Below are 57,671 nucleotides of genomic sequence, written 5' to 3' on the forward strand. Positions count from 1 at the left end.
ATGTTTTCCGCTCCGTTTTCCGGAGTTTCATTCATCGGATTTGCTTTCCGCTTTCGTTGCCCCGGTCTCCCGCGGCGACTCCGGAACTGTACGGGCCCGGGGGCGCCACATGCAAATCGCCCCCGCCCGGGGTCCGGGAGGGGGCGATCGGCGAACGGCCGGTGAACGGCCGGCGAGGCGTCGAGCCGGGGTCAGCGGACCTCGGTGATCTCCGGGCCGCGCGAGAACGGGTCGATGGACGCGCCGCCGAAGCGGCTCTCGCCCTCGGCGGCGGCAGCGGCTGCCCCGCCGCCGTCGGCCACCATCTGCGCGTCCTCGGGGAGCTTCAGGACGATCGGGTCGCGGGGCGCCATCGGGCTCTCGCCGCGCACGACGACCGTCTGCCGGAAGACCTGCTCCAGGATCCCGGCCATCTCCGGCTGCACCGCCGCCTGACCGGAGATCACGCCGCGCAGGAACCAGCGCGGCCCGTCACAGCCGACGAAGCGCACCAGCTGCACGCCCTGGGTGCCGTCCGGCAGCTGCACGGGGACCTGGGCACGGAGGTGCCAGCCCAGCGGGCCCTCCTCCTCCTCGATGAGGCCGCCCTGCGAGGTGATGCCGTTGGCGATCTCCTCCCGGACCTCCCCCCAGATGCCCTCCGACTTCGGGGCCGCGAAGGCCTGGAGCTGGACGGCGCTGTTGCCGAGGACGAGGGTCGCGGCGACGATCGCGTCACCGGCCACCTCGACACGGAGCTCCATGCCCTCGACGCCCGGGACCAGCAGGCCCCCGAGGTCGACGCGGCCCTCCTCCGGGTTCTCCAGCTCGGAGTGGTCCCACGGACCGTCCGGCCGCGGGGCCGGCGGCAGGCCGACCCTGTCGGCCGGGTCCAGCTCGGTCACGTTCTCGCTCTCGGCGGAACCTTCGACGTCATCGGCCGTCTCGTCGGCGCTGATGGCGTCGTCGGCGAGCTGCTCGACAGCGTCCTCGCTCTTCTGGCGACGACGGAACACGGTCACTGTCCTTCCCGGTCCAAGACCGATGCGAATACCTGCTCGGCTTCCTGCGAGGCCGCGGGCATGCTAGACCGCGGCGTGGCCACCGGTCGACCCGAACCCGCCCTCGGCGCGTGCCGACCCAGGCAGCTCGGCCACCTCGTGGAAGCGGGCCTTCTCGACCTGCTGGATGACCAGCTGGGCGATCCGGTCCCCTCGGCGGAAGCTGACCCCCTCGCGCGGGTCCAGATTGACGACGATCACCTTGATCTCTCCACGGTACCCGGCATCGACCGTCCCCGGGGCGTTCACGAGCGCAACTCCGCATCGGGCTGCCAGCCCGGAGCGGGGGTGGACGAAGGCCGCGTAGCCGTCCGGGAGGGCGATGGCGACACCGGTCGGCAGGACCGCCCGCTCGCCGGGCGCCAGCTCGGCGTCGACGGTGGTGCGCAGGTCGGCGCCCGCGTCGCCGGGCTGCGCGTACGCGGGCAGCGGCAGCTCGGGGTCGATGCGCCGGATCAGGACGTCCAGCGGCTGGTTGGTGGTGCTCAAGGGTTCACCTCAAAGGCTCGTGCGCGCTTCATCAGGTCGGGGTCGTCGAGGACCTTCCCGATGTCCTCGGGACGACCGTGCGTGGTGAAGTGTTCCAGCTTCACCTGGATGAAGAGCGCCTGCGCCCGCACCGCGACCGGCCCGTCCGGGCCGCCGATCCGCGCCTCGGCGGCGCCGTAGATCTTGCGGCCGTGCACGCCGGTGACCCAGGCGCGCAGGTGCAGCACCGAATCGACCGGGACGGGGCACAGGAAGTCGGTCTCCAGCCGGCCCGTGACGGCGGGGACGTGCAGCAGCCAGTTGAGCGTGCCGAGGGTCTCGTCCATGGCCGTGGTGAGCACGCCGCCGTGGGCGAGGCCGGGACCGCCCTGGTGGACGTCCCGGACGGTGAACTCGGCGGTGACGTCGAGCCCGACGCCTGCGACGGCGTCGATCCGCAGGCCACCGGGGTGCTGCGGGCCGCAGCCGAAGCAGTGCTCGTAGTGCGAGCCGAGCCGGGTGCCGGGGGCGGGCGCCTCGGGGGCCCGCGGGGGCAGCACGGCGTCCGGCGGCGGGGTGGTCGGGGTCGGCGGTGTCGCGGGCGCCGACCGGTCGGCGGGGGGCGTGGGGGCAGTCGTACCGGTCACGCTGCCCCACCCTACCGACGCCCTACCGGGCGGTAGCGGGGGCGGCGGACGGCCGCCGGACGGCGGGACGGACGCGGCGACGGCCGGGGGTGCCGTCCGGGCCCGGCCGTGAGGGCGCCCACAATGGGGGGCATGTACGACGAACGCCTCACCGTGCCCCGCTCCTGGTGGCTGCTCCCGGTCGCGACCGGGCTCGCGCTCGCGTTGATCCTGCTGCGGGTCAGCGGGCTGGGCGCACTGATCGGGCTGGTCGTCGGGATCGCCGTCGGCGCGGTCGCGATCAGCAGTTACGGCTCGGCCCGGATCCGCGTGGTGCAGGGCTCCCTGGTGGCCGGCCCGGCCCGGATCCCGGTGGACGCCCTGGGCGCCGCGCACGCCCTGAGCCCGGCCGAGGCGGTGGCCTGGCGCGGACCGAAGGCGGACCCGCGGGCCTTCATGCTGCTGCGCAGCTACGTCCCGACGGCGCTGCGGGTCGAGGTGACGGACCCGACCGACCCGACGCCGTACCTCTATCTGTCCACGCGCTCGCCGATGAAGCTGGCGGAGGCGCTGGAGGAGGCCCGCCGGAGCGCGCGGGCGTAGCGCAGGGCGCGCGCCACCGGCGCACGCCGGAAGACGAAGAGGGACGGTTCCGCGGCTGCGGGACCGTCCCTACGACTTTTGTCCTGCCCGGACCTGCCGTCCGGCTCCGCTGCCCGGAGCCGGAAGGGGCTGGGTGCCGGCCCCGCGCGGACCGCGGGTGCCGGGCCGTGTCCGCCGCGCTGCTCAGGCGCCGCAGTCCCGGCAGATCGGGTTGCCGTTCTTCTCGCTGTAGAGCTGGCTGCGGTGGTGCACGAGGAAGCAGCTCATGCAGGTGAACTCGTCGGCCTGCTTGGGCAGGACGCGAACGGCGAGTTCCTCGTTCGAGAGGTCGGCGCCGGGGAGCTCCATGCCCTCGGCCGCATCGAACTCGTCGACGTCGACAGAGCTTCCGCCCTTGTCGTTCCGCCGAGCCTTGAGCTCCTCGATGCTGTCCTCGTTGACGTCGTCGTCGGTCTTGCGTGGGGTGTCGTAGTCCGTTGCCATTTTTCGCTCTCCCCCTCCGGGTTGTGCGGTGTGTGCGGTATCTCCAGCGCACGTAACGCATGGGGGGTCGGTCTTGTGCCCGACCCGAGGCGGAGATTTTGCCTTACTTCAAGCCCTGTTACTCAATCGACACTCAGCCCGGGGTCCGTTGGGGTGATCCACCGGGGCGCGGGAGGCCTCACGCTGGGCCATCTCCGGCCCCCTCCGGAGCCCGTCAGGCGGCGACTCAGAGTGAGCGCGGACCGTACGGGCACCCGCAGAATCCCTTGCCCAGCAGGGGCGCCCGTCAACCCCGCACACGCGTCCGGGCCGGAAATCCGGTCACGGACGGCGATCGGGGCCCGAATCGCCATGATCACTCTCCGAGTTCGGCCGACGTCGCGGAGCGACACGGTGTGAGCTTGGTCACGTTCAGAATCTTCCGGGGCAAATCACGGAAAATCCACCCACTCCGAACCTCCCGGCGGCCCCCGGGAGCACCCGCGCGAACGTGCGCCGCCCCGGAGGGCGGCGCACCGGCGGACGTCGGCCCGCAGGGGCGTGCTAGGAGGCGCGGCGCGCGGCCCGGCGGGCGAGCAGGGCGGCCTGCCGCTCCTCGAACTTGCGGGCCTGCTCGTCCAGCCCGTCGAGGAAGACGCCGAGCTCGTCCTGGGCCATCAGGCCTTCCGCGCCGAGGCCGTCGATCTCCATCACCCGCAGGTGGCGGAGCACCGGCTGCAGCACGTCGTCGTGGTGGATGCGCAGGTTGTAGACCCCGCCGATGGCGATCTGCGCGGCGGCGCGCTCGAAGCCCGGGATGCCGTGGCCGGGCATCCGGAAGTCCGTCACGACGTCGGCGATGGCCCGCATGGCCTGGTCCGGGGCGATCTCCAGGGCGGCCTTGAGGAGGTTCCGGTAGAAGACCATGTGCAGGTTCTCGTCGTTGGCGATCTTCGCCAGCAGCTGGTCGCACAGCGGGTCGCCGGCGTGCTTGCCGGTGTTGCGGTGCGAGATGCGGGTCGCGAGCTCCTGGAAGGCCACGTAGGCCACCGAGTGGAGCATGCTGTGCGCGTTGTCGGACTCGAAGCCCTCGGACATGTGGGACATCCGGGCCCGCTCCAGCTCCACCGGGTCGACGGCCCGGGTGGCGAGCAGGAAGTCGCGAATGGCTATCCCGTGCCGGCCCTCCTCGGCGGTCCAGCGGTGCACCCAGGTGCCCCAGGCGCCCTCGCGGCCGAACATCGTCGCGATCTCGTGGTGGTAGCTCGGGAGGTTGTCCTCGGTGAGCAGGTTGACCACGAGGGAGACCCGGCCGAGCGCCGTCACCTGGGACTGCTCCAGCGACCAGGCCTCGCCGCCGAGCACGCCGTCGAAGTCGCGGCCCTGGCTCCACGGCACGAACTCGTGCGGCATCCACTCCTTGGCCACCGCGAGGTGGCGGTTGAGCTCCTTCTCGACGACCTCTTCGAGGGCCAGGATCAGCCGGGCGTCGGTCCAGGCGCTCGATCCGAGCGAGGTGCTGCGCTGCACAGGGGCGATGGTCACGGGGGTTGCTCCTGGGGGACGGCACGCGCGGGACGGGCGCGTTGGGCGGGCACGTCGGGGGACGCGCGGAGGGGCACACTTACGGTTGCGTAGGTTACGACACCGTAAGTTGCCCGGACCGGAAAAGACAAGCCGCCCCCGCCTGGCCTTATGTCGTCTTGACGGGCCTGGCGGGGGCGGCCTCGAACGGTCGCTTACGGAGGGCGGTGGCGCGGGCGGCGCGACGGGCGGCGCAACCGGCCCCGCAGCGGCCCGCGGGCGCGGTCAGGGGCCCGGGATGCGCACCCGCATCGTGAGGCCGCCACCGGGGCGCGGAGTGGCCTCGATGGCGCCGCCGTGGGCGCGGACCACCGAGCGCACGATGGACAGGCCGAGCCCGACCCCCTTGTCGCTGCGGGTGCGGTCGGCGCCCTTGACCCGGCGGAACGGTTCGAAGATGTGCTCCAGCTCGTACTGCGGCACCACCGGGCCGGTGTTCGAGACGACCAGCTCGCCGCCGCCCGGCACCTCGGCCGTGGTCAGCTCGACCCAGCCGCCGGCGGTGTTGTAGCGCACCGCGTTCTGCAGCAGGTTCAGCGCGATCCGCTCCAGCAGGACGCCGTTGCCCGAGGCCACGGCCGGATCGAGCGTCGAGCGCAGCTCGACCTCGCGCTTGTCGGCCTCCGAGCGGGTCTGCTCCAGCGCCCGGGAGGCCACCTCGGACAGGTCGACCGGGCGGCGCTCGGTGAGCTCGTTGTCGCTGCGGGCGAGCAGCAGCAGGCCCTCGACCAGCTGCTCGCTGCGCTCGTTGGTGGCCAGCAGGGTCTTGCCGAGCTGTTGGAGGTCGGGCGAGGCGGCCGGGTCGGAGAGCTGCACCTCCAGCAGGGTCCGGTTGATCGCCAGCGGCGTGCGCAGCTCGTGCGAGGCGTTGGCGACGAAGCGGCGCTGGGAGTCGAACGAGCGGTCGAGCCGGTCGAGCATGCCGTCGAACGTGTCGGCGAGCTCCTTGAGCTCGTCGTCCGGCCCGTCCAGCTCGATCCGCCGGTGCAGGTCGGAGGAGGCGACGTCACGGGCGGTGCGGGTGATCCGGCCGAGCGGGCGCAGCACCCGGCCGGCCATCGCGTAGCCGGCCGCGAAGGCGATCACGGCGAGGCAGACGAGGACGGTGAGGGACTTGCGCAGCAGCGTGTTGAGCGCCTGGTTGGACTGGACGGTCTGGTAGTTGGCCAGCCACCGGTCCAGCGTCGCCTGGTTGGTGATGGTGATGCCGTCCGGCGTGGTGACGCTGATGTTGCCGGTCGGGCTGCTGAGCACGAGGTGCGGCAGCGAGGCGTCCTGGAGGGCCTGGCGGACGAAGTAGTACATCACCAGCAGCAGGACGATGCCCGCCATCAGGAACATCCCGCCGTAGAGCAGGGTGAGCCGCATCCGGATGGTCGGGCGGAACGGCAGCCAGGCGAGCATGCCGTCGCCGGGGACGTAGTTCTCGTGCGTCGACTGGTGCAGCCGGGGCGCGCGCGGGGGGTGTGCGGGCTTGGGCGGTACGACGCGCGGGCCGCCGGCGGGCGCGCCGGAGGGCCCGCCGGCCGGGGGCGGGGTGGTCATGATGGGTCCTCTCGGGGCGTCCGCCGGGGCGGGCGCTGGTCGGTGGGGGGGATCCGCCGGGGATCCGGGGCGGGCTCCGCTCAGATGCGGTAGCCGGAGCCGGGCACGGTGACGATGACCGGCGGGTCGCCGAGCTTGCGGCGCAGCGTCATGACGGTGACGCGCACGACGTTGGTGAACGGGTCGGTGTGCTCGTCCCAGGCCTTCTCCAGGAGCTGTTCGGCGGAGACGACGGCGCCGCCGGCGCGCATCAGGACCTCCAGGACGGCGAACTCCTTGGGGGCGAGCTGCACGGTGCGTCCGTCGCGGATGACCTCGCGGCGGCCGGGGTCGAGCGAGATGCCGGCGCGCTCCAGGACGGGCGGCAGCGGGACGGTCGCGCGGCGGCCCAGCGCCCTTACCCGGGCCACGAGTTCGCTGAAGGCGAACGGCTTCGGAAGGTAGTCGTCGGCGCCGATCTCCAGACCCTCGACCCGGTCGCTGATGTCGCCGGAGGCGGTCAGCATGATGACCCTGGTGGCCAGGCCCTGTTCGACCACCTTGCGGCAGACGTCGTCGCCGTGGACGAGCGGCAGGTCCCGGTCGAGCACCACGACGTCGTAGTCGTTGACCGCGATGCGCTGGAGCGCGGCCTCCCCGTCGTACACCACGTCGACGGCCATCGCCTCGCGGCGCAGGCCGGTTGCGACGGCCTCGGCGAGCAGCTGCTCGTCCTCGACGACGAGAACCCGCACGGTCGTTGTCCCTTCTCCAGGCCGGCCCCGGAAGCGGACGCACGGCTCCGAACGTGTCTCCATCCTGCCTGGTCCTTCGGTAAAGCAGCGATAAGCTGCCCCTCGGGCAGGGTTCGCCCGGCTCCCCGCCGGTCACGGTTCGCATCCGGAGCAGTCCGATTGGACTGTGACACGGGCAACTTTCTCGGCCGGGCAGGTTTCCCGGCCGCCGGGGCGGGGAGGACAGCTGCACACCCGCGATCTGGCCCTTGGCCGGTCGCACCCACCCGCCGTGCGTTCATCCGCGCCGGCCCTGGGGCATGGGACGTCACCGGGAGCGGCCGAGGCCGTCTCCGCGCCCGACCGGAGCAGCAGACCCGCCGGCCCGGGCGCTTCCGTCGACCGGACCACCTCAGGGCGGAGAACGCACGACCGTGCACGTCCGACACAGTAAGGGGGCCCGTATGGACGCCTTCAAGGCCGGAATCCTGCAGCGCATAGCCAACGCCGAGCAGGACCTGCACCGCGCGATCGAGGCCGGGGACGAGTTCCTCGCCGAGGTGGAGCAGTCCGAGCTGGACGACCTCCGCCGACTCGCCGCCGAGCACGGCGTGGACACCGTGCTCGAGCGCCACCGCACCGCCGCGTGACGCTTCGCAGCACCTGACCCGACGCCGGTCCTCCGGCACCAGCGGCCCTGCGGGGGCCGTGCGAAACCCCAGGCCCTGGCATCCCCCGTATGCCAGGGCTCTTCGTTTGCCCGGCCCGGGAGGAACCCGCGCCTGCGGGGGCAAAGATTTGCCCCCGGGACATGACGTGTCCCAGGGGCGAACGTCCGGTGAAGCGCTCAATCCGCCCAGGCGCGCAGCGCGGCCAGGCGCTCCTGGAGCGGCTCGTACACGCCGGGTGCGGCGGCGACGGTGAGCCGGCCGTCCGGGCCGTGTCCGGGCCGTCCGCCGGTCAGGGCACCTGCCTCGGTGGCGATCAGGCAGCCCGCGGCGCGGTCCCAGGGGGCCAGGCCGCGCTCGTAGTAGCCGTCCAGGCGCCCGGCGGCGACGTCGCACAGGTCCACCGCGGCGGCGCCGCCCCGGCGGATGTCCCGCACCTCGGGCATCAGGGCCAGCAGCACCTCGGCCTGCCGGACCCGCACCGCCTCGACGTAGTTGAAGCCGGTGCCGATCAGCGCCTGCCCCCACGGCGGGGCCGGGCGGGCGGAGATCGGCGCGCCGTCGAGGCGGGCGCCGCGGCCGACGACGGCGTGGAACAGCTCGCCGCGGGCCGGTGCGTGGACGACGCCGACGACCGCCCGGCCGTCCACCTCGGCGGCCACGCTCACCGCCCACGAGGGCAGCCCGTACAGGTAGTTGACCGTGCCGTCGAGCGGGTCGACGACCCAGCGCACCCCGCTGGTGCCGGGCCGGTCGGCGCCCTCCTCGCCGAGGTAGCCGTCCTGCGGACGGCGCTCGGCGATCAGCTCCACGACGAGCTTCTCGGAGGCGAGGTCCATCTCGGTGACCACGTCGACCGGGCTGCTCTTGGTGCCGGCCACACCCAGGTCGGCGGGCCGGGCGTCGCGCAGCAGGGCGCCCGCCCGGCGGGCGGCGTCCAGGGCCACGTCGAGCAGGTCGTCGAGCAGCCGGGCGTCGGGCAGGGCGGGGCTGGACACGGGCATCTCCTCCGGTACGGGTCAGCGCTCGGCGGCGGCCGGGCGGGGGGCGCGCGGGTTGGGGCAGCAGGCCACCGCGCACACGTCGTGGCTGGGCCCGAGCGCCCCGAGAGCGCAGCGGGTGACGTCCTCGCCGCGCTCGGTGGCGGCCCGTTCCAGGACCAGCTCGCGCACGGCGGCGGTGAACCGGGGGTCGGCGCCGACGGTGGCCGCCCGGGCCACCGGCAGGCCGAGCTCGGCGGCCTTGGCGACGGCCTCGGTGTCGAGGTCGTACTTGACCTCCATGTGGTCGGAGACGAACCCGATCGGGACCATCACGACGGCCGGCGCGCCGTCGGCGTGCTGGGCCTCCAGGTGGTCGCAGATGTCCGGCTCCAGCCACGGGATGTGCGGGGCCCCGCTGCGGCTCTGGTAGACGAGCTCCCACGGCCGCCCGGCGACGCCGGTGCGCTCGGCGACGGCCTCGACGACCAGCCGCGCGACGTCCAGGTGCTGGGCGACGTACGCACCGCCGGACTCACCGCGGGCCGGGTCGTCCGGGGCGCCGGAGGTCTCGGCCATCGCGTCGGGGATGGAGTGGGTGGTGAACGCCAGCCGGGCGCCGTCCCGCACGCCGGCGGGCAGCCACTCCAGGGCGGCGACGGTGGCCTCGGCCATCGGGCCGACGAAGCCCGGGTGGTTGTAGAAGTGCCGGAGCTTGTCGACGCGCAGCTCGGGGCCGCCCTCGTCGGCGAGGACGGCGAGCGCATCGGCGAGGTTCTCGCGGTACTGGCGGCAGCCGGAGTAGCCGGCGTAGGCGCTGGTGGCGAGGACGGCGATCCGACGGTGACCGTCGGCGGCCATCTCGCGCAGGGTGTCGGTCAGGTAGGGCGCCCAGTTGCGGTTGCCCCAGTAGACCGGCAGGTCCAGGCCGTGGTCGGCGAAGTCCTTGCGCAGCGCGGCCAGCAGCTCGCGGTTCTGCCCGTTGATCGGACTGACCCCGCCGAACATGAAGTAGTGCTTGCCCACCTCCTTCAGCCGTTCCTTCGGGATTCCCCTGCCACGGGTGACGTTCTCCAGGAACGGCACGACGTCCTCGGGGGCCTCGGGGCCGCCGAAGGAGAGCAGCAGGAGGGCGTCGTAGGGAGCGGCGCCGGAGAGGGAGGGTTTGCGCGCGTCGGACATGGCACCGATCCTGCCATTGAGGGGCCGGGGCCCGTCGGCGGGGCGGCGCGGAGAGCCCGGAAAATACCGTTTGCCAACATACGTAAGCTGTGTTCAACCGCCTTGTTCCTTACCTCCCCGGAGCTTCCGCGTGCTGTCCAGCTACCGCCAGATATTCGCCGCCCCCGGCACGCTGGCCTTCTCCTCCGCCGGGTTCATCGCCCGCCTGCCGATCTCGATGACCGGCATCGGCATCGTGACCATGCTGTCCCAGCAGCGCGGCTCCTTCGGGGTGGCGGGCCTCGTCTCGGCGACCCTGGCGATCGCCGCCGCGGTGCTCGGACCGGCCGTCTCCTGGCTCGTCGACCGGCACGGCCAGCGCCGCGTCGCGCTGCCCGCCGCCGCGTTCACCATCGCCGCGGCGACCGGACTGCTGCTCTGCGCCCACTTCGACGCCCCGGACTGGACGCTCTTCTTCTTCGCCGTCGGCATGGGCGCCATGCCCAGCGCGGGCGCCATGGTCCGCGCCCGCTGGGCCCACCTCTACCGGGACAAGCCCGCCCGGCTGCACACCGCGTACTCCTTCGAGGCGGTGGTCGACGAGTTCTGCTTCATGGTGGGCCCGATCCTCGCCGTCAGCCTGGCCACCAACGTCTTCCCCGAGTCCGGCCTGCTCGCCGCCGGCCTCGCACTCACCGTCGGGATCGTCCTGTTCACCGCCCAGCGGCGCACCGAGCCGCCGGTCCACCCGGCCGCCGGGCGCAGCGGCCGCAGCGCGATCCTCAACCCCGGCCTGGTCGTGCTGGTGCTCACCTTCATCGCCACCGGGGCGATCTTCGGCTCGGTCGAGATCGTCACCGTCGCCTTCGCCCGGGCCCAGGACCACGAGGGCCTCGCCGGCACCGTCCTCGCCGTGTGGGCACTCGGCTCCGGCCTGGCCGGCATGGTCTACGGCGCGCTCAAGCCCACCAGCCCCCTGGCGAATCGTTTCGTCGTCGGCGTCGTGATGATGGCGCTCACCATGATCCCGGTGCTGCTCGTCGCCGAGGCGGTGCAGGGCCTCGGCGGGCTGCTCGCCACCGGCGCCGTCCTGCTGCTCGCCGGCGTCGCCATCTCCCCCACCCTGATCTCCGCGATGGCCCTGGTCGAACGGCTCGTCCCGGCCGCCCAGCTCACCGAGGGCATGGCCTGGACCACCACCGGGCTCGCACTCGGCGTCGCCCTCGGCTCCTCGGCCGGCGGCTGGGTGGTGGACGCCTCCGGCGCCGCCGCCGGCTACTGGGTGCCGCTGGTCGCCGGCGTGTTCGGCGTCCTGGTCGCCCTCGTCGGCCTGCGCACCCTGCGGGCCGGCCTGCCCGCGGCCGAGCCCGGGGCGCCCGCCGTCGAACCCGTAGACCTCGGACGGTGAACTGACTAATCTCCTCCCTACTCGCGGGCCTACCCGCGGGTAGGGGCCCGCGCGGCCCCGTGCACAGGCCCCACCGGCGGCCCCCACCGCCCGGACCCCGCCGACCCCGTCGGCCACGGAGCAGGAGTCAGCACATGCCCCAGGCCAGTACCGCGACCGCCGTCCGCTGGACCAACTGGGCCGGCAACCAGAGCGCCCGGCCCGCCCGGGCCGCCGCGCCCGGCACCGCGGAGGAACTGGCCAGGGAGATCCGGCGCGCCGCCGAACAGGGCCGCACCGTCAAGGCCGTCGGCTCCGGCCACTCCTTCACCGCGATCGCCTCCGCCGGCGACGGCGTCCAGATCCGCCCGCACGCGCTCACCGCCGTCCGCGGGATCGACCGCGAGGCCGGCACCGTCACCGTCGAGTCCGGCCTCCCGCTGCACCGGCTCAACCGGCTCCTCGCCGCCGAGGGCCTCTCGCTCACCAACATGGGCGACATCGAGGTCCAGACCGTCGCCGGCGCCACCAGCACCGGCACCCACGGCACCGGCCGCGACTCCGGCTCGCTCGCCGCGCAGATCCGCGCCCTGGAGATCGTCCTCGCCGACGGCACGGTCCACCGCTGCTCGCCCACCGAGAACCCGCGGCTCTTCCAGGGCGCCCGGCTCGGCCTCGGCGCGCTCGGCGTGATCACCGCGCTCACCTTCGGCGTCGAGCCGTCCTTCCTGCTCACCGCCCACGAGCAGCCGATGCGCTTCGACGAGGTCCTCGACCGCCTCGACGACCTCACCGCCGTCAACGAGCACTTCGAGTTCTACTGGTTCCCGCACACCGACCGCTGCAGCACCAAGCGCAACAACCGCAGCCAGGGCCCGGCCGCCCCGCTGCCCCGGTTCAAGGGCTGGCTGGAGGACGACTTCCTCTCCAACACCGTGTGGGAGGGCGCCTGCCGGGTCGGCCGCCGCTTCCCCGGCAGCATCCCCGCCATCGCCTCGCTGGCCAGCCGCGCGTGGTCCGACCGCAGTTACACCGACACCTCGCACAAGGTGTTCACCAGCCCGCGCAAGGTCCGCTTCGTCGAGATGGAGTACGCCGTGCCGCGCGCCGCCGTCGCCGACGTGCTGCGCGAGCTGAAGGCGCTCATCGAACGGTCCGACTGGCGGATCAGCTTCCCGGTGGAGGTCCGCTTCGCCCCCGCCGACGACCTCTGGCTCTCCACCGCCTCCGGCCGCGACAGCGCCTACATCGCCGTCCACCTCTACCGGGGCACCCGCGACCAGGGCTACTTCACCGGCGTCGAACAGCTGATGGCCGCCCACGAGGGCCGCCCCCACTGGGGCAAGCTGCACACCCGCGACGCCGAGTACCTCGCCGGGGTCTACCCGCACTTCGGCGACTTCACCGCCCTGCGCGACGAGGTCGACCCCGGCCGCCTGTTCGCCAACCCGTACCTGCGCCGGGTCCTCGGCGACTAGGACACGCCCTGGCCCGCCGGGGTTCCGGCGGCGGGCGCCGGGGCCTCCGACGCCGGGGCCTGGCTCGGCGCGGGCGGCTGCGGAGTCGTCCCGCCGGTCGGCTTCCCGCCACCGCCCGCCGACGGGGACGCGCCGGAGGTGGGCGTCCCGCTCGGGCTCGGGTCCGGGGTCGGCGTCGGTGTCGGGGACGGCGACCCGCCCGAGGTCGGCGACCCGCTCGGGCTGCCGCTCGGCTCCGGCCGCGGCCTCGACGTCGCCGGCTCCGACGCACCGCCCGACGGCGTCGCGCCCGGCCCGTGCCCGCCACCGGACGGCCGGCCCGTCGGATCGCCGGCCGGCGGCTTCGGATCCGTGCCCACGCTGCCGCCGAACGACGTGCCGTTGCCCGTCTGCCCGGTCACCGTCGCCGACACCGGCTGCCCGGTGACCATCTCGAACGCCACGATCGGCGTCATCGCCAGCACGAACACCAGCCCCGACACCGCCGCGTACGTCCGCCACGTCCACCGCCGGCGCGCCCGGACCACCTGCGGCTCGTTCCACTCCGACGAGATCACCGGCACCCGCGGCTCCACCGGAGCCACGTCGTCCGCCGGCACCTGGCGCAGCCCGTTCACCGTCTGGTTCGGCCCGCGGTCCACCGCCTCGCGCAGTTGCTCGCCGGTGCGCCTGAAGAGGTGCTGGAACAGCGCACCGCCCGTGGTGGCCCCGACGCTCACCACCGCCGCGCCCATGATCGTGCCGTAGACGCCGAGTTCGGACGCCAACAAGGCCCCCGCCACCGCGGCCAGCGCGCTCGCCACGACCTGAGCCACACTCAGATCGATCCGCCTGCGCTCGTCCTTCCCGCCCTCCTCGACGGGCTCCCGCTCCGGCATCGACATCCCTCGGTCCGTACGACTGTTCTTCGAACAAGTCACTCCATCTTGCCCAAAGAAGGACACAAGGGACGAAAATCCGGTTCTTCCCTCCGCGATTGTGTGAAGATGATCACCGTCCATCCGGCAGCGGTCCGCCGCCCGGGGCGCGCGCTCTTGAGATTCCCGTGAATCGCGGGAGACTTGAGCGGCGAGCCGCCCCTCCGGATGCCACGAATGGAGTACTGTTCGTAAAGCCTGAGCCTTGGGTCGACTTGTCGACTGCCAGTACCACGGCAACTTGACGAAGAGCCACGACACAGGCACGCACGGCGACGCCGGTCCCGGATCGTCGCGAACACTCCGCGTGCGAGGACGGCCGGGACACCCAGGCGCGACGTCGACGGATGACGTGGCAAAAAGGCAACCGTGCCACAGCGGTGTGGACGGGCGTGAGCCCGACACGCCGGGGAACTCAGCAAGGTTGTGGCCAGTCGCGAGTGGGCAGGCCACACTCAGTACGGGAGCAGCGACGCAGGTGACGTCGGCAGGCACCACCCGGGAGGTAACCGTGCCCGAACTGCGGGTTGTGGCCGTCAGCAACGACGGCACACGGCTGGTGCTCAAGGCTGCCGACAGCACGGAGTACACCCTCCCCATCGACGAGCGGCTGCGCGCCGCCATCCGCGGCGACCGCCCGCGCCTCGGCCAGATCGAGATCGAGGTCGAGAGCCACCTCCGCCCCCGCGACATCCAGGCGCGGATACGAGCCGGTGCCTCCGCCGAGGAGGTCGCCCAGGCCGCCGGCATCTCCGTCGACCGGGTCCGCCGCTTCGAGGGACCCGTCCTCGCCGAACGCGCCTTCATGGCCGAGCGCGCCCGCAAGACCGCCATCCGCCGCAACGGCGAGTCCCCCGGCCCCCAGCTCGGCGAGGCCGTCGCCGAACGGCTCGCGCTGCGCGGCGCCGAGAAGGAGACCGAGCGCTGGGACTCCTGGCGGCGCGACGACGGCACGTGGGAGGTCATCCTCTCCTACCGCTCCGACGGCGAGGGCCGCAGCGCCTCCTGGACGTACGACCCGCCCCGGCGCCTCGTCACGCCCAACGACGACGAGGCCCGCGCGCTGATCGGCGAGACCGTCGAGCGCGAGGAGGACTCGGTCTTCCCGTTCATCCCGCGGATCGCCCGGCTCCCCCAGGACCGGCCGCCCCGCCCGATGATCGACCGCCCCTCCGCCGACCGCATCATGTCCGCCCGCGAGGCGCGCGAGGCCGCGGCCGAGGGCCGGGACTCGCTCACCAGCCTGCTCGACGTCGTCCCCGCCTTCCGCGGCGACCTCGCCGTCGGACCCGCCCCGGTCGAACCGGTACCCGCCGAGGTCGCCGAGGAGACCGAGGAACCGGCCGCCGCCGCGGCACCCGCCGTCGGCGCCGGCTCCGCGTACGCCGACATCCTGATGCCGCGCGCCGTCGCCCCGCACCGCGAGCGCCTGGTCGGCACCACCGACCGGCAGGCCGAGGCGGACGGCGTCCGGCCCGGCCGCCGGGCCACCGTGCCCAGCTGGGACGAGATCGTCTTCGGCAGCCGGCGCAAGAAGCAGGAATAACCGTCCGCGCGAGAAGGGGCGGGAGGCTTCGGCCTCCCGCCCCTTCCGTGCACCCGCGGGCGCGGGGTGCTCAGCCCGGCTGCTCCGTGACCGCCACCGGACGGCTCGCGTCGCTCGACCACTCGCTCCACGACCCCGGGTACAGCGTGGCCGGCACGCCCGCCACCTCCAGTGCCAGGACCTGGTGCGCCGCCGTCACCCCCGACCCGCAGTACACGGCCGTCTCCCGCTCCCCCGCGCCCAGCGCGCGGAACCGCTCGGCCAGCTCCGCGGCCGGCCGGAACCGCCCGTCCGCACCGACGTTCTCGGTGGTCGGCGCCGACACCGCGCCCGGGACGTGCCCCGCGCGCGGGTCGACCGGCTCCGTCTCGCCCCGGTAGCGCTCTCCCGACCGGGCGTCCAGCAGCAGGCCGCTGCGCGCCCACGCCGCCGCGCCATTCCCGTCGATCGTCGGCATCTTGCCCGGGACGGGCTTGAAGTCGCCCTCCTCCTCCGCCGGCACCTCGGCCGTCACCGGAAGCCCGGCCGCCGACCACGCCGCGTAACCGCCGTCCAGCACCCGCACGTCGCGGTGCCCGGCCCAGCGCAGCAGCCACCAGGCGCGGGCCGCCGACAGCGAGGGCCCGCCGTCGTACACCACGACCGGACGGTCGGCGCAGACACCGAAGCGGCGCATCGCGGCGCCGAACTCCTCCAGGTCCGGCAGGGGGTGGCGGCCCCCCTGGCCGGGAGCGCCGGGCGCGGCCGCGAGGTCCCGGTCCAGGTCGACGAAGTGCGCGCCCGGCAGGTGCCCGGCCCGGTACTCCTCCGCGGCCGTCGGGCCGCCCGCGGCCGCACCGACCAGCTGGTAGCGCACGTCCAGCAGCACCGGCGGACGCGACGAGGCGAGCGCCTCCCGCAGCCCGGCCGCGGAGATCAGCGGGGAACCGTCGTTGTAGGTGGTCATGCGGGCCATTGTCGCGCAGCGCGGCCGAACCGCCGCTCTTTGTGCGGTCTTTGCCGGAATTTCCGCGCGGCCGAAGGGTTGGTCGCGCGCCGGAGTGGAAGCATCACCCTCGCGTGCGCGAATTCCGTGCGCCAACCGCCCGTGAGGAGGCCCGCATTGCCCGCGGTGAAACTCCGGCTCGCCCAGGGCACGCCCTGCTGGGTCAGCCTGCTGACCGACGACCTGGCCGGCGCCCGAGCGTTCTACGGCGACCTGCTCGGCTGGAGCTACTCCCCGGGGCCGGCCCAACTCGGCGACTACGTCCGGGCCGAGCTCGACGGTGAACCGGTCGCCGGCCTCGGTGTCTCCAGCGCCACCGGCTTCCCGGTGCAGTGGACCACCTACTTCGCCGTGGACAGCGCCGACTCCGCCGCCCAGCTCGTGCGCGAGTGCGGCGGCACCGTCGCCGTCGGGCCCCTCCAGGCCGAACGCGCCGGACGGATGGCCATCGCCGCCGACGTCTCCGGCGCCGTCTTCGGCCTGTGGCAGGGCGAGGAGCACGTCGGCCGCGAGGCCGGACCCGAACCCGGCGGCCCCGCGTGGGCCGAACTGCTCACCACCGACGCCGAGGGCTCCGCCGCGTTCTACGCCACCGTCCTCGGCCGCACCCTCCGGCCCGGCGCCGACGAATCCGCGCTGCTCGTGCAGGGCCGGCCGGTCGCCGGCATCCGGCACGGCGCCGAACTGCGCGGCCACCCGCCCCGCTGGCGGATCCACTTCGCCGTCCGCGACGCCGCGCTCACCGCCCGGCGCGCCACCGAACTCGGCGGCCGGGTCCTGGTCGAGCCGCACGACACCGCGCGCGGCCGGGCCGCCCGGCTGGCCGACCCGCAGGGCGGGCACTTCTCCGTCCTGGAACCCCGCTAGGAACGACGGCCCGGGACCGGCCTCACGACTGGGACTGCTCGAAGGGGAGCACGTCCGGGGAGAGCACCGAGGCACGGGCGGTCGCCGCGGTCAGGCGACGGCGGTGGTGCCGGCGGCACAGCACCTCGTAGCCCACCTCGTCCTCCTTCACCGAAATGTCGCCGATCACGACCTGCGCGCCCTCGACGACCATCACGCCGCCGACCGTCCGCGCGTTGTGGGTGGCCCGCGCGCCGCACCAGCACAGCGCCTCCACCTGCAGCACCTCGACCCGGTCGGCCAGCTCGATCAGCCGCTGCGAGCCCGGGAAGAGCCGGGTGCGGAAGTCCGTCGTGATCCCGAACGTGTAGACGTCGATGTCGAGTTCGTCCACCACCCGGGCCAGCTGGTCGACCTGCCCGGCCGCGAAGAACTGGGCCTCGTCGCAGATCAGGTAGTCCACCCGGCCGCCGGCCGACAGCCGCTGCACCACGTGCGCGTGGAAGTCGAAGTCGTCGGTCACCTCGACCGCCTCGGCGCGCAGGCCGAGCCGGCTGGAGATGGTCGCCGCGCCGGCCCGGTCGTGGCGGGTCAGGATGACCCCCTGCCGGCCGCGGGCGGTGTGGTTGTGGTCCATCTGCAGCGCCAGCGTCGACTTGCCGCAGTCCATCGTGCCCGAGAAGAACACCAGTTCAGCCATGGGTGGAGCAAAGGCCTTTCACATCAGGGGAGTTCGGGCACCGAGGAAGCGGTGGCAGCGGCGCTGCGGACGACATCGGCGGCACGGCTCAGGCGCGCACTTCGAGCAGCGGCACGAACTGCTCGACCGGGGTCATCGAGCCGTGCAGTCCGATCATCGCCGACTCGCCGGGCTCGTTGCGGGAGGCGATGATCGCGACGTCGTCCCGGGCCGCGGCGACCACGTCGCCGATCCGCGCGTACACGCGCTCGTCCACGACCGGGCCGAACCAGCCCGCCGCGATCGCCTCGTCCCTGGTCGCCACCCACATCCGGTCGCCGAGCACCTCGCTCCAGACCGTGTACACGTCCGCCGCGGCCCCCGGCACCGCGTACACGTGCCGGGCCCGGCCCTCGCCCCCCAGCAGGGCCACGCCCGCGCCGAGCTCCCAGTCCTCGTCGAAGTCGATCCGGTCCTCCGGCGCGATGTCGATCATGCCGTGGTCGGCCGTGACGTACATCGCCGAGCGCGGCGGCAGCCGCTCGGCCAGCCGGCGGGCCAGCCGGTCCACCGCGTCCAGGGTCATCCGCCACTCGTCCGAGTCCACGCCGAAGCGGTGGCCCGCGCCGTCCAGCTCACTGACGTACGTGTACACCAGCGCCCGGTCGTGCTCGGCCAGCCAGGCCGCGGCCCGGTCCATCCGCTCCTCGCCGGTGGTCCGGCCCATGAACGTGCCGCCGGACAGCGCCACCCTGGTCAGCGGGGTCTGCGCGAACAGCGGGGACGACACCTGCGCCGTCGCCACCCCGGCCGCGTGCGTCCGCTCGAAGACCGTCGGGTAGGGCTGCCAGGCCGCCGGGTCGGTCGGCGGCTGCCAGCGCAGCTGGTTCATCAGGTACCCGGCACCGGGGACCGCCACCGTGTAACCAGCCAGACCGTGCTGCCCCGGCGGGGTGCCGGTGCCCACCGACGCCAGCGAGGTCGCCGTCGTCGACGGGAACCCGGCCGTCAGCGGACGGCCCGAGCCGCCCATCGAACTGCCCGCCAGCGAGGACAGGAACGGCGCGTACTCGGGGTGGCGCAGCAGCAGCTCCCAGCCGAGGCCGTCGACCAGGAACACCACCACGCGGTCGGCCGGGGCGATCGGCAGCGTCGCCGAGAAGCCCTCGACACCCAGCCCCGCCGCGACCGAGGGCAGCAGGTCGCAGAGCGAACCGCTGCCGTAGGCGGGAGCGGGGGCGGTGGCGGGATCGAGGATCTCGAAGGCGTCGTAGCCGTCGGAAGGTGCGAAAGACATGGATCCGGTTTCGTGGCGGTCGGCGGCGCGGTGGGCGGCAGTCGTCCTGAGCGGGCAGTCGTTCCAGGCGGGCGGTCGTTCTACGCGGGCGGTCGTTCTACGCGAGCAGTCGTCCTGCGTGAGCAGTCGTCCTGCGCGGGCGGTCGTTCTACGCGGGCGGTCGGGCGGGGGCGGGGCTCAGGCCCGCGGGCCGTTGCTGACCGTCGCGTCCGACAGCGCCCGGGCGAACACCAGCGCCTGCGCGACCGTCTCCGGACCGTCGCCGGCCTCGCTCACCCGCAGTGACAGGTCGTCAGCCGTCGCCGAACCCGTGTAGCCGTGGTCCGCCTCGCAGTTCGGGTCCGAGCAGCCCGCCGGCTCCAGGTCCAGCCGCTGCACCGCGCCCCAGCCGATCGTCAGCACGACCTCGCGCGGCAACGTGCCCGGCGTGTACGTCTCCGGGTTCGCCACCATCCGGCTCACCACGACCGAACCGATCCGGTCCAGCCGGACGCTCTCCGTCGACGTCGTCGCCAGCGGCACCGACGGGCCGGCGGCGTCCCCGGTCTGCTCGTCGGTGTGGCTCACCACGAACCGGGTCGGGGTCAGCACCAGCACGGTGACGTGCCGGCGCACCTCGTTGGCGTCGAACGTCGTCTCCTGGTGCACCAGGTACGAGCTGATCGGCTCCGGGCCAACCGCGGACTCCACCGCTTCGGACACCAGGGCCGGGTAGTAGCCACTGCGCTCGATCGCCGAGCGCAGGTCCTGAGTGGTGGTGGTACCGGTCTTCGCCATAACTCCATCCTGGCATGGTCCGCCGACGAAGCGGGCGGCGCGGCGCCGAGCTTCGGACAACAGCGCCCACGGGCAGGCGCAACCAAGGAAGGTTACAGGCTGCTCATGGCGCGCGGGCCCAGATCACTGCGGACGGGCAGGGGCGCGATGCGCACCCGCGCCCCCAGGATCGCCAGCCCGTGCGGGGCCACGACCACCGGTTCGAGATCCACCGACGCGACCTCCGGCAGATCGTCCACCAGCCGCGACACCCGCAGCAGCAGCTCCTCCAGCGCGCCCGTGTCCACCGCCTCCGCACCCCGCCAGCCGAACAGCAGCGGAGCCGCCCGCACCTCCCGGATCAGCCCGGCGACATCCTGATCGGTGGCCGGAACCAGCCGGTGCGCGACATCGCCCAGCAGTTCGGCCGGCGCCCCCGCCAGACCGAAGGACAGGATCGCGCCCACCGCCGGGTCGACCGTGGCGCCGATCACGGTGTCCACCCCGCGCGGCGCCAGCCGCTGCACCACCAGCTCGGCCTGCGCCGCCCCGCCGAGCAGGGCGTCCAGCTCGCGGTGGGCCCGGCGCAGGCCCGGCTCGCCGGTCAGGTCCAGGCGGACGCTGCCCAGGTCGGGGCGGTGGCGCAGGTGCGGGGCGGTCGCCTTCAGCGCCACCGGGTAACCCAGCGCCGACGCCGCCCGCACCGCCGTCCCCTCGTCCGGGGCGGGCAGGGTCGGCGAGACGTCGATGCCGTAGTGGGCCAGCAGCGCGCGGGTCTCCGCGTCGGGCAGCGTGATCCGGGCGCCGCCCGGCTGGGTACGGGCCGCAATCGCCGCGCGGGTGTTCAGCGCCGCGTCCACCAGCACGCGGGCCCCCGGCTCGTCGATCCGGTCCAGCTCCGGCACCCGGGCCGTCTCCTCCGCCTCCGCCATCCGGCGCCGCCACTGCCCGTAGTGCACGGCGTGGGCGAGGGCCCGCACCGCACGCTCCGGCGCCGCGAACGCCGGGATGCCGCCCGGACGCAGCCGCAGCGGCAGATCGGTCAGCGCCAGGTGCGCCAGCACCAGCGGCTTGCCCAACTCCCGCGCCCGCTCACCGGCTTCGAGCAGCGCCGTGGCGATCTCCGGATCGTCCGAACCCATCTCCGGATCCTCCGGACCGGCCAGCCGGCCGCCCATGAACGCGTGCGCGGACGTGCCGATCGGCGGGATCGCGACGGCGATCACGGCGTCCACGGCGGGATCGGACAGGGCGACGTCCAGCGCGATCCGGAAGTTCTCACCGGTCGCACCGGTGGTCAGGTCCACGGGCGTACGGGGGCGCAGGCCCGCGCTCAGGCAGGCGTCGTACGTCAGCAGGCCCAGCGAGTCCGAATTGCCGACCACGGCGACCCGGTCCCCCGGCGGCAGCGGCTGCTGGACCAGCAGCTCACCGGTGTCGTACAGCTCGGTGATCGTCTCCACCCGGGTGACCCCGGCCTGCTCGAACAGCGCGTCCACCGTCGCGTCGCGCAACCCCGTCGCCGTGGCCGGCACGGCGTGGCCCGGCGGCAGGCTCCCGGTGTGGCGCGCACCCTTCACGACGACCACCGGCTTCGCCGCGGCCAGACGGCGGGCGATCCGGGTGAACTTGCGCGGATTGCCGAACGACTCCAGGTAGAGCAGCACCACCTCGGTCGCGTCGTCCTCCGCCCAGTACTGCAGGAAGTCGTTGCCGGAGACGTCGGACCGGTTGCCGACCGACGCGAACGACGAGACGCCGAGCCCCCGGCGGTGCGCGGCCTCCAGGAGCGCCACCCCGATCGCCCCGGACTGGCAGAAGATCCCGAAACCGCCGCGCCGCGGCAGGTGCGGCGCCAACGAGGCGTTCAACGGCTGCCCGGGATCCGTGCTGATCAGACCGAAGGCGTTCGGACCGACCACCCGCATCCCCGCCGCACGGGCCTGCCGCACCAGCGCCCGCTGGCGGTCACGGCCCTCCGGGCCCGTCTCCGCGTACCCCGCCGTCACCACGACCAGGCCCTGCACCCCGTGGGCGCCGCACTCGGCGACCGTCGCCGGCACCGCACTCTCGGGGACGGCGATCACGGCCAGGTCCACCGGCCCCGGGACGTCCCGGATCGAGCGGTACACCGGGACACCGTCCAGCTCCGTCCCGGCCGGAGCCTTGCGGTTCACCGCGTACACGGGACGCAAGGCCTCCCCGTCCCCGCGCTTGCTCTCGAACTCGGCGTCGAAACCGCCCAGCAGATCCCGCAGCAGCGCCCGCCCCACCGTCTGCGGATTGCGCGAAACCCCGATCACCGCCACCGAACGCGGCGTGAGCAGCCGCTGCACCGAACGCGCCTCCGCACGATGCTCCCGCGCCCGCATCACCGCCAGCGAGCGGTCCGTCTGCTCCAGGTCGAACTCCAGGTGCACCACACCGTCCGCGAAACTCCGGTGCTGCGTGTAGCCGGCGTCCGTGAAGACCTTCACCATCTTCCGGTTCTCCGGCAGCACCTCCGCCTGGAAACGACGGATCCCCCGCTCCTGCGCCACCGCCGCGATGTGCTCCAGCAGCGCCGACGCCACCCCGCGGCCCTGATGCGCGTCCTGCACCAGGAACGCCACCTCGGCATCCGTCCCGGAGTCCGACGGACGGCCCTCGGCATCGATCCGGTCGTACCGCACCGTCGCGATGAAACGGTCCCGGACCACCACGGCCAGCGCCACCCGGTTCACGAAGTCGTGGTGCGTGAACCGGCGGACGTCCTTCTCCGAGAGCTTCGGATAGGGCGCGAAGAAACGGAAGTACTTCGACTGGTCCGAGACCTGCTCGTAGAACTCCACCAGCCGCTCGGCATCGGCGGGAGTGATCGGCCGGATCCGGGCCGTGCCGCCGTCGCGCAGCAGGATGTCGGCCTCCCAGTGCTGCGGATAGTCCGGATGCCCTGGGTGCTGCGCCGCCGCGGAGTCGTCCACGATCGTCAGGTTATCCGGCGGCGGGCCGAATGGCGCCCGGCGTGCACGCGCGGCAGGGTGGACAGGGCCACTGGCCGGGCCTTATGCCAGGAAAATGCCCCGAAAAGAAACAATCACAACTCCCGAACGCGGCGGCTCGCCGGGGTCGACTGCGTGCAACACTGGTCTAGACAACATGGCCGCTTCCCCGAGCACGGCCGTGACCAGCTTCACCGGAAAGGCACGTCTCATGGCCGAGCGCCGCGTCACCATCGGTTGGGCCGAGGGCCTGCACGCCCGTCCCGCCTCCATCTTCGTCCGGGCCGTGACGGCCACCGGCGTGCCGATCACCATCGCCAAGCCCGGCGGCAACCCCGTCAACGCCGCCTCCATGCTCGGCCTGCTCGCCCTCGGCGCCCAGGGCGGCGAAGAGGTCATCCTCGCCACCGACGCCGAGAACGCCGACGAGGCCCTCGACCGCCTCGCCAAGCTCGTCGCCGAAGGCCTCGAAGAACTCCCCGCCGCCGCCTGAGCGGGCGTACGGACCAGCCCGAGAGGGGTGCACAGAATTTGACGTGCACCCCTCTCCGCATTGCCGACCGCCGGTGTCAGCCCTTGACGCAGACGACCTGCTTCAGGTGGGCGACCACCTCGACGAGGTCCTTCTGCTGCTCGATGACCTTCTCGATGGACTTGTAAGCACCCGGGATCTCGTCGACGACGCCGCTGTCCTTGCGGCACTCCACGCCCTTGGTCTGCTCGACCAGGTCGCGCGTGGTGAACCGCTTCTTCGCGGCGGTCCGGCTCATCTTGCGACCGGCGCCGTGCGAGGCCGAATTGAACGCCGCCTTGTTGCCGAGGCCGCGGACGATGTACGAACCGGTGCCCATCGAGCCCGGGATGATTCCGTAGTCGCCGGAGCCGGCCCGGATCGCACCCTTGCGGGTCACGAGCAGATCGACGCCGTCGTAGCTCTCCTCCGCAACGTAGTTGTGGTGGCAGCTGATGACCTCGTCGAACGTGACCTTCGCTTTGGGGAACTCGCGGCGGACGACGTCCTGCAAGAGCGCCATCATCACCGCACGATTGTTCTTGGCGTACTCCTGGGCCCAGAAGAGGTCCTGGCGGTAGGCCGCCATCTGCGGCGTGTCCGCGATGAAGACTGCGAGATCCCGGTCCACCAGCCCCTGATTGTGCGGCAGCGAGCGAGCGACACCCATGTGATGCTCAGCCAGCTCCTTGCCGATGTTGCGCGATCCGGAGTGCAGCATCAGCCAGATAGTCCCACTATCATCCAAGCACACTTCCGAGAAGTGATTCCCACTTCCGAGCGTTCCCATCTGCTGCATGGCACGTTCGCGACGCCATTTGACCGAATCTGCCACACCGTCGAACCGCTGCCAGAAGTCGTCCCACCCCGCCGTCGCGAAGCCGTGGAGCTTGCGCGGGTCGACCGGGTCGGTGTGGAGGCCGCGGCCGACCGGGATGGCCTGCTCGATCTTGGAGCGGAGGCGGGACAGGTCGTCCGGGAGGTCCTTGGCGGTGAGGGAGGTCTTCACCGCGCTCATTCCGCAGCCGATGTCCACGCCGACCGCCGCCGGGCAGACGGCGCCCTTCATGGCGATGACGGAGCCGACCGTCGCGCCCTTGCCCAGGTGGACGTCGGGCATGACGGCGAGGCCGTGGAGCCAGGGCAGGGAGCTGATGTTGCGCAGCTGCTGCATGGCCTCGCCCTCGACGGTGGCCGGGTCGGTCCACATCCGGATGGGGACCCGGATTCCGGGCACTTCGGTGTACGACATGGGTGTTCGACCTCCAAGGTCGCTTGTTTCAAAGGGAGTTGCCGCACGCGAACAGATCCCGGCGCGGCTCGGGGAAGACCAGAAAAGGGGGCTCAGGCGCCCAGGGCACAGGGGGAGAGCGGCCTTGGGGAGCGTCGTCGTATGGTTCGCTCGACCCGCATGGTGACCGCCTCCCTTCGTTCGTCAGAGTCAGACTTCGTACGTCTGTGCCGGGGAACATCTATCCACGGAACGGCCGCGGCCCGCAACGGATTTAAAAACGCGGCAGGCCCGCCGGAGCGGCGATCGCTCCAACGGGCCTGCCGTGCACCGGAGAGGGTCAGCTGACGACCGTGACCTCGCCGATGCCGAGCTTCCGCACGTCGTCCGCGATCACGGCGGCGTCGCCGACCAGCACGGTGACCAGCCGGTCCGGCGGGAAGGCGGCGACGACGGCCTCGGTGGCCTCGGCGGTGGGCAGTTCGGCGAGCCGGCGGTAGACCTCGGCCTGGTAGTCGTCGGGCAGGTGCTGCTCGACCTGGTCGGCGAGGGTGCCGGCGACCGAGCCCGCGGTCTCGTACTTGAGCGGGGCGACGCCGACCAGGAACTGCACGGCCTCGTCGCGCTCGGCGTCGGTGAGGCCCTCGGCGGCGAGGGTGCGCAGGATCGTCCAGGCGTCCTTGAGGGCCGGGGCGGTGGAGGCGGTGTCCACCGAGCCGCTGATGGCGAGCAGCGCGCGCCCGCTGCCGTCGGCGGCCGAGCGCAGCGGCTGGGCGAAGGAGCGGACGCCGTAGGTGTAGCCCTTCTCCTCGCGCAGGACGCGGTCGAGGCGGGAGGTGAGGGTGCCGCCGAGGCAGTAGGTGCCGAGGGTCTGGGCGGGCCAGTCGGGGTGGTGGCGGTCGGGGCCGATGCGGCCGATGAGGAGCTGGGTCTGGACGGAGTCGGGCCGGTCGACGATGACGACGCGGCCGTGGTCGTCGGCGGTGACGGGGGCGTGGACGGAGGCCGCGGCGGGGGTGCCGGTCCAGGTGCCGAGGGTGCTCTCCAGGAGGGCGGGCAGGTCGACGCCGGTGAGGTCGCCGACCACGACGACGGTGCTGGTGGCGGGCCGGACGTGGGCGTCGTAGAAGGCCTTGACGGCGGCGCGGTTGATGGACTTGACCGTGTCGGCGGTGCCGCTGCGGGGGCGGGAGAGGCGGTCGGCGGCGTCGAAGAGTTCGGCGTAGAGGGCCTTGGCGGCGCGCCGGGCGGGGTTGGCCTGCTCGTGGACGATCTCGTCGAGGCGGTTGGCGACGAGGCGCTCGATCTCGTCCTCGGGGAGGGCGGGGGCGCGCAGGGCGTCGGCGAGGAGGGCGAGGCCGCGCTGGAGGCGGGAGGCGGGGACTTCGAGGGAGACGCGGATGCAGGGGTGGTCGGCGTGGGCGTCGAGGGTGGCGCCGGCGCGTTCGAGTTCGCTGGCGAACTCCTCGGCGGTGAGGGTGTCGGTGCCTTCGCTGAGGGCGCGGGCGAGGATGGCGGCGACGCCGTCGAGGCCGGCCGGTTCGGCGGCGAGCGGGGCGTCGACGAGGACCTCGACGGCGACGAGCTGCTGGCCGGGGCGGTGGCAGTGCAGGACGGTGATGCCGTTGGCGAGGGCGGTGCGCTCGGGGGCGGGGAAGGCCCAGGGGCTCGGGGTGCCGGGCCGGGGCTGGGGGTGGAAGGTCATGGCGGGGACGTAGTCGGTGCTCATGCGGCGGCACCCTCCTCTTCGGAAGCGGCGTCGGAAGCGGCGTCGGTGTCGGCCGTGGTCGGCTCGTAGACGAGGACGGCCCGGTTGTCGGGGTGGAGTCGGGCCTTGGCGACGGCCCTGACCTCGTCGGCGGTGACGTCGAGGACCTTGGGGAGGGCGTCGTTGAGCAGCTTGGGGTCGCCGAACAGGACCGCGTAGCGGCAGAGTTCGTCGGCGCGGCCGGCGACGGTGGTGAGCCGGTCGAGCCATTCGCGCTCGATCTGGGCCTGGGCGCGTTCGAGTTCCTCGGGGGTGGGGCCTTCGGCGGCGAAGCGGGCGAGTTCCTCGTCGACGGCGGTGTCGATCTGCTGGAGGGTGGCGTCGCCGGAGGTCTTGACGTCGAGCCAGCCGAGGCTGGGGGCGCCGGCGAGGCGGAGCAGGCCGAAGCCGGCGGCGACGGCGGTGCGGTCGCGGCGCACGAGGCGGTTGTAGAGGCGGCTGGATTCGCCGCTGCCGAGGATGGTGAGGGCGAGGTCGGCGGCGTCGGCTTCGCGGGTGCCGTCGTGCGGGAGGCGGTAGGCGGCCATGAGGGCGCGGGAGGGGACGTCCTCGTGGATCTCCTCGCGCAGTTCGCGCCCGATGGTGTCGGGGAGTTCGCCGGAGCGCGGGGGCTGCTTGCCGTCGTGGGCGGGGATGCTGCCGAAGTACTTCTCGACCCAGGCGATGGTCTGTTCGGGGTCGATGTCGCCGACGATGGAGAGGACGGCGTTGTTGGGCGCGTAGTACGTGCGGAAGAACGTGCGGGCGTCCTCCAGCGTGGCGGCGTCGAGGTCGGCCATGGAGCCGATGGGGGTGTGGTGGTACGGGTGGCCGTCGGGGAACGAGAGCGCGGTGAGCTTCTCGAAGGCGGTGCCGTAGGGGACGTTGTCGTAGCGCTGGCGGCGCTCGTTCTTGACGACGTCCCGCTGGTTCTCCATGGAGGTCTCGTCGAGTGCGGCGAGGAGGGAGCCCATGCGGTCGGCCTCCAGCCAGAGGGCGAGCTCCAGCTGGTGGGCGGGCATGGTCTCGAAGTAGTTGGTGCGCTCGAAGCTGGTGGTGCCGTTGAGCGAGCCGCCGGCGCCCTGGACGAGCTCGAAGTGGCCGTTGTTGGAGACGTTGGCCGAGCCCTGGAACATGAGGTGTTCGAAGAGGTGGGCGAGGCCGGTGCGGCCCTTGACCTCGTGGCGCGAGCCGACGTCGTACCAGAGGCAGACCGCGGCGACCGGGGTGAGGTGGTCCTCGGAGAGGACGACGCGCAGGCCGTTCTCCAGGCGGTGCTCGGTGATGGCGATGCCTCGGCTGGAGGCGGGGGCCGGGTTGGCCATGCGCTCGGGTCCTTCCCGTCGTCGATGTCGGGGTTCGTGTGGCGTCCCCCATTGTGGTGCAACGCGCGAGGGGCGTGGATGTGTCCGCGCGGAGGGGGCGTTCGCCAGGGGCGGAAGAGGGGCGCTGGCCGGGAGTGTCGGTGCGAGGGTCCACAATGGGGGCGCCGCGCCCTGTTGACGGGGGCAGCCGGCATGGCGACAGAGACTGACCGAGACACAGCGCAAGCGAGACGTAAGGGAGCCCCGCCGCGATGGCCCGCCGCAGTTCGCAGACCCCGCCGCCCGGAGACTTCGAGGAGCGGATCCTCGATGTCGACGTCGTGGACGAGATGCAGGGCTCCTTCCTGGAGTACGCCTACTCGGTGATCTACTCGCGCGCGCTGCCCGACGCGCGGGACGGTCTGAAGCCGGTGCACCGGCGGATCCTGTACCAGGCCAACGAGATGGGCCTGCGTCCGGAGCGCGCGCACGTGAAGTGCGCGCGTGTGGTGGGCGAGGTGATGGGTCGCCTGCACCCGCACGGTGACCAGTCGATCTACGACGCGGTCGTCCGGATGGCGCAGCCGTTCTCGATGCGGTTGCCGCTGATCGACGGGCACGGGAACTTCGGTTCGCTGGGCAACGACGACCCGCCGGCGGCGATGCGGTACACCGAGTCGCGGCTGACGCCGGCGGCGATGGCGCTGGTGGAGTCGATCCACGAGGACACGGTCGACTTCGGGCCGAACTACGACGGCAGTGAGCAGGAGCCGCTGGCGCTGCCGGCGGCGTTCCCGAACCTGCTGGTGAACGGTGCGACGGGCATCGCGGTGGGCATGGCGACGAACATGCCGCCGCACAACCTGTCCGAGGTGGTGGCGGCGGCCCGGCACCTGATCAAGCACCCGAGCGCGGACCTGGACACGCTGATGCGGTTCGTGCCGGGTCCGGACCTGCCGACGGGCGGGCGGATCGTGGGCCTGGCAGGGATCCGGGACGCGTACGAGTCGGGCCGCGGGACGTTCAAGATCCGGGCGACGGCGACGGTGGAGGCGGTGACGGCGCGCCGCAAGGGCATCGTCGTGACGGAGCTGCCGTACAACGTCGGCCCGGAGAAGGTCATCTCGAAGATCAAGGACCTGGTCAACGCGAAGAAGCTGCAGGGCGTCGCGGACGTCAAGGACCTGACCGACCGCGTGCACGGGCTGCGGCTGGTGATCGAGGTGAAGAACGGCTTCGTGCCGGAGGCGCTCCTGGAGCAGCTGTACAAGCTGACGCCGATGGAGGAGACGTTCGGCATCAACAACGTGGCGCTGGTGGACGGCCAGCCGCTGACGCTGGGGCTGAAGGAGCTGCTGGAGGTGTACGTCGACCACCGGTTCACGGTGGTGCGGCGGCGCAGCGACTTCCGCCGGCGCAAGCGGCAGGAGCGGCTGCACCTGGTCGAGGGCCTGCTGGTGGCGCTGGTCGACATCGACGAGGTGATCGCGATCATCCGGTCGAGCGACAACGCGGGGCAGGCGAAGGAGCGTCTGATGGAGCGCTTCTCGCTGTCGGAGACGCAGACGGCGTACATCCTGGACACGCCGCTGCGCCGGCTGACGCGTTTCGACCGGGTGGAGCTGGAGCAGGAGCAGGCGAAGCTGCTGTCGGAGATCGCGGACCTGACGGAGATCCTGGAGTCGGACGCGAAGCTGCGCAGCGTGGTGTCGTCCGAACTGGGTGCGGTGGGCAAGCAGTTCGGGACGGAGCGGCGCACCGTGTTGCTGGAGGCGGGCGCGGTGCCGTCGGCGGCGCTGGCGGTGCCGTTGGAGGTGGCGGACGATCCGTGCCGGGTGCTGCTGTCGTCGACGGGTCTGCTGGCGCGGACGGCGGACGGGGAGCCGTTCGAGCTGTCGGAGGCGCGGGCGAGGCACGACGTGATCGTGTCGGCGGTGCCGGCGACGGCGCGGGCGGACGTGGGTGTGGTGACGTCGGCGGGCCGGGTGCTGCGGCTGCCGGTGATCGATCTGCCGGCGCTGCCGCCGACGCCGTCGCCGACGCTGGCGGGCGGGGCGGCGGTCGGGGAGTTCCTGCGGCTGGAGGCGGGTGAGCGGGCGCTGGCGCTGACGACGCTGGACGAGTCGTCGCCGGGGCTGGCGCTGGGCACGGTGCAGGGCGTGGTGAAGCGGGTGGTGCCGGAGTGGCCCGCGAACAAGGACGAGTTCGAGGTGATCGCCCTCAAGGAGGGTGACGAGCTGGTGGGTGCGGTGGAGTTGCGCACCGGCGAGGAGGACCTGGTCTTCATCTCGTCGGACGCGCAGTTGCTGCGGTACCCGGCGGGTCAGGTGCGTCCGCAGGGGCGTCCGGCGGGTGGCATGGCGGGGATCAAGCTGGCGGACGGGGCGCGGGTGCTGTCGTTCACGGCGGTGGATCCGGCGGCGGACGCGGTGGTGGTGTCGGTGGCGGGTGCGTCGGGCACGTTGACGGGCGAGGAGCAGTCGACGTGGAAGGTGACGCCGTTCGAGCAGTACCCGCGCAAGGGCCGGGCGACGGGCGGTGTCCGCTGCCAGCGGTTCCTGCGCGGTGAGGACCTGCTGACGTTCGCGTGGGCGGGTGCGGTGCCGGCCCGGGCGGCGACGGCGAAGGGCGCGCCGGTGGAGCTGCCGGAGCGGGATCCGCGCCGGGACGGTTCGGGTACGCCGGTGACGACGCCGATCGCGGTGGTCGCGGGTCCGGCGTGACCGGCGCGGCCGGCGTGATCAGCGCGGCCGGTACGACCGGGTGAGCGGAGGAGGGGTGCCCGTCGGGTGCCCCTCCTCCGCCGTTGGGGGGCCGGTCGGCCGTGCCGCGACGCGGAGGGGCGGCCGGAGGGCTGAGGGTAGCCTTGCCCGCGTGAGCACCTGTGCGACGCGGTCGCGTGAACTTTCGGAGCCGCTGGCCGCCACGGCGGCGGTGGCGACCACCTGGCTTCTGGTGGAGCAGAACGGGCCGTGGGGCGCGAAGGCGCTGGGCGAGAGCCACCTGGACGCGGAGACGGGGCACGCGCTGGAGGCCGCCGCGGCCGGGACGGGCGTGCGGGTGGCGCTGATCCGCCGGCCGGGCCGGCACGCGGACTGCCTGCCGACGGCGCGGCACGAGGTGATCGTGGCGCACACGGTGCCGGGCCGCGGCTGGGTGCGCCGGGCCGCCGTGGCCGATCCGGCGGAGCTGCTGGGCCTGGACTTCGCGGCGCTGGGTGTTGGCGACCACGCGGGGTTCGGCGCGGAGCACGTGGGCGGCCCGGTGGCGCTGGTGTGCACGAACGGGCGGCGCGACCGCTGCTGCGCGCTGCTGGGCCGGCCGTTGGCGGCGGACCTGGCGGCGGCCGGGCACAGCGAGGTGTGGGAGGTGACGCACCTGGGCGGCCACCGCTTCTCCCCCACGATGCTGGTGCTGCCGTCCGGCTACGCGTACGGCCGGCTCACGGCGGAGACGGCCAAGGAGGTACTGGCGGCGACGGCGGCCGGGCACATGGTGCCGGAGTGGTCGCGGGGCTGCTCGGGCTGGGACCGTCCGGGCCAGGCGGCGGACCACGCGGTGCGGCTGGCGATCGGCGAGACCCGGGTGGACGCGCTGACCGTGCTGCAGCGGCCGGACGGCGAGGGCCGCTGGCTGGTCACGGTGCTGCATGCGGACGGCCGGGCGTGGGAGGCGGACGTGCTGGAGGGCCGGAGCGAGCCGCCGCGTCCGGAGAGCTGCGGGAAGGCGGAGGGCACGCCGTCGCGGATGGACGTGCTGAGCGTCCGGGGCGTCTGAGACCGGGGCGCCCCGAGGCGGCGACCCGGGCGGCCGGAAGCGGCGGCCCCGCGCCCGTGGGGGTGAGCGCGGGACCGCCGGACCGGTCCGGGGTCAGCCGGCGGCCTGTTCGGGGTCAGCCGGTGGCCTTGCCGACGAACTCCGTGGTGTAGGTGCGGGAGAGGTCGATCGAGCCCTCCTTGCCCTTCACGTCCGGGTGGAACGCGGCGAGCACGGTGAGGACGGTCTTCGGCCCGTCGGCCGGCATCACCCCGTCGGTGGTGAACATCGGCAGCGTCGACTTGATCGCAGCCGCGTACTGATCGGCGCCGCCCTGCGCGTAGTCGGCGGGCATCTGCGCGGCGATCTCCTCGGGGGTGTGCGTGGACATCCACTTGAGGGTCTTGACGAAGGCGTTGGTGAGCTTCTGGGTGGTGTCCTTGTTCTTCTCCACCCAGTCGGTGGCCATGTAGAGCGAGGACGACGGGTAGAGGCCGCCGAGCGCCTGGCGCGAGCCCTCGGGGGTGCGCATGTCGTAGAGGATCTTGCCGAGGCCCTTGTCGAGGACGTTGGCGACGGTCGGGTCGGTGGTCATCCCGGCGTCGATGCTGCCCTGCTGGAGCGCGGCGACGAAGGTCTGGCCGGCGCCGACGGCGATCGGGCTGAACTCGCTGACGGAGGCGCCGTTCTTGACCGCGAGGTACTTGGTGAGGAAGTCGGTCGAGGAGCCGATGCTGGTGACGCCGAGCTTCTTGCCCTTGAAGTCGGCACCGGACTTGATGGCGTCGGCCTGCTTGGCGGAGACGAGCTCGACCTCGCCGGGGGCCTGGGCGAACTGGACGACGGACTCGACGTTCTTGCCCTTGGCCTGGAGGTCGATGGTGTGGTCGTAGAAGCCGACGGCCCCCTGGACGTCGCCGGCGAGCAGGGCGGTGGTGGCGTTGACGCCGGCGGGCTCGGTCAGCAGCTCGACGTTGACGCCGGCGTCGGCGAAGTAGCCGAGCCGCTGGGTGAGCATCGCGGGGAGGTAGATGACCTTGTCCAGGCCGCCGACCATGATCTTGACCTTGGGTCCGTCCACCTGCCTGCCGGCCGGCGCGGCGGCGCCGTGGGCGGACGTGGCGGCGTCGTTGGCGCAGGCGGAGAGCGGGAGGAGGAGGGCGGCGGCGAGGGCGGCGGCAGCGGCTCTGCCGGTCGGGTTCGGGCGCATGGGTGGGGGGTGCCTCTCTACTGCGGACGAGGGGGGTTCAGCGGCCGTCGCCCGCGTCGGCGGGCTTCCAGCGGAAGAGCTTCTTCTCGGCGAAGGTCAGCAGGCCTTCGGTCAGCAGCGCGACGACGGCGAGGATCGTCATCGCGGCGTACACACCGGCCGAGTTGAAGGTGCCCTGGGCGGCGGCGACGAGCAGGCCGAGGCCCTTGGTGGCACCGATGTACTCGCCGACGATGGCGCCGATCAGCGCGAAGCCGAAGCTGACGTGGAGGCTGGTGAAGATCCACGTGGTGGCGGCCGGGATGACGACCTGCAGGGTGACCTTGCGGTTGTCCGCGCCGAGGATCCGGGCGTTGTCGACGAGGTTGCGGTCCACCTCGCGGGCGCCCTGGAAGGCGTTGAAGAACACCGGGAAGAACACCAGCACCACGGCGGAGGCGACCTTGGAGGCCGGGCCGAGGCCGAACCAGATCAGGAAGATCGGCGCGAGGACGATGCGCGGGATCGCGTTGAGCACCTTGACGTAGGGTCCGAACACGTCGGCCAGGAAGCGGATCCGGCCGAGCGCGATGCCCAGCAGCACGCCGGCGACGACGCCGATCACCCAGCCGGAGAGGGCCTCGTAGAGGGTGTAGCCGATCTGCTCGCCGAGCGAGCCCTGGGCGGTGCCGTGGGTGATCCACTGCCGGATCTGGTCCCAGATCCGCGACGGCTGGGAGAAGTTGAACGGGTCGATGACCTCCGTCCGGGCGCACACCTCCCACAGGCCCAGGAAGGCGACGAGCACCGCGAACCGGGCGCCGTACACGCCCAGCTTCCGGTTGCGCGCGGCCCGTTCGCGGGCCTCGGTCCTCGTGGTGGGGACGGCCGGTGCACCCGGCACGGCCGACGCGGTCTCAAGCGGCACGACCCGCTCCTCTCTCCCGGGTGATGCGCACCTCTTCGCCGAGCGAGGCCCAGATCTCGCGGTACAGCTCGACGAACCTCGGTTCCAGGCGGACGGCCTCCACGGTGCGCGGTCGCGGCAGGTCGACGGTGAAGATCTCCTTGACGGTCGCCGGACCGGCGGTCATGACGACCACCCGGTCGGCGAGCGCGATGGCCTCGTCGAGGTCGTGGGTCACGAAGACGACGGACGAGCCGGTACCGGCCCACAGCTCCAGCAGCTGGTCGGACATGAGCGCGCGGGTCTGCACGTCCAGCGCCGAGAACGGCTCGTCCATCAGCAGGATGTCCGGGTCGTTGACGAAGGTCTGGGCGAGCGCGACGCGCTTGCGCATGCCGCCGGACAGCTGGTGCGGGTAGCGGTCCTCGAAGGCGCCGAGCCCGACCCGGCCGAGCCAGTCCCGGGCCCGTTCCCTGGCCTCGGCGGCGGGCACGCCCCGGAAGCGGGGGCCGGCCATGACGTTCGACAGGACGGTGCGCCAGGGGAAGACGGCGTCCTGCTGGAAGACGAACCCGACCCGGGGGTGGATCCCGCGGACCGGCTCCCCGTACACCCGGGCCTCGCCCTCGGTGGGCTCCTCCAAGCCGCTGACCAGCGTCAGCGTGGTGGACTTGCCGCAGCCGGTCGGGCCGACGACGGCGACGAACTCGCCCTGGGCGACGGTCAGATCGAGATCGCGGACGGCGGTGTGCAGCGCCCCCGAGGGGGTGCGGAACCGTTTGGTCGCGCCGGACAGCTCGATCGCCGGGGTCTTGCTCATGCCCCCGCCTCGCTTCGCTCGGCAGGTGCTTCGCAGGACCGGCACCTCTTGATGATTCGCTCGCTGCGCTCGCTCATGTGTGACCTCCCGGGTCAGTGCTTGCCCCGAGAAGGTAGGAGCGGGCCGGGCCCCGGCGGGAGCCTTCTCCGCGTAGTGCGGCTTCTCCGCGTTGAGGGGTGTTCTGCTCGTTTTGCTTCCGCTACAACTGCGGGGACGCGGCTGACAGAAACACGCCGGAAACGTAGGGTGTCCCGACCCCCGTCCGCCCCCGGTACGACCCCCACGCCGCCCCCACGCCCCCACGGCCGCCGAGAGGAGGCCCGGATGAAGCTCCCCCGCTGGCCCCGCCGGGTCTTCGCGCAGCTGCTGCTCAGCCAGACCGTCGTCAGCGTCGGTGTCACCGCCGTGACCGCCGGGCTGTTCCTCGCCCCGGTCAGCAGCGAGCTCGACCACGACGCGATGCAGCGCGCCCTGTCCATCGCCCAGGCCACCGCCACCGACGAGGTGATCGCCCGGGCCGCCGCCGCCCGGGACTCCGCGACGGCCCAGCGCAACGCCGAGCAGATCCGCCTGGCCACCGGCGCGAGCTTCGTCGTGGTCACCGACCTGGACGGGATCCGGCTCTCGCACACCGACCCGGACCGGATCGGCCACCGGGTCAGCACCGACCCGGAGCCCGCGCTCAGCGGGCTCAGCGTCACCGCGATCCAGCAGGGCACGCTGGGCCGCACCGCGCGCGGCAAGGTGCCGCTGCGGCTCGCGGACGGGCGGATCGTCGGCGAGGTGTCGGTCGGCATCAGCGACGACTCGATCCGCCGCCGGCTGCTGAAGATGCTGACCGGGATCCTGCTGTGCGCGGGCGCCGGCCTGGCCGCGGGCACGGTCGCGACGCTGGTGCTGGCCCGACGGCTCAAGCGCCGGACGCACAACATCGCGCTGGCCGACATCTCGGCGCTGCTGGTGGAGCGGGAGGCGATGCTGCACGGCATCCGCGAGGGCATGGTGGCGCTGGACGAACACGGCCGGATCCGGCTGGCGAACGACGAGGCGGTGCGGCTGCTGGGCCTGCCGCCGGACTGCACCGGCCGCCGCACCGACGAGGTGCTGCCGCCGGGGCGGCTGGCGGACGTGCTGGCCGGGCGGATCACCGGCCCGGACCTGCCCGCCGTCCGGGACGACCGGGTCCTCGTGGTGAACCGGACGGCGACCGCCGAGGGCGCGGTCGTGACGCTGCGCGACCGCACCGAGCTGGAGTCGCTGGTGCGGGAGCTGGACACGACCCGCAGCCTGACCGAGGCGCTGCGGGCGCAGGACCACGAGCACGCCAACCGGATGCACACACTGCTGGGCCTGCTGGAGCTGGGCCGGCACGAGCAGGCGGTGGCGTTCATCTCGGAGCAGTCCGGTTCGCACGCGGCGGTCGCGGCGCGGATCGCCGAGCAGGTGCAGGACCCGCACGTGGCGGCGCTGCTGGCGGGCAAGTCCGCGGTGGCGGGCGAGCGCGGGGTGCGGCTGGTGCTGGCCCCGGCGGCGCACCTGCCGGACGCGGTGGTGGACGCGCGGGCGCTGGTGACGGTGCTCGGCAACCTGGTCGACAACGCGGTGGACGCGCTGGCACCGGGCGGGGGCGGCCGGGTGGAGGTGACCCTGGCCGCGGCGGGCTCCACGCTGCTGCTCCAGGTCGCGGACAGCGGCCCGGGCGTGCCGGAGGAGCTGCGCGAGCAGGTCTTCGAGGAGGGGTGGAGCAGCAAGGACGCGCCCGCGCACCGTCCGCGCGGGCTGGGGCTGGCGATGGTGCGGCGGCTGGTGGAACGCACCGGCGGCCGGATCGTGCTCGACGCGGGGCCGCTGGGCGGCGCCCGGTTCACGGTCGAGCTGCCGGAGGCCCTGCTCACCGCTCGGCTCGTGGAGGCGTGATGATCGACGTACTCGTGGTGGACGACGACTTCCGGGTCGCGGACGTGCACGCCGCCTACGTGGCGAAGGTGCCGGGCTTCCGGGTGACGGGCACGGCGCACTCGGCCGGGGAGGCGCTGGCGGCGCTGGAGCGCCGTCCGGTGGACCTGCTGCTGCTCGACCACCACCTGCCGGACGAGACGGGCCTGGCCCTGGTGCGCCGGCTGCGGGAGCGGCAGGTGGCGTGCGACGTGATGATGGTGACGGCCGCCCGGGACGTGTCGACGGTGCACGCGGCGATGCAGCACGGGGCGCTGCAGTACCTGGTCAAGCCGTTCACGTTCGCCGGGCTGCGCGAGAAGCTCACGGCGTACGCGCAGCTGCGGCACGCGCTGGCCGGTCCGGCGGCGCGGGAGGCGGGCCAGGACGAGGTGGACCGGCTGTTCGCGACCCTGCGCAGCGCCGCGGCCCCGGCCGGGGCGCTGCCGAAGGGCCACTCGGCACCGACGACGGACCTGGTGCTCGGGGTGCTGCGCCGGGCGGGCCGGCCGCTGTCCGCGCAGGAGGTCGCCGACGGGACGGGGCTGAGCCGCTCGACGGCGCAGCGCTACCTCAAGCAGTTGGAGCGGGACAGCCGGCTGCGGCTGACGCTGCGCTACGGCGACACCGGGCGGCCTGAGCACCGGTACGGGCTGGCGGCCCGGCCCTGAGCACGGGACCCCCGGCGGCCTCACCGCCGCCGGGGGTCCCAGGGGGTGCGGTTCAGGCCGCGCCGGCGCCGGTGAGGGCGCGCACCTCCAGCTCGGCGAAGCGGTCGGAGTCGGCAGGTTCGGGCGAGGTGAGCGTCCCGATCCAGCCGGCCAGGAAGCCGAGCGGGATGGAGACGATGCCGGGGTTCTCCAGCGGGAACCAGTGGAAGTCGACGCCGGGGAAGAGCGCGACCTTGGTACCGGAGACGACCGGCGAGAAGGTGACGAGCACGATGGCCGGGACGAGGCCGCCGTACACCGACCAGACGGCGCCGCGGGCGGTGAAGCGCCGCCAGAACAGCGTGTAGAGCAGGACCGGCAGGTTGGCGGAGGCGGCGACGGCGAAGGCCAGGCCGACCAGGAAGGCCACGTTGAGCTGCTGGGCGAAGAGGCTGATCGCGATGGCCGCCGCGCCGATCCCGACGGCGGCGATCCGGGCGACGACGATCTCCTGGCGGTCGCTCACGGGCTCCTCCGTGCGCGGCGCCCCGTCGTCCGTCCGCCGGCGCAGCGACCAGCCGCGGAAGGCGCCGGCCCAGATGTCGTGGGCGAAGGCGGCGGAGGAGGCCAGGGTGAGTCCGGCGACGACGGCGAGGATGGTGGCGAAGGCGATCGCGGAGATCACCGCGAACAGGACTACCCCGCCGGTGCTGCCGTTGCCGCCGCCGAGCACCAGGGCGAGCAGCGGAACGGCCGTGTTCCCGGCCGAGTTGGCGTGCCGCACCTCGGCCGAGCCGACCAGGGCGGTGGCCCCGAGGCCGAGCGCGATGGCCATCAGGTAGAAGCCGCCGACCAGGCCGATCGCCCACATCGTGGAGCGGCGGGCGGCCCGGGCGGTGGGCACGGTGTAGAAGCGGGACAGGATGTGCGGCAGGCCGGCGGTGCCGAGCACGAGGGCGAGGCCGAGGCTGAAGAAGTCGAGCCGGCTGGTGGAGGTCGCGCCGTACTTGAGCCCGGGTTCGAGGTAGCGCCGGCCGGCGCCGCTGTGCCGGGCGGCCTGGCGCATCAGCTCGAAGAGGTCGCCGTGGTAGTGGACCATCAGCAGCACGGTGAGCAGCACCGATCCGGCGATCAGCAGGAACGCCTTGACGATCTGGATCCAGGTGGTGGCCCGCATGCCGCCGACCGTCACGTAGACGATCATCAGGCCGCCGACCGCGACGATGGTCCAGGTCCGGGCGGAGGCGCTGTTGGTGCCGAGCAGCAGGGCGACGAGCGAGCCGGCGCCGACCATCTGCGCGACGAGGTACAGCAGGGTGACGACGACGCTGGCGCCGCCGGCCGCGGCCCGTACCTTGCGCCGGCGCAGCCGCAGCGCGAGCACGTCGGCGAGGGTGTAGCGGCCGGCGTTGCGCACGAGTTCGGCGACCAGCATCAGGACGACGAGCCAGGCGACCAGGAAGCCGATGCTGTAGAGCACGCCGTCGTAGCCGTAGAGGGCGATCAGTCCGGCGACGCCGAGGAAGGAGGCGGCGGAGAGGTAGTCGCCGGAGAGCGCGAAGCCGTTCTGCAGCGGGGTGAAGTCCCGTCCGCCGGCGTAGAAGTCCTCGGCCGCGCTGCCGCGGCGCCCGACCCAGAGGGTGATGCCGAGGGTGACCAGGACGATCACGGCGAAGAGCAGGATCGCGAGGTCGTGGTGGTCGCCGGTGGGGGCGACGGGCGGTGGGGTGGCGGTCGACGCCGCGGTGGTCATCGGAGCTGGTCCTGGGTGTCCCAGCGCAGGCCGAGGGCGGCGCGGTCGCGCTTGGTGCGGGCGTTGCGGGCGTAGAGCCAGGTGAGGAGGAAGGTGCTGGCGAACTGCAGCAGGCCGAGCAGCCAGGCGACGTTGAGCGGCCCGGCCACCGGGGTGCGCATCAGCTCGGGCGCGGCGGCCTGGGCGGCGACGTAGGCCAGGTACCAGGCGAGGAAGGCGCTGCTGACCGGGAAGACGAACGACCGGTAGCTGCGCCGGATGTCCTGGAAGGCCTCGCTGGCCTGGACCGTCCGGTACACCTCGGTGCTGTCCGCGCTGCCGGCCGGTGCGGCGGCGGGCACCGCGGCCGGCACGGGCACCGCGGCGGGAACGGCCGGTGCGGCGGGCACGGTCGGCGCGGCGGCCGGGACGGGCGGCACCGGCTGCGCCGGCACCGTGCGGTCCGTCCGGGGGGCGGCCGACCGGGTGCCCTGGTTGGGCCGACCGGCGGCGGGCGCGTTCGCGGTGGCCGGAGCGGCCCACCAGTCGAATCGCTGCCCCTGCCCGGGACTGCTCGTCTGCTGCTGTGGCACTGCTGCTCCTGAACCGGGCGGGCACTCTGACCCGAACCATCATGAGGGCCTCTGAGCAGCGGTTTTGACCATTGCAGATACGTTCACTCGATGAGGTGATCGATGATCCGACAGACACTCATCCGACTACTGATGCGTACCGGTGATTCCGTGCCGAAAGGCGTACGCGACGGCCTGTGCCCGGTCCCGCACGGCGGTCTTCGCGAAGAGGTTGTTGATGTGCGTCTTCACGGTGGCCGGGCTGACGAACAGCCGCTGGGCGATCTCACCGTTGGAGAGGCCTTCGGCGATCAGCGCGAGCACCTCGGCCTCCCGGGTGGTCAGTCCGTCGGGCAGTTCCGCGGCCCGGGCGGCGGGCGCGGGGGCCGGTTCGGGGGTCGCCGGGGAGGCTTTGCGGCCCTCCGATAGCCGCTCCAGCAGCCGGAGTTGGACCTGCGGCGAGAGCCCGGCCGCGCCCGAGCGCACGTCCGCGATGGCCCGGGCGATCTCCTCGCCGCCGGCGTCCTTGGTGAGGTAGCCGCGCGCGCCGGCCTGGAGCGCGGGGAACAGCGAGTCGTCGTCGGCGTAGGTGGTGAGGACGACGACCTCGGTCTCCGGGTGCGCCGCCCGGATCCGCCTGGTCGCCTCGACGCCGTCGACGCGCGGCATCCGCAGGTCCATCAGCACCACGTCCGGGTGATGCCGCTCCACCAGGGCGACGGCCTCCTCCCCGTCCGCCGCCGCGCCGACCACCTCGATCCCGGGCAGCAGGCCGAGCAGCATCACGATGCCCTCGCGCACCACCGTCTGGTCGTCCGCGACCAGGACCCTGGTCGTTCCCGCGCTCACGCCGGCACCCGCAGCAGCACGCGCCACCCTCCGTCCTCCGGGCCCGTCAGCAGGGTGCCGCCGAGCAGTTCCGCGCGTTCGCGCATCCCCAGCAGACCGTACCCGCTGCCGCTGGCGGCCAGTTCCCCCGGCGCCGCGCCGCGCGGGGACGCGGAGTTGCGCACCTCCAGCTCCACCGCGTCCGGCAGGTAGCGCAGTTCGACCTCGCACCGGGCCCCGGGCGCGTGCTTGCGCACGTTGGTCACCGCCTCCTGAGCGGTGCGCCGCACGGCGAGCGCGGCCTCGGCGGCCAGCGGCCGGGGCGTGCCGACGACGCCGAACACCGCCCGTTCGCGTCCGGTCAGTTCGACCAGGAAGTCCCCCACCGGGGTGAGTTCGCCGCGCAGCGCGGACAGCGCCTGCCGGGTCTCGGCCAGCCCGTCCTGCGCCATCCGCCGGGCGGCGACGACGCGTTCGCGGACCTGTTCGCGGTCGGTCCCGGCGTCCAGCATCAGCCGGGCCGCCTCCAGGTGGACGAGTTGGGCGGAGAGGCTGTGGGCGAGCACGTCGTGGATCTCCCGGGCGATCCTGGCCCGTTCGGCGAGCGCCGCGCTCTCGGCCTCGGCGGCCCGGGCGGCCCGCTCCTGCGCGAGCAGGCGGCGGGCGGTGCCGCGCGCCTCGATGTCCAGCCGCAGCAGGAAGCCGAGGAGCCCGAGCCCGCCGACCGACGTCACGACGCTGAGCCAACTCGCCCAGCTGGCCGCGGTGTACGAGCCCAGCGACGCCACCGCGACGAGGACCGCGGGCGCGGGCGGCAGCCGGACCAGCGCCATCACCGCCAGCCCGAGCCAGGTGACGTCCGCCAGCACGATGGCGTGGCCCCAGTTGGCCAGCCACCCGAGGCCGACCAGGGCGCCGGCCGCGGCGAGCGAGGGCACGAGCCGCTGCGCCCGGCTGGTATTCAGGTAGACCGTGCTCAGCCCGACCATGGCCACCAGCCCGCCGGCTGCGGCCGCCGCCGCCCAGCCGGTGAAGCGGCCGTCGGCGAAGGTCCCCCAGGTGACGCTGACGAGGATCACGATCCGGCCGAGCACGGTGAGGACCCGCCGCGGGCCGCTCTCGGCCTCGCGCTCCAGTCCCTCGCGGGCCGGCCAGCGGGTCCAGTACCCGGTCACGGGGTCCTCCTCGGGGGTGTCGTACACGGCGGCGGCTCGAACGCGGCGGCGGGGCGGCGGCGCGGTCAGCCGATCACGGCGGCCTGCCGGGGCAGCTCGGCGGTCCGCGCCCTCCAGTTCACCACGAGCGAGCGGACCAGCAGCATGACCGCGATGCCGAGCATCAGGGCGCTGCCCGCCTGGTGGACGTGCATCGCCGAGCCGATCCCGTACAGGCCGAGCCGGATGGCGATCATGCCTACCCACGCGGCGACCGTGGCCTTGGTGCCCTTGGCCCAGACCGAGCCGTCCGCGGCCCGCCAGAGCCGGACGGTCCAGCCCCAGACGGAGCCCATGGCGAGCACCGCGACGAGGGAGGCGCCGAGCAGGACGGCGGAGAGCGCCGCGTGGTCGTGGTCGATCAGCTGCGGGTCGCGCAGCGCGAGCGCCCCGAGGATCAGCGGCAGCAGCCAGAACCGGCGCTCGGTGTCCAGGCGCTGCGCGCGCATCTGCCGCCGGACCACCAGGGCCAGTACCGCGATGATCACGACGATGTTGACGAGGGCGGTCATCGGATTCTCCGTCCCGACGGAAGCTGTGTGCTGACCTCACCGACGCTACGGATCGGGCGCCGCCCGGTGATCGGAGCCCGGGTGGACCGGGGGTGGAAGCACACGCGCGAGGGCCCTCCACCCGTGGGTGGAGGGCCCTCGCGCGGGCGGGCGGGTCAGGCGTCGATGCGGGAGCGGTCCAGGGTGGCCGCCGAGTCCACGATGAACTCCTTGCGCGGGGCGACGTCGTTGCCCATCAGCAGGTCGAAGATCTTCTCCGCCTGCTCCAGGTCGCCCAGGTTGATCCGGCGCAGCGTGCGGTGGCGCGGGTCCATGGTGGTCTCGGCCAGCTGGTCGGCGTCCATCTCGCCGAGGCCCTTGTACCGCTGCACCGGCTCCTTCCAGCGCATCCCCTTGCGCTGGAACTCCAGCAGCGTGGAGCGCAGTTCGGCGTCGGAGTAGGTGTAGTGGTACTTCTCCTGGCCGCGCTTGGGGGCGGTGAGCTCGATGCGGTGCAGCGGCGGCACCGCGGCGAACACCCGGCCCTGCTCGACCATCGGCCGCATGTAGCGGTGGAAGAGGGTCAGCAGCAGGGTGCGGATGTGCGAGCCGTCGACGTCGGCGTCGGCCATGAAGATGACGCGGCCGTAGCGGGCCTGGTCGATGTCGAAGGTGCGGCCGGAGCCGGCCCCTATCACCTGGATGATCGCGGCGCACTCGGCGTTCTTGAGCATGTCGCTCACCGAGGCCTTCTGGACGTTGAGGATCTTGCCGCGGATCGGCAGCAGCGCCTGGAACTCGGAGTTGCGGGCGAGCTTGGCGGTGCCGAGCGCGGAGTCGCCCTCGACGATGAACAGCTCGCTGCGCTCGACGTCGTCGCTGCGGCAGTCGGCGAGCTTGGCCGGCAGCGAGCTGGTCTCCAGCGCGGTCTTGCGGCGCTGGGCCTCCTTGTGCTGGCGCGCGGCGACCCGGGTGCGGGCGGCGGCGACGACCTTCTCCAGGACGGCCCTGGCCTGGAGCTTGTCGTCCTTCTTCGCCGAGGTGAGGAAGGCCTTGAGCTCCTTGGCGAGGACGGCGGCGACGATCCGGTTGGCCGCCGAGGTGCCGAGGACCTCCTTGGTCTGGCCCTCGAACTGCGGCTCGGCGAGGCGGACGGTGACGACGGCGGTCAGGCCCTCGGTGGCGTCGTCCTTGGTGATGTCGTCCTCGGCCACGCGCAGCAGCTTGCTCGCGCGCAGCACCTCGTTGACGGTCTTGGCGAGCGAGCGCTCGAAGCCGGTGACGTGGGTGCCGCCCTTGGGGGTGGCGATGATGTTGACGAACGAGCGCAGAGTGGTGTCGTAGCCGGCGCCCCAGCGCAGCGCGATGTCCACGCCGAGGTGGCGGGTGACCTCGGTGGGCGTCATGTGGCCGAGGTCGTCCAGGACGGGCACGGTCTCCTTGAAGGTGCCCTCGCCGCGCAGCCGCAGCACGTCGCAGACCGGCTTGTCGGGGGCCAGGAACTCGCAGAACTCGGCGATGCCGCCGTCGTAGCGGAAGACCGTTTCCTCGGCCTTCTCGCTCTCGGTGAGCCGCTCGTCACGCACGACGATGGTCAGGCCCGGGACGAGGAAGGCGGTCTGCCGGGCCCGGTTGTGCAGGTTCTCCAGGGAGAGGCGGGCGTCCTTGAGGAAGATCTGCCGGTCGGCCCAGTAGCGGATCCGGGTGCCGGTGCGGGTCCTGGGCACCTTGCGGGCCTTGGTCATGCCGTTGGCGGCCTCGAAGGGCGCGTCCGGGCCGGCCTCGGTGAAGATGCCGGGGGTGCCGCGGCGGAAGCTCATCGCGTGGGTGTGCCCGCTGCGGTCGACCTCGACGTCCAGGCGGGCCGAGAGGGCGTTGACGACGGAGGCGCCGACGCCGTGCAGACCGCCGGAGGCCGCGTAGGAGCCGCCGCCGAACTTGCCGCCGGCGTGCAGCTTGGTCATGACGACCTCGACGCCGGACAGCCCGGTCTTGGGCTCGACGTCGACCGGGATGCCGCGCCCGTTGTCGCGGACCTCGACCGAGGAGTCGGGGTGCAGGAGGACCTCGATGCGGTCGCAGTGGCCGCCCAGGGCCTCGTCGACCGAGTTGTCGATGATCTCCCACAGGCAGTGCATCAGGCCGCGGCTGTCGGTCGAGCCGATGTACATGCCGGGGCGCTTGCGGACCGCCTCCAGCCCCTCCAGGACGAGCAGGTGCCGAGCGGTGTAGTTGGAGCCGTCGTCACCGGCCAGCAGTGCGGACGGCACGGTCGTTTCGGCACTCACGCGGCACTCTCCTCGGTGAAGTTCTGTCTCATCGGTCACATCCGGAACGCGTCCGGACCGTCCGCCAGTGCAGCACGCCGCACCGACAGCCGTCGCCCGGCGTGTGCGCACCCCTCCGCTGGGTGCCCAGCACGGCGGGCCGGTCCCGCGCAGCTTGTACGCGCTGCGCGAACACGGGCTGGGCCGGAGCCCGGGGCTCCGGGGCGCCATCTCCTCCCGGTACCACCGGTCCTGGCGGTTCGTGGGGTCCGGCGCAGGCTCCGGAACTGCCGTTATGCAGGCTACCGGGGCCTGGGACGGGGCTTATGCTCCAACCCGGCAGAGGATTATGCTACGCGGACCTCGTACCCGGTCCCGATCGGGCGTTCGAGGCACGGGCGGATCCTGGGATCCGGTACGCATGAACCACCGGCCCCCGGGGCACGTCCTCATCAACACAGCAGAATCCTCAGAGAAGAAAAGCCACGAGCGGGAACGTTTTCGGCCTGGTTGGATGTTGACCCTGGTACGACAGCTCGTCGAGCTAGAGAAGAGGCGACGTGACTACTGTTCTGACACCTGCGAGCCCGCTCACCGCGGCTGACCGCTGCGACCGCTGCGGCGCCCAGGCCTACCTGCGCGTCGTACTCGCCAGCGGCGGAGAGCTGCTCTTCTGCGCCCACCACGGCCGGAAGTTCGAGCCGGAGCTCAAGAAGATCGCCGTTGAGATACAGGACGAGAGCGGTCGCCTGAGCGGCACCACCGCTGCGACGGCCACCGACGACGAGCGCTGATCCCGGGCGCCACCCAGCAGCCAGCGTCGAGCTGTGTGTCCGGTCGCGCACTGCGCGCGACCGGTGGGCCGGGCGATCGACCCCTCCGGGGGCCGGTCGCCCGGCTCTGCTGTTCCCCGAGGCACGCCACCCCTCCGACGGAACGTCAGAACGTGACCGTGCGGTCACGTTCCGCCGTCACAGTGCCGAGTGCACCGCGTCCGAGAGGGCGGCGATCCTCGTGTAGACCCCTGGGTGGTGCGCCTCCGCGCAACCCGTCCCCCAGGACACCAGGCCAGCCAGCCGCCCGCCGATGACCAGCGGGCCGCCGCTGTCCCCCTGGCAGGCGTCCTTGCCGCCCTGCTCCTCCTCGCCCGCGCACACCATCGTCCGGGCCTCGAACTTCCCCTCCGGCCCGCCCGGGTAGTCGCGCGCGCACACCTGGTCCGCGACGACCGGCACGTCCACCGTGCGCAGCGGGGCCGAGTAGTCGCCGCGCCCGGTGGTGTCGCCCCAGCCGTACACCTGCGCCCTGGTCCCGGTCGCGTACGGCTCGCTCTCGCCCTGGCCGAGCAGGTCGATCACCGGCCGCGAGCCCTGGGACTCACCGAGCGTGACCACGGCCACGTCGTTCATGTTGGCGGACCAGCTGTAGTCGGGGTGGATCCAGATCTTCTTGACCGGCACCTCGTACCCGGCGGTGCCGCGCATGTCGTCCCGGCCGACGATCACCTTGAGGCCGGGCCGGTCCACCCGGACGCCCTTGGGCTCGTCGAAGAAGCAGTGCGCGGCCGTCACGACCTTGGTCGGGGTGACCAGGGCTCCCCCGCAGAACTGCCCGGAACGCCCGGATCCGAACTGCTGGCGACTGGCCAGCGCCACCATCCACGGGTGGTCCGCGGTGCTCGTCACCCCGCCGCCGACCACCCGGCGCTGGGCCTCGGCGGGCGCGGCGGCGCCGAAGGCCACCAGCGGGACGGGTGCGGCCGCCAGCAGCGCCAGCACGGCGGCGCGCTTTCGGCGGCCCGGCCGGGCGGCGGCCGGGGTCGCCGGGGGCGGGGCGGCGGTCGTCAGGTCCGCGCGGTCCGGGTTGGGCAGCACCGTTTCTCCAGGTGGCTCGGCAGCAGGCAACCGGCACAGCGTAGGTGACCGGCTACACTGTGCGACCGCTTCCCGGCGGACGGCCACCCGGACGAGCGACAAGCGCCACTCGGACGGTGACGAACCCCCTCCGGACGGCCGAGAAGGCCCGGAGCCGTGGGGCTCCGGGCCTTCTCGTGAGTGCTCGCGCAGGCAGGGCCCGCGCGGTGTCGGATCAGTCCAGGTAGTCGCGCAGCACCTGGGACCGCGACGGGTGGCGCAGCTTCGACATGGTCTTCGACTCGATCTGGCGGATGCGCTCACGGGTGACCCCGTACACCTTGCCGATCTCGTCGAGGGTCTTCGGCTGACCGTCCGTCAGGCCGAAGCGCATCGACACGACGCCGGCCTCGCGCTCGGACAGGGTGTCCAGCACCGAGTGCAGCTGCTCCTGGAGCAGGGTGAAGGAGACCGCGTCGGCCGGCACGACCGCCTCGGAGTCCTCGATGAGGTCACCGAACTCGCTGTCGCCGTCCTCGCCGAGCGGGGTGTGCAGCGAGATCGGCTCGCGGCCGTACTTCTGGACCTCGATGACCTTCTCGGGGGTCATGTCGAGTTCCTTGGCCAGCTCCTCCGGGGTGGGCTCGCGGCCCAGGTCCTGGAGCATCTGGCGCTGGACGCGGGCCAGCTTGTTGATGACCTCGACCATGTGCACCGGGATGCGGATGGTGCGGGCCTGATCGGCCATGGCGCGGGTGATCGCCTGGCGGATCCACCACGTGGCGTAGGTGGAGAACTTGTAGCCCTTGGTGTAGTCGAACTTCTCGACCGCACGGATCAGACCGAGGTTGCCCTCCTGGATCAGGTCCAGGAAGAGCATGCCGCGGCCGGTGTAGCGCTTGGCCAGCGAGACCACGAGGCGGAGGTTGGCCTCCAGCAGGTGGTTCTTGGCGCGGCGGCCGTCCTCGGCGATGATCTCCAGCTCGCGCTTGAGCTTGGGGGCGAGCTTGTCGGCGGCCGAGAGCTTGTCCTCGGCGAACAGGCCGGCCTCGATGCGCTTGGCGAGCTCGACCTCCTGCTCGGCGTTGAGCAGCGGGACCTTGCCGATCTGCTTCAGGTAGTCCTTGACCGGGTCGGCGGTGGCACCGGCGACGGCGACCTGCTGGGCCGGCGCGTCGTCCTCGTCGTCGTCGGAGAGGACGAAGCCCTCCGACTCCTCCTCGGGACCGGTGGCCTCGGCCTCGGCCTTGTCGCCGGGCAGCGCGACGTCCTCGAGCAGCTCCTCCTCGCCGAGCAGCTCCTCCTCGCCGCCCTTGGCGGTCTTGGCGGCGGTGGTCTTCTTGGCGGCGGTCTTCTTGGCCGGCGCGGCGGCCTTCTTGGCCACGGCCTTCTTGGCCATGGCCTTCTTCGCCGGGGCCTTCACCTCGGTGACGACCGTGGTCGTCTCCTCGGCGGTGATCTCGGCGGACACGGTCGGCGCGGGCGCGGTGGCGGCCGCCACGGCCGGGGCCGCGACGGGGGCGCCGGGCGCGATGCGCACGGGCGGCTTGGTCGGGGCCGACGGGGCGGCCGGGGTCCGGGTGGTGACAGCCTTGGTGGCGGTGCGCTTCGTGGGGCTCTTGGCGGCAACGCTCTTGCGCTTGGCACCGGCCGGCTCGGCCGCGCTCACCATGAGGTCCACCCCCTCCTCAATCAGCACCTGATTGAGGCTGCGCATGACGTTCTTCCACTTGGTGACCGGGATCTGGTCCGCCTCGAACGCCTGGCGCACGTCGTCACCGGCGATCTGCCCCTGGGCCTTGCCCCGCTCGATGAGAGCCAGCAGAGCCGCGGACTCGGCGATCTCGGGGGGAAGCGAACGGGATGTGCTGGCCGACACGAACAACCTCTCGGACGATGAGTGGACTCGAACCCGTACCGGCCGCCCGAGCGGGCGGGGAAGGAGATCGCGCGTCGGACGCGCGGTGTCGATTCCGACCGACTCGGGCTTGAGGACTGGGTTTGCAGGACGGCAGCAGCGCCGCGGACCAACACAGCCACGTGGCGTGCTGGAGTATTCCGGAGCTGCTTCCGCTCAGGACACATCGCTGCTACTCGTCAAGTGTTACGCATGGCCTTCGTGTCGCGGGTCACACCGCTCGGGCGCCCGCGGCCCGGGGCCGGACTCCATCATCGCGCACTCGCGCCGGAATCTGCCGCCATGCACATGCCCACCCGGCCCGGAGGCCGTCCCGGCCCCCGACGGGATGTCCCTCCGGGCCCGGCAGAACGGCCCTCCGGCTGCACCGGGCGGTGCGGCCGGAGGGCCGTGGGCGGGCGGACCGAACCAGACCGTTCAGTGCTCCCGGGGGGCCGGGACGGACGGCTCGATCTCGGGGTGGACGGTGAGCAGCGCCCGCATCGCGGCCTCGCCCGCCGTGCCGTCGCCGGTGCCGAGCGCGTCCACCAGCCGGGAGTGCAGGCTGACCGAGGCCTCGGAGGGGCGCTCGCAGGAGGTCGTCGGGCCGCCCGAGACCTGGAGCGCGCAGGAGATGATCCCCGAGAGGTGCTCCAGCATCCGGTTCCCGGCCATCTGCAGCACGAGGCCGTGCAGCTCGGCGTCGGCCCGGGTGTAGGTCGAGAGGTCGGCCTGGGCGGCGGCGTGGCCCATGATCTCGACCAGCTCGACCAGGCGCTGCTGGACGTCCTCGCGGCCGTGGCCGGCGGCCAGCCGGGCGGCCAGGGGATCGATGGCCCAGCGCAGCTCGAAGAGCTCCCGGCGCTGCTCGTCCCGCTGGGGACCGAAGGCGCGCCACTCGATGATGTCCGGGTCGAGCAGGTTCCAGTCGCCGACCGGACGGACCCGGGTGCCGACGTTCGGCCGGGCGCTGACCAGACCCTTGGCCTCCAGCACGCGCAGCGACTCGCGGACGACCGTGCGGGAGACCTCGAAGCGCTGACCGATCTCCTCGGGCACCAGCGGGCGGTCGGCGCCGAGGTCACCGGAGACGATCATCTGGCCGAGCTGCTGGACCAGCTGGCCGTGCAGACCGCGGCCGCGGCTGCTGGTGGTCTTGCGGCCGACCCTGGCGAGCTCGGACTCGGCGCCCTCCCAGCGGGGCGCCGGCGGGGTCGGCCGGTCGGCGTACGAGAAGCGGTCCAGATCGCCGGGGCCGTGGATGGGCCCATCGGCGGAACGGGCGGGGGTCATGGTGGGGTGCGCAAGGGTACTCACAGGTCCTTTGTCGGCGATCGGCAGGCGCAGCTTGAGAATTCTCGTGAAAAGCACACGAAAGGGTGATCGGCCGTGACTGGATAATTGACTTCTTATCAGGAAGAACCGCGCATTACGGTCACTGCTGGTCGATCTTGGTGCTTCGGGTCGGCGGCCCGGGAATCAGAGCGCGCGGCGCCGGGTCTGGATCACCAGGGCCGCCACCAGCAGGACGGCCGCCGGGGCGGCCACCGCCGCGAGGAGCGCCGGGTCCGTCAGCGCGGTGCCTCCGGGCGCCACCCGCCGGTCTCCGCCGTAAACCCACCCGTACGCCCATTCGACGCCCGACTGGAACGGCAGCAGTTCGGCCGCCCGGGTCGGCCACGGCGTGCCGGTCTGCCGCAGCAGCAGGGCCACGCCCGACTCCAGCAGCGGCGGCAGCGCGCACAGCACGAGCACGCCGGCGACGGCGCTGCGGGTGAGCGAGGCCGTCAGGACGCCGGTCCAGCCCGCCACGACCGTCAGGAGGACGAAGGCCAGCAGGGCGCCCGGAACCCCGTGCCCGGCGACCAGGGCCACCGGCCCGAACGCTCCCGGCAGGTCGGCGAGCCCGGACAGCCCGGCCGAGGTCAGCGCCCCGGACACCCGCCCGGACAACGCGGACGGGTCCGCCCAGGCCGCCACCGTCACCCCGGCGGGCAGCGCGAGGTGCACGGCCACCGTGTCCACCACCAGGGTGGCCAGCGCCAGCAGCCCCGCCACCGGGCCGATCACCAGCAGCTTGGCCACCAGCAGCCGGACCCGGCGCGGATACGACACGCACGAGGCCGGCAGCCCCGGGAAGCGGACCTCGTGCCCGTACGCGAGGGCGCCCAGCAGTCCGGCCCCGAGCGCCGCGAACGGCAGCGGGAGCAGCGGGAAGGCCGCGGTCAGCAGCCGCACCCCGGCCGGGCCGGGCAGCGGGCCCTCCGGCCGCTGGCCCGCCAGGACGGCGGCCACGACGGCGTCGCAGAGCAGCACGGCGGCGAGGAGCAGCCAGGTGGAACGGAGGCCGCGCAGCCGGCGCAGCTCGTAGGCCAGGACGCGCACGGTTCACTCGCTCCGGGGGTCGACGGGGGTGGCGGAGGTGGTCGTGGAGGTGGTGGGGGCGGTGGTGGAGGTGGTGGGGGTGACGGGAGCGGCCGGGGATGCCGCAGGCGTCACGCGGCCGAGCCGGACGGTGTCGTCCGACAGCAGGGCGGCCGCCGGAGCCGTGGGCCCGGCTCTGAAGAGGCGGTCCACCGCCACGGTCGTCGCGGCGCTGTCGGCGGAACGGAGATCGGGCTTGGGCACCCGGACGGGGCGGAGCACGGGCTCCGGTGCGGCCCCGGACTCGTCCGAGGCGTCGTGCGCGCGCGGGGGCTCGGCCGGCCGCTCGCGGGTGGCCCCGGTGACGGCGAGGGCGGAGAGGGCGGTCGCGACGGAGGCGCCGGAGGCGACCGGCAGGGCCCGGGTGGGCAAGGCGGCGTCGCCGTGGGGCCTCGGCTCGGTCGGCTCGGTCGGCTCGGCCGGTTCGGCCAGTTCTGTCATTCCGGCCGGACCGGCCGGACCGGCCGACGGCTGCGGCTGCGCGACGGGCTTGCGCTCATCGGCGGACTTCGGCTGGACGTGGATCTGACCGGAGCGACCGGAGGCGGACGGCAGGACGGCCCTCGGGGCGGGCTGCTCGACCACGCGGTCCGCCAGTTCGTGCAGCAGGATGCCGTGCCGGTAGGCCAGTTCGCCGATCTCGGTGCGCCCGATGCCCGCCACGGCGAGACCGGCGCCGCCGTCCCGGCGCACCTGGGCGCCCTGGCCCACCAGGAGGTCGGCCAGCCGCGCCATCTGCGGTCCGCGGACGGCCACTTCGGGGCTGAGCCGGGTGCGGCGGAACTCGACCACCGGCTGGTCGGCCACCAGCCGGCCCCGGTCCAGCGTGATCACGCGGTCGGCCAGCCGGGACGCCTCCTGCGGGGTGCGGGTGGTCACCAGGACCGTCCCGCCCGCGACCGCGAACGAGCGCAGGAAGGAGTGGAACCACTCCACGTTGCGCGGGGACAGGCCCTCGGTCGGCGCGTCCAGGAGCAGCGCGCCGGGGGCGCCCAGCAGCGCGGCCGCGAGCGCCAGCCGCCGGTGCATGCCGGGCGAGAAGGTGCGCAGCCGCTGCCCGGCGACGGTGGCCAGCCGGGTCTGCTCCAGCAGTTCGTCGGCTCTGCGGGCGGGCACGCCGACGGCCGCGGCGAGCATCCGCAGCTGACCGCGCGCCGTGCGGCCCGGGTGCCCGGCCACGGCCGCGCTCCCCTCCCCCGGCCCCTGCAGCAGCACGCCGACCTCGCGCTCGGGGCGGCGCAGGCGGCGGTAGGTGCGGCCGTGGAAGAGCGTGACGCCCTGCCCGCGGTCGAGTTCGACCATCAGCCGCAGCGCGGTGGACTTGCCGGCGCCCTCGGGGCCGAGCAGCGCCGTCACGAGGCCGGGTCTGGCGTCGAAGGTCAGGTCCAGCAAGACCGGCGGAGCGCCCTTGCCGCGGACCTTGGTCAGTCCGGTGATCTGGATCATCGCTGCCTGCTCCCATGCCCTCGACCGGCCCCGCGCCAGCACATTAGGGGTCGGCGGAGGAGATTCCGGGCATTACGGGAGCGGCGCGGGCCCGCGGGCCACCCACCTCACCCGATCAGGGGACAATCCGATCCTGCGATTCCCCGGCCGACGGGCCGGGCCGGGGGGATCGGACCGAGGCGGGCCGACGTACCGGGGCGCGCGACCTCAGGACTCCGGGCGGAGCATGGGCGGGTTGAGCACCGTCGCACCGCCCGCGGTGAACAGCTGCGCCGGGCGCCCGCCCTGACGGGTCGTGGTGCCGCCGGAGGGCAGCAGGAAGCCGGGGGTGCCGGTGACCTTGCGGTGGAAGTTCCGCGGGTCCAGGACCACGCCCCAGACGGCCTCGTAGACCCTCCGCAGCTCGCCGACGGTGAACTCGGCCGGGCAGAAGGCGGTGGCGAGCGAGGAGTACTCGATCTTGGAGCGGGCGCGCTCGACCCCGTCGGCCAGGATCAGCCCGTGGTCGAAGGCGAGCGGCACCCCGTCGGCCGGGCTCTGCCCGAGCAGCTCGGCGACCGGCGCCCAGCGGGCGCTGCTGGCGTCCCCGCCGGCCCGCGGCGTCGGTAGGTCGGGAGCGAGGACGAGGTACGCGACGCTGACCACCCGCATGCGGGGGTCGCGCTGCGGGTGGCCGTAGGTGGCCAGCTGTTCCAGGTGGGCGCCGGCCGCGCCCGGGCCGACGGCGTCGTGTCCGGGCGCGGAGTGCGCCCGCAGCCCGGTCTCCTCGGCCAGCTCGCGGGAGGCCGCCTCGGCCAGGCCCTCGTCCGGCCGCACGAAGCCGCCGGGCAGCGCCCAGTACCCCTGGAACGGGGGCTCGCCCCGTCTCACCAGCAGGGCACACAGCTCATGGTCGCGCACCGTCAGCACCACCAGGTCAACGGTGACTGCGAACGGGGGGAAGGCCGACGGGTCATAGCGCGACATGGCGACGATCATAGTCGTCTCTCTGACGATAAGCACAGGCCCGTGTACAACCCGTGCCCATGGCCCGCCGGCAGGCCCGGGCGGGGATCAGCGCGCCACGAGCTGGAGGTCCGCGGGCGCCTCCTCGACCATGGCCACGCCGATGCGGCTCACCCGGACGGAGAAGCGCTCCCCGGACACCCGCAGGTTGGTCAGCTCCAGCTCGCCGAGCGGGGCCGTGCTCGCCGGGCGGACCTTGACCCGGCCGCCGGGGACGTCCGGGCGGACCCCGGCGAGGGCGAAGACCGCGTGGGCGGCCCCGGCGGCCGAGACCGCCGCCGGACGGCACGCGGCCGGGTGCGGGACGGGCGGGCAGCCGGGGATCCGCTGCTCGCCGGCGTACATCTCGGGCACACGGCCCTCGAAGTGGGTGGCCGCGGCGAGCAGGCCCTCCAGCAGGGTGCCGGCCTCGTTCTCGTGGCCGGCCCCGGCGAGCCCGGCGATCGCGAGGGCGGTCTCGTGCACCCGCACGGCGCCGCCCCGGTGGCCCAGCGGGTTGAAGCGCGGCGACTTGGCACTCAGGGTGCGCAGACCCCAGCCGCTGTCCAGCTCCGGGGCCACGAGGCGCTGGGCGAGCAGCCGCGTCTGCTCGCGGTCCAGCAGGCTCTCGTGGCGGCCGCCGTCGACCGCGAGGCCGGTGTCGAGCAGGTGGACGAAGGAGGAGGCGACGGCCGGGAGCGGCTGCCCGCCCGGGGCCAGGCCCGCGGCGGGGCGCCCGCCGGAGAGGTCGTCGATCCAGAACCGCTCGCGGAAGCGCCCGCGCAGCCCGGCGGCCCAGCCGCGCCACTCCTCGGCGCCGGGGCGGCCGAAGGCCTCCAGGAGCTCGGCGCCGTGCAGGGCGGCGCGGTGCGCCTGGGCCTGGACCTCGGCGCGGGCGGCCACCGGGTGGGCGGCGCGGTCCTCGGCCGGACGGCTCAGGTCGGTGACGAAGCCGTCGACCAGGCCGTCCCGGAGGGCGCCGAGGGCCCGTTCGGCGGCCGGGAGCAGGTCCGCGACCTCGGCCCTCGGCAGGCCCCAGCGCCAGGCCTCGGCCAGCACCGTGACGAACAGCAGGGTGGCCTCGGTCGCCGTGCAGGTGGGCGGGAGCTCGGGACCGCCGTGCCGCAGGGCGCCGGGCAGCAGCCCCTCAGTGCGGCCCGGCGCCGGGGCGAGCTGCTGGCGCCGGGCCAGCGCCCGCAGGGTGCCGGCGGCGAGCCGGGTGCCGAGCGGGAGGGTCAGCCGGGCGGCCCACAGCGCGTCGGCCGGGGCGAGGCCGAAGCGCCAGGGCGCGCCGGAGGCCGGGTAGAGGTCGGTCGGTCGGTCCGGGTCGGCGAAGAGCAGGCCGCCGAGGGCGTCGAGGGAGCGGGTGACCAGCAGCGCCGCCCGGCCGTCGTCGGCGCGGACCTCCGGTTCGGACCAGGGCAGCGGGACGCCCGTGCCGCGACCGCCCGGCGGACGCGCACCGGGCACGGTGCTCTCCAGCTCGGCACGCAGCTCGACCGACCAGCGGGCGCCCGGCTGCACCTCCAGGTCCCAGCGGAGCACCCCGGCACCGGCGAGGACGGCGTGCGGGGACGGCTTCGCGGACACCACCGCGCTGTGCGCTGGGCCGGCCCAGCGCAGGCCCGCGGACTGCACCTGGCCCGGCAGGTCCGGTGAGCGGTGCCCGGCGGCGATCTCGCCGACCGGGCCGAGGTCGGTGCCGAGCGCGATCTCCAGCGGGAGCCGGGCGGGCCGGGCCCCGGTGTTGCGCACGATCACCGTCTCCACGCCGTCCGCCTGGCGCAGCCGCTCCACGGTGAGCGCCGGGTCCGGGTCGAGGTCGCCGGGAAGGCGGACGGCACCGAGGAACCGGGCCTCGGCGGCGCTCGTCTGGGTGCCCTGGAGGGGCAGCGGCTCCATGCCGCCGAGGCGCAGCTCCATCCGCGCGACGACCCGGACGCCGTTGCGGTAGAAGCCGTGGAGCCCGTGCCCGCGCAGCTGGCCGTCCGGCCCGGAGGCGGCCATCCCGGGGGCCTTGACGCAGAGCACCGCGTGGTGGACGGCGGCGGGCTGCGGCCGGGGCGGGCCGGCCGGGACCTGGTCGGGGCGGCCGACCGGTCGCGGCGCGCCGACCACGGTCTCGGCCGGCGCGGCCTGGGGCGGCCTCATGGCGGTCACCGGACTCTCCTCCCCTCGGCGGTCCGGTGGCCGGGTCAGGCCGGTGGGCCGCGAGCATGCTCGATCGCGTGCTGATGGTGCCGGGCCGGCGGGATGTCCCGTCGGCGGTTCTGCCGTGTCTGGCCGTACCCGGCGGCGGGTCGTGCCATGCGGTGCGCGGTACCGGGCCGGTACCCGCGCGCCGGGTCGCCGCGCCGGGCACGTCGGTGTGCCCGGCCCGCCGTCGGGCCTCGCGCACCGGCAGGCCGGTGGCGCCCTCTCCCCGTGGCCCGTCGCCCCGGTCGGCCGCTCGCGCGCGGCGGCCGGTCGCGGTGCCGTGTGCGGCCGCTCGCGAGTCCGGCGTTCGGGACGCCGGTACGGCGCGGTTCCCGCCGCGGTGCGCGCACAGGGCCCCCGGAGTCAACGCCGCACACCGGCCCCAGGTCACGCCCGGCCGGAGCCTCCGGGCTCGGGCGCTCCTGCCGCGCCGCGCCCGGACGGTCGGTAGCGGGCCGTCACCGCGGGCCCGGCAGCGGACCGCACGACCCCGGCGGCGGCCGGTCCCGGGCGCCCCGGGGAGGAGCACGGCCGTCGGACCGGCGCCCGACGGCGGCCAGGATACGGTGCGGGTGTCGCGGCGCCCGCACCCGGTGACACCGTGAACGGCGACGTGACCGCTGTGACCTGCAGAGACCGAGGAGTTGTATGTCCACCGCCAGCCGGCTGCCCGGGATTGTCACGACCGACCACGTCTTCCAGCTCCCGCTGGACCACGCCGCCCCCGAGGGCGAGCGGATCTCGGTGTACGCCCGCGAGGTGGTGGCCGCCGGCCGCGAGCGGGACGACCTGCCGTGGCTGCTCTTCCTCCAGGGCGGCCCGGGTGGCAAGGCGGCCCGCCCGCTCGGCCGGGACGCGTGGCTGGACCGGGCCCTGGACGACTACCGGGTGCTCCTGCTCGACCAGCGCGGCACCGGGCGCTCGACGCCCGCGACCCGCCGGACCCTCGCTCTGCGTGGCGGCGCCCGGGAGCAGGCGGACTACCTGGCGCACTTCCGTGCGGACTCGATCGTGCGCGACGCCGAGCTGATCCGCCGCCACCTGCTCGGCGCGGACCGGCGCTGGAGCGTGCTCGGCCAGAGCTTCGGCGGCTTCTGCACCCTCACCTACCTCTCGATCGCCCCCGAGGGCCTGACGGAGGCCTTCGTCACCGGCGGCCTCGCGGGCCTGCGGAGCTCGGCGGACGACGTCTACCGGGCCGCCTACCCGCGGGTGGTCCGCAAGAACGAAGGGCACTACGAGCGGTTCCCGCAGGACGTCGAAGCGGTGCGGCGGATCGCCGCGCACCTCGCCGCCGTCCCGGCGACGCTGCCCGACGGCGGCCTGCTCACCGTCGAGGCCTTCCAGTCGCTCGGGATGATGCTGGGCGGCGGCAGCGGCTCCGGCGCCCTGCACTACCTGCTGGAGGAGGCCTGGGTGGAGGGCCCGGACGGGCCGGAGCTCTCCGACACCTTCCTGTACGGCGTCCAGGCCAGGATCTCCTTCGCCGAGGGCCCGCTGTACGCCGTGCTGCACGAGTCGATCTACGGCCAGCGGTCGGTGGACGCGGGCGGCACCGCGTGGTCGGCCGAGCGGCTCCGCAAGGAGTTCCCCGGGTTCGACGCCCGGGCCGCGCTGGAGACGGAGGCCCCGGTGCTGTTCACCGGGGAGATGATCTACCCCTGGATGTTCGACACCGACCCGGCGCTGCGGCCGCTGAAGGAGGCCGCCGAGCTGCTGGCCGCCCGGACCGACTGGCCCGACCTCTACGACCCGCAGCGGCTCGCCGCCAACGAGGTGCCCGTCGTGGCGGCCGTGTACCACGACGACATGTACGTGGACACCGCCGACTCGCTGGAGACCGCCCGCGCGGTGCGCGGCCTGCGGACCTGGATCACCAACGAGTGGGAGCACGACGGCCTGCGGGTGAGCGGCGGCAAGGTGCTGGACCGCCTGATCAAGATGGCGCACGGCGAGCTGTAGCCCGGCCCGGCCCCGGGGAGCCCGGAGCGGGCGGAGAAGGACGTCAGCACCCATGACGGGCTCCCCGGGCCGACCTCCCGATGCAGCGGTGCGCCCCGCTCCCGAGCGGCACCGCCGCCCCGCTGCACGCCCGGCCGCGGCCCGGCTCCGCGAGCAGCGCGACCGGCCCGGGGCCGTCCGCCTCCGGCAGGGCCGGGGCGGGCCCACCGGGAACACCGCCCGGCGTCCCCGGAGCAGCGGCGCCCGCCCGACGGCCGCCCCGGCGCCTGCGCCTGGCCTTCCCCCGCCCGGGCGCCCCTTCCCGGGGGCCGCCCGACGGCTCGTCCGGCGTCCCATCCGGCGTCCCTTCCGGTGCTCCGACCGGATCGGCGGCCGGGCCGCCGCTCTCCTCGTCGGTCGACTCCGGCACCGTCGTCTCCTCCTTCACCCCGTTCTCCTCCTTCGCCTCCCCCGCCCGCTTCGCCTCCCGGCGGAGCCGCTGGCCCTCGACGGCCGCGAGCAGCGCCTCCGGGGTCATGCCGTCGTTGAGCGACTCGTGCAGCAGATCGGCCAGCAGGTAGGACGGGTCGAGGTCGAGGGCGCGGCCGAGCACCACCCGGGCCGTCGCCGTGTCCCCCGCGACCCAGGACGCCCAGGCCAGCAGGGTCAGCGGGGCGACCGCGCAGCCCTCGTACGGCGGCACCGCGCGCCGGGCGAGGAAGCGCCAGAGCCGCTCGGCGGACGCCAGCTCGGCGGGCCGGACGTACTCCGCGCCGCGGTCCCGGGTGTGCCGGTCCCGCAGGGCGAGCAGCAGCCGTGCCGTCCGGTCCTCGTCGAGCTCGCGGGCACCGGCCGCGAACTCGGCGAAGGCCTGGTCGAGCAGGGCGATCCCCGGCGCCGACGGATCGGCCGTCCCGACCCGTGCGAGGGCCGCCCGCTGGGCCTCGGCACCGGGCGGGCCGATCGGGGCCAGCCCCGCGATGATCGCCTTCCGGCTGCCTCGCGGGGCGAGGCCCGCGAACGTCGCCGCGGCGGCGGCCGGCCCCGGGGCGGG

General features: G+C 73.7%; 48 protein-coding genes (1 of these 48 running past the window's edge). 14 read left to right on the forward strand and 34 right to left on the reverse strand.

The genetic code is table 11. The features are described from left to right. Positions 1–191: 191 nt before the first annotated feature. From ACFVU9_RS08540 to ACFVU9_RS08550, 3 genes are all read right to left on the reverse strand, one after another. On the reverse strand, positions 192–995 hold the full coding sequence (locus tag ACFVU9_RS08540; protein ID WP_380439575.1) for a DUF3710 domain-containing protein: 804 nt from the start codon (positions 993–995) through the stop codon (positions 192–194). 69 nt (positions 996–1,064) lie between these two features. Then, a complete protein-coding gene (gene dut / locus ACFVU9_RS08545) occupies positions 1,065–1,529 on the reverse strand; it encodes a dUTP diphosphatase (protein ID WP_359964754.1) in 465 nt (154 codons plus the stop codon). Next, a complete protein-coding gene (locus tag ACFVU9_RS08550) occupies positions 1,526–2,155 on the reverse strand; it encodes a PaaI family thioesterase (RefSeq protein ID WP_387591296.1) in 630 nt (209 codons plus the stop codon). The genes dut and ACFVU9_RS08550 overlap by 4 nt, the downstream gene beginning before the upstream one ends. A gap of 132 nt (positions 2,156–2,287) precedes the next feature. Here ACFVU9_RS08550 and ACFVU9_RS08555 point away from each other — a divergent pair, with 132 nt between their 5' ends. Continuing rightward, complete coding sequence (locus ACFVU9_RS08555) at positions 2,288–2,737, forward strand: DUF3093 domain-containing protein (RefSeq protein ID WP_359964755.1); 450 nt, start codon at positions 2,288–2,290, stop codon at positions 2,735–2,737. 183 nt (positions 2,738–2,920) lie between these two features. Here the strand turns inward: ACFVU9_RS08555 and ACFVU9_RS08560 are convergent, their stop codons facing one another. From ACFVU9_RS08560 to ACFVU9_RS08575, 4 genes are all read right to left on the reverse strand, one after another. Continuing rightward, on the reverse strand, positions 2,921–3,220 hold the full coding sequence (locus ACFVU9_RS08560; protein WP_329924615.1) for a DUF4193 domain-containing protein: 300 nt from the start codon (positions 3,218–3,220) through the stop codon (positions 2,921–2,923). Between the two features lie 543 nt (positions 3,221–3,763). Further along, entirely contained in the window at positions 3,764–4,744 is a 981-nt protein-coding gene (locus ACFVU9_RS08565) for an acyl-ACP desaturase (protein WP_380497520.1), read from the reverse strand. Positions 4,745–5,008: 264 nt separating this feature from the next. Continuing rightward, on the reverse strand, positions 5,009–6,328 hold the full coding sequence (locus ACFVU9_RS08570; RefSeq protein WP_380439569.1) for a sensor histidine kinase: 1,320 nt from the start codon (positions 6,326–6,328) through the stop codon (positions 5,009–5,011). A gap of 80 nt (positions 6,329–6,408) precedes the next feature. After that, entirely contained in the window at positions 6,409–7,062 is a 654-nt protein-coding gene (locus ACFVU9_RS08575) for a response regulator transcription factor (RefSeq protein WP_097235981.1), read from the reverse strand. 443 nt (positions 7,063–7,505) lie between these two features. Here ACFVU9_RS08575 and ACFVU9_RS08580 point away from each other — a divergent pair, with 443 nt between their 5' ends. After that, positions 7,506–7,691 carry a hypothetical protein gene (locus ACFVU9_RS08580; protein ID WP_030057688.1) on the forward strand — a complete coding sequence of 62 codons (186 nt, stop codon included), beginning with the start codon at positions 7,506–7,508 and terminating at the stop codon, positions 7,689–7,691. Positions 7,692–7,888: 197 nt separating this feature from the next. Here ACFVU9_RS08580 and ACFVU9_RS08585 read toward each other — a convergent pair whose 3' ends face one another. Both ACFVU9_RS08585 and ACFVU9_RS08590 read right to left on the reverse strand, forming a co-directional pair. After that, on the reverse strand, positions 7,889–8,713 hold the full coding sequence (locus tag ACFVU9_RS08585; RefSeq protein ID WP_380497519.1) for an inositol monophosphatase family protein: 825 nt from the start codon (positions 8,711–8,713) through the stop codon (positions 7,889–7,891). Positions 8,714–8,728: 15 nt separating this feature from the next. Continuing rightward, positions 8,729–9,871 carry a ferrochelatase gene (locus ACFVU9_RS08590; RefSeq protein ID WP_387591303.1) on the reverse strand — a complete coding sequence of 381 codons (1,143 nt, stop codon included), beginning with the start codon at positions 9,869–9,871 and terminating at the stop codon, positions 8,729–8,731. A 130-nt stretch (positions 9,872–10,001) separates the two neighbouring features. On the opposite strand from ACFVU9_RS08590, the gene ACFVU9_RS08595 reads away from it, so the two are divergent. The 4 genes from ACFVU9_RS08595 (at position 10,002) to sepH (ending at position 15,178) form a co-directional block, all read left to right on the forward strand. Next, positions 10,002–11,258 (forward strand): MFS transporter, encoded by a 1,257-nt coding sequence (locus ACFVU9_RS08595; RefSeq protein ID WP_380439562.1) that lies wholly within the window; start codon positions 10,002–10,004, stop codon positions 11,256–11,258. Positions 11,259–11,392: 134 nt separating this feature from the next. Next, a complete protein-coding gene (locus tag ACFVU9_RS08600) occupies positions 11,393–12,715 on the forward strand; it encodes a D-arabinono-1,4-lactone oxidase (protein WP_380439560.1) in 1,323 nt (440 codons plus the stop codon). Positions 12,716–12,853: 138 nt separating this feature from the next. Continuing rightward, positions 12,854–13,462, forward strand: coding sequence for a hypothetical protein (locus ACFVU9_RS08605; RefSeq protein ID WP_380439558.1), 609 nt, complete (start codon positions 12,854–12,856; stop codon positions 13,460–13,462). 648 nt (positions 13,463–14,110) lie between these two features. Further along, positions 14,111–15,178 carry a septation protein SepH gene (sepH, locus tag ACFVU9_RS08610; RefSeq protein ID WP_380439556.1) on the forward strand — a complete coding sequence of 356 codons (1,068 nt, stop codon included), beginning with the start codon at positions 14,111–14,113 and terminating at the stop codon, positions 15,176–15,178. Positions 15,179–15,248: 70 nt separating this feature from the next. Here sepH and ACFVU9_RS08615 read toward each other — a convergent pair whose 3' ends face one another. Next, a complete protein-coding gene (locus ACFVU9_RS08615; protein WP_380497516.1) occupies positions 15,249–16,124 on the reverse strand; it encodes a sulfurtransferase in 876 nt (291 codons plus the stop codon). Between the two features lie 165 nt (positions 16,125–16,289). Here ACFVU9_RS08615 and ACFVU9_RS08620 point away from each other — a divergent pair, with 165 nt between their 5' ends. Continuing rightward, positions 16,290–17,030 carry a VOC family protein gene (locus tag ACFVU9_RS08620; protein ID WP_380497529.1) on the forward strand — a complete coding sequence of 247 codons (741 nt, stop codon included), beginning with the start codon at positions 16,290–16,292 and terminating at the stop codon, positions 17,028–17,030. Between the two features lie 22 nt (positions 17,031–17,052). Here the strand turns inward: ACFVU9_RS08620 and ACFVU9_RS08625 are convergent, their stop codons facing one another. From ACFVU9_RS08625 to ACFVU9_RS08640, 4 genes are all read right to left on the reverse strand, one after another. Next, on the reverse strand, positions 17,053–17,709 hold the full coding sequence (locus ACFVU9_RS08625; RefSeq protein ID WP_380439552.1) for a thymidine kinase: 657 nt from the start codon (positions 17,707–17,709) through the stop codon (positions 17,053–17,055). An 88-nt stretch (positions 17,710–17,797) separates the two neighbouring features. Then, the gene (locus ACFVU9_RS08630; protein ID WP_380439550.1) at positions 17,798–18,985 is read right to left on the reverse strand and encodes an alkaline phosphatase family protein; all 1,188 of its coding nucleotides are present in this window, start codon (positions 18,983–18,985) and stop codon (positions 17,798–17,800) included. 177 nt (positions 18,986–19,162) lie between these two features. Next, entirely contained in the window at positions 19,163–19,762 is a 600-nt protein-coding gene (locus ACFVU9_RS08635; RefSeq protein WP_380439548.1) for a DUF5998 family protein, read from the reverse strand. Between the two features lie 92 nt (positions 19,763–19,854). Then, positions 19,855–22,704, reverse strand: coding sequence for a GNAT family N-acetyltransferase (locus tag ACFVU9_RS08640; protein ID WP_387591311.1), 2,850 nt, complete (start codon positions 22,702–22,704; stop codon positions 19,855–19,857). A 229-nt stretch (positions 22,705–22,933) separates the two neighbouring features. Here ACFVU9_RS08640 and ACFVU9_RS08645 point away from each other — a divergent pair, with 229 nt between their 5' ends. Further along, a complete protein-coding gene (locus tag ACFVU9_RS08645; RefSeq protein WP_359964780.1) occupies positions 22,934–23,215 on the forward strand; it encodes an HPr family phosphocarrier protein in 282 nt (93 codons plus the stop codon). A gap of 76 nt (positions 23,216–23,291) precedes the next feature. Here the strand turns inward: ACFVU9_RS08645 and ACFVU9_RS08650 are convergent, their stop codons facing one another. From ACFVU9_RS08650 to ACFVU9_RS08660, 3 genes are all read right to left on the reverse strand, one after another. After that, on the reverse strand, positions 23,292–24,485 hold the full coding sequence (locus tag ACFVU9_RS08650; RefSeq protein WP_380439544.1) for an RtcB family protein: 1,194 nt from the start codon (positions 24,483–24,485) through the stop codon (positions 23,292–23,294). A 319-nt stretch (positions 24,486–24,804) separates the two neighbouring features. Then, positions 24,805–26,169 (reverse strand): M16 family metallopeptidase, encoded by a 1,365-nt coding sequence (locus tag ACFVU9_RS08655; RefSeq protein ID WP_387591447.1) that lies wholly within the window; start codon positions 26,167–26,169, stop codon positions 24,805–24,807. A 20-nt stretch (positions 26,170–26,189) separates the two neighbouring features. Then, the gene (locus ACFVU9_RS08660) at positions 26,190–27,536 is read right to left on the reverse strand and encodes a M16 family metallopeptidase (RefSeq protein ID WP_387591315.1); all 1,347 of its coding nucleotides are present in this window, start codon (positions 27,534–27,536) and stop codon (positions 26,190–26,192) included. A gap of 251 nt (positions 27,537–27,787) precedes the next feature. On the opposite strand from ACFVU9_RS08660, the gene ACFVU9_RS08665 reads away from it, so the two are divergent. Next, on the forward strand, positions 27,788–30,238 hold the full coding sequence (locus ACFVU9_RS08665; protein ID WP_387591318.1) for a DNA topoisomerase (ATP-hydrolyzing) subunit A: 2,451 nt from the start codon (positions 27,788–27,790) through the stop codon (positions 30,236–30,238). Between the two features lie 151 nt (positions 30,239–30,389). Beyond that, positions 30,390–31,292 (forward strand): sucrase ferredoxin, encoded by a 903-nt coding sequence (locus ACFVU9_RS08670; RefSeq protein WP_380439538.1) that lies wholly within the window; start codon positions 30,390–30,392, stop codon positions 31,290–31,292. Between the two features lie 115 nt (positions 31,293–31,407). On the opposite strand, the gene ACFVU9_RS08675 is transcribed toward ACFVU9_RS08670, so the two are convergent. From ACFVU9_RS08675 to ACFVU9_RS08685, 3 genes are read right to left on the reverse strand one after another with little or no spacing between them, the layout of a single operon-like run. Further along, positions 31,408–32,481 carry an ABC transporter substrate-binding protein gene (locus ACFVU9_RS08675; protein ID WP_387591321.1) on the reverse strand — a complete coding sequence of 358 codons (1,074 nt, stop codon included), beginning with the start codon at positions 32,479–32,481 and terminating at the stop codon, positions 31,408–31,410. Positions 32,482–32,518: 37 nt separating this feature from the next. Beyond that, positions 32,519–33,388, reverse strand: coding sequence for an ABC transporter permease (locus ACFVU9_RS08680; protein WP_380439534.1), 870 nt, complete (start codon positions 33,386–33,388; stop codon positions 32,519–32,521). Next, positions 33,378–34,187, reverse strand: a complete 810-nt coding sequence (locus ACFVU9_RS08685; protein WP_380439532.1) for an ABC transporter ATP-binding protein — start codon at positions 34,185–34,187, stop codon at positions 33,378–33,380. The genes ACFVU9_RS08680 and ACFVU9_RS08685 overlap by 11 nt, the downstream gene beginning before the upstream one ends. A 324-nt stretch (positions 34,188–34,511) precedes the next feature. Between ACFVU9_RS08685 and ACFVU9_RS08690 the strand changes: the two genes are divergently transcribed. Together ACFVU9_RS08690 and ACFVU9_RS08695 are read left to right on the forward strand one after the other, a co-directional pair. Beyond that, positions 34,512–36,104, forward strand: a complete 1,593-nt coding sequence (locus tag ACFVU9_RS08690; RefSeq protein ID WP_387591326.1) for an ATP-binding protein — start codon at positions 34,512–34,514, stop codon at positions 36,102–36,104. Further along, positions 36,104–36,793, forward strand: a complete 690-nt coding sequence (locus ACFVU9_RS08695) for a response regulator (protein WP_380497505.1) — start codon at positions 36,104–36,106, stop codon at positions 36,791–36,793. Before ACFVU9_RS08690 ends, ACFVU9_RS08695 begins: the two co-directional genes overlap by 1 nt. 52 nt (positions 36,794–36,845) lie before the next feature. Here ACFVU9_RS08695 and ACFVU9_RS08700 read toward each other — a convergent pair whose 3' ends face one another. From ACFVU9_RS08700 to ACFVU9_RS08725, 6 genes are all read right to left on the reverse strand, one after another. Continuing rightward, positions 36,846–38,525, reverse strand: coding sequence for a cation acetate symporter (locus ACFVU9_RS08700; protein ID WP_380439527.1), 1,680 nt, complete (start codon positions 38,523–38,525; stop codon positions 36,846–36,848). Further along, positions 38,522–39,097: a DUF485 domain-containing protein gene (locus ACFVU9_RS08705; protein ID WP_380439525.1), complete on the reverse strand. Its 576-nt coding sequence runs from the start codon at positions 39,095–39,097 to the stop codon at positions 38,522–38,524. The genes ACFVU9_RS08700 and ACFVU9_RS08705 overlap by 4 nt, the downstream gene beginning before the upstream one ends. A gap of 126 nt (positions 39,098–39,223) precedes the next feature. Then, complete coding sequence (locus tag ACFVU9_RS08710; protein ID WP_380439524.1) at positions 39,224–39,925, reverse strand: response regulator; 702 nt, start codon at positions 39,923–39,925, stop codon at positions 39,224–39,226. Continuing rightward, entirely contained in the window at positions 39,922–41,079 is a 1,158-nt protein-coding gene (locus tag ACFVU9_RS08715) for a sensor histidine kinase (RefSeq protein WP_380506576.1), read from the reverse strand. Before ACFVU9_RS08715 ends, ACFVU9_RS08710 begins: the two co-directional genes overlap by 4 nt. Before the next feature lie 65 nt (positions 41,080–41,144). Next, complete coding sequence (locus tag ACFVU9_RS08720; protein WP_380439520.1) at positions 41,145–41,630, reverse strand: DUF1453 domain-containing protein; 486 nt, start codon at positions 41,628–41,630, stop codon at positions 41,145–41,147. A gap of 155 nt (positions 41,631–41,785) precedes the next feature. After that, the gene (locus ACFVU9_RS08725; protein ID WP_380439518.1) at positions 41,786–43,897 is read right to left on the reverse strand and encodes a type IIA DNA topoisomerase subunit B; all 2,112 of its coding nucleotides are present in this window, start codon (positions 43,895–43,897) and stop codon (positions 41,786–41,788) included. 539 nt (positions 43,898–44,436) lie between these two features. On the opposite strand from ACFVU9_RS08725, the gene ACFVU9_RS08730 reads away from it, so the two are divergent. Next, the gene (locus ACFVU9_RS08730) at positions 44,437–44,670 is read left to right on the forward strand and encodes a hypothetical protein (RefSeq protein WP_380439516.1); all 234 of its coding nucleotides are present in this window, start codon (positions 44,437–44,439) and stop codon (positions 44,668–44,670) included. 177 nt (positions 44,671–44,847) lie between these two features. Here the strand turns inward: ACFVU9_RS08730 and ACFVU9_RS08735 are convergent, their stop codons facing one another. The 7 genes from ACFVU9_RS08735 to ACFVU9_RS08765 form a co-directional block, all read right to left on the reverse strand. Beyond that, on the reverse strand, positions 44,848–45,780 hold the full coding sequence (locus ACFVU9_RS08735) for a S1 family peptidase (protein WP_387591333.1): 933 nt from the start codon (positions 45,778–45,780) through the stop codon (positions 44,848–44,850). Positions 45,781–45,964: 184 nt separating this feature from the next. Then, complete coding sequence (locus ACFVU9_RS08740; protein WP_387591336.1) at positions 45,965–47,614, reverse strand: RNA polymerase sigma factor; 1,650 nt, start codon at positions 47,612–47,614, stop codon at positions 45,965–45,967. 450 nt (positions 47,615–48,064) lie between these two features. Then, positions 48,065–48,943 (reverse strand): FadR/GntR family transcriptional regulator, encoded by an 879-nt coding sequence (locus tag ACFVU9_RS08745; protein WP_380439512.1) that lies wholly within the window; start codon positions 48,941–48,943, stop codon positions 48,065–48,067. A gap of 162 nt (positions 48,944–49,105) precedes the next feature. Next, positions 49,106–50,011 carry a hypothetical protein gene (locus ACFVU9_RS08750; protein ID WP_380439510.1) on the reverse strand — a complete coding sequence of 302 codons (906 nt, stop codon included), beginning with the start codon at positions 50,009–50,011 and terminating at the stop codon, positions 49,106–49,108. Positions 50,012–50,014: 3 nt separating this feature from the next. Further along, positions 50,015–51,496, reverse strand: coding sequence for an ATP-binding cassette domain-containing protein (locus ACFVU9_RS08755; RefSeq protein ID WP_387591341.1), 1,482 nt, complete (start codon positions 51,494–51,496; stop codon positions 50,015–50,017). 207 nt (positions 51,497–51,703) lie between these two features. Continuing rightward, on the reverse strand, positions 51,704–52,462 hold the full coding sequence (locus ACFVU9_RS08760) for an NUDIX domain-containing protein (RefSeq protein WP_359964826.1): 759 nt from the start codon (positions 52,460–52,462) through the stop codon (positions 51,704–51,706). An 87-nt stretch (positions 52,463–52,549) separates the two neighbouring features. Beyond that, a complete protein-coding gene (locus ACFVU9_RS08765; protein ID WP_380439580.1) occupies positions 52,550–54,631 on the reverse strand; it encodes a glycogen debranching N-terminal domain-containing protein in 2,082 nt (693 codons plus the stop codon). Positions 54,632–55,324: 693 nt separating this feature from the next. Between ACFVU9_RS08765 and ACFVU9_RS08770 the strand changes: the two genes are divergently transcribed. Next, positions 55,325–56,638 (forward strand): alpha/beta fold hydrolase, encoded by a 1,314-nt coding sequence (locus tag ACFVU9_RS08770; RefSeq protein ID WP_387591344.1) that lies wholly within the window; start codon positions 55,325–55,327, stop codon positions 56,636–56,638. Between the two features lie 43 nt (positions 56,639–56,681). Here the strand turns inward: ACFVU9_RS08770 and ACFVU9_RS08775 are convergent, their stop codons facing one another. Continuing rightward, positions 56,682–57,671, reverse strand: the 3' portion of a protein-coding gene (locus tag ACFVU9_RS08775) for a DUF4192 domain-containing protein (RefSeq protein WP_387591347.1). The gene runs 576 nt beyond the window's last position; 990 of the gene's 1,566 nt are visible here — the last part of the coding sequence; its start codon lies beyond the right edge, outside the window — the gene reads right to left on this strand; it ends in the stop codon at positions 56,682–56,684.

This window comes from Kitasatospora sp. NPDC057936 (genome assembly GCF_042887525.1).
In the GTDB taxonomy this organism is placed as follows: Bacteria; Actinomycetota; Actinomycetes; order Streptomycetales; family Streptomycetaceae; genus Kitasatospora.

Excerpts from the sequence above, each read along its gene's own strand:
- ACFVU9_RS08555 (WP_359964755.1), top strand. The coding sequence starts at position 2,288 with ATGTACGACGAACGCCTCACCGTGCCCCGCTCCTGGTGGCTGCTCCCG.
- ACFVU9_RS08560 (WP_329924615.1), bottom strand. The coding sequence starts at position 3,220 with ATGGCAACGGACTACGACACCCCACGCAAGACCGACGACGACGTCAAC.
- ACFVU9_RS08570 (WP_380439569.1), bottom strand. The coding sequence starts at position 6,328 with ATGACCACCCCGCCCCCGGCCGGCGGGCCCTCCGGCGCGCCCGCCGGC.
- ACFVU9_RS08580 (WP_030057688.1), top strand. The coding sequence starts at position 7,506 with ATGGACGCCTTCAAGGCCGGAATCCTGCAGCGCATAGCCAACGCCGAG.
- ACFVU9_RS08585 (WP_380497519.1), bottom strand. The coding sequence starts at position 8,713 with ATGCCCGTGTCCAGCCCCGCCCTGCCCGACGCCCGGCTGCTCGACGAC.
- ACFVU9_RS08590 (WP_387591303.1), bottom strand. The coding sequence starts at position 9,871 with ATGTCCGACGCGCGCAAACCCTCCCTCTCCGGCGCCGCTCCCTACGAC.
- ACFVU9_RS08600 (WP_380439560.1), top strand. The coding sequence starts at position 11,393 with ATGCCCCAGGCCAGTACCGCGACCGCCGTCCGCTGGACCAACTGGGCC.
- ACFVU9_RS08615 (WP_380497516.1), bottom strand. The coding sequence starts at position 16,124 with ATGACCACCTACAACGACGGTTCCCCGCTGATCTCCGCGGCCGGGCTG.
- ACFVU9_RS08625 (WP_380439552.1), bottom strand. The coding sequence starts at position 17,709 with ATGGCTGAACTGGTGTTCTTCTCGGGCACGATGGACTGCGGCAAGTCG.
- ACFVU9_RS08630 (WP_380439550.1), bottom strand. The coding sequence starts at position 18,985 with ATGTCTTTCGCACCTTCCGACGGCTACGACGCCTTCGAGATCCTCGAT.
- ACFVU9_RS08635 (WP_380439548.1), bottom strand. The coding sequence starts at position 19,762 with ATGGCGAAGACCGGTACCACCACCACTCAGGACCTGCGCTCGGCGATC.
- ACFVU9_RS08645 (WP_359964780.1), top strand. The coding sequence starts at position 22,934 with ATGGCCGAGCGCCGCGTCACCATCGGTTGGGCCGAGGGCCTGCACGCC.
- ACFVU9_RS08650 (WP_380439544.1), bottom strand. The coding sequence starts at position 24,485 with ATGTCGTACACCGAAGTGCCCGGAATCCGGGTCCCCATCCGGATGTGG.
- ACFVU9_RS08655 (WP_387591447.1), bottom strand. The coding sequence starts at position 26,169 with ATGACCTTCCACCCCCAGCCCCGGCCCGGCACCCCGAGCCCCTGGGCC.
- ACFVU9_RS08660 (WP_387591315.1), bottom strand. The coding sequence starts at position 27,536 with ATGGCCAACCCGGCCCCCGCCTCCAGCCGAGGCATCGCCATCACCGAG.
- ACFVU9_RS08665 (WP_387591318.1), top strand. The coding sequence starts at position 27,788 with ATGGCCCGCCGCAGTTCGCAGACCCCGCCGCCCGGAGACTTCGAGGAG.
- ACFVU9_RS08675 (WP_387591321.1), bottom strand. The coding sequence starts at position 32,481 with ATGCGCCCGAACCCGACCGGCAGAGCCGCTGCCGCCGCCCTCGCCGCC.
- ACFVU9_RS08685 (WP_380439532.1), bottom strand. The coding sequence starts at position 34,187 with ATGAGCAAGACCCCGGCGATCGAGCTGTCCGGCGCGACCAAACGGTTC.
- ACFVU9_RS08690 (WP_387591326.1), top strand. The coding sequence starts at position 34,512 with ATGAAGCTCCCCCGCTGGCCCCGCCGGGTCTTCGCGCAGCTGCTGCTC.
- ACFVU9_RS08695 (WP_380497505.1), top strand. The coding sequence starts at position 36,104 with ATGATCGACGTACTCGTGGTGGACGACGACTTCCGGGTCGCGGACGTG.
- ACFVU9_RS08700 (WP_380439527.1), bottom strand. The coding sequence starts at position 38,525 with ATGACCACCGCGGCGTCGACCGCCACCCCACCGCCCGTCGCCCCCACC.
- ACFVU9_RS08720 (WP_380439520.1), bottom strand. The coding sequence starts at position 41,630 with ATGACCGCCCTCGTCAACATCGTCGTGATCATCGCGGTACTGGCCCTG.
- ACFVU9_RS08755 (WP_387591341.1), bottom strand. The coding sequence starts at position 51,496 with ATGATCCAGATCACCGGACTGACCAAGGTCCGCGGCAAGGGCGCTCCG.
- ACFVU9_RS08760 (WP_359964826.1), bottom strand. The coding sequence starts at position 52,462 with ATGTCGCGCTATGACCCGTCGGCCTTCCCCCCGTTCGCAGTCACCGTT.
- ACFVU9_RS08765 (WP_380439580.1), bottom strand. The coding sequence starts at position 54,631 with ATGAGGCCGCCCCAGGCCGCGCCGGCCGAGACCGTGGTCGGCGCGCCG.
- ACFVU9_RS08770 (WP_387591344.1), top strand. The coding sequence starts at position 55,325 with ATGTCCACCGCCAGCCGGCTGCCCGGGATTGTCACGACCGACCACGTC.